Source organism: Streptomyces camponoticapitis, assembly GCF_014646115.1.
GTDB classification, from domain to species: domain Bacteria; phylum Actinomycetota; class Actinomycetes; order Streptomycetales; family Streptomycetaceae; genus Streptomyces; species Streptomyces camponoticapitis.
This window is the reverse complement of record NZ_BMMV01000018.1, coordinates 114,991-170,124: the sequence shown is the minus strand read 5'-3', so window position 1 is coordinate 170,124 and position 55,134 is coordinate 114,991. Positions and strand designations below refer to the sequence as shown.

Annotated in this window: 52 protein-coding genes, 1 tRNA gene and 1 pseudogene (2 of these 54 cut by a window edge); 18 read left to right on the top strand and 36 right to left on the bottom strand. The window is 71.8% G+C overall.

Features of this window, described 5'->3' with window-relative positions:
- Positions 1–249: the 3' portion of an ankyrin repeat domain-containing protein gene (locus IEY79_RS25360; protein WP_189109897.1), read on the top strand. The gene continues 162 nt to the left of window position 1, outside the view; only the last 249 of its 411 coding nucleotides appear in the window; its start codon lies off the left edge, out of view; the stop codon is at positions 247–249.
- A gap of 15 nt (positions 250–264) precedes the next feature.
- Here the strand turns inward: IEY79_RS25360 and IEY79_RS25355 are convergent, their stop codons facing one another.
- From IEY79_RS25355 to IEY79_RS25345, 3 genes are all read right to left on the bottom strand, one after another.
- The gene (locus IEY79_RS25355) at positions 265–1,215 is read right to left on the bottom strand and encodes an SDR family NAD(P)-dependent oxidoreductase (protein ID WP_189109896.1); all 951 of its coding nucleotides are present in this window, start codon (positions 1,213–1,215) and stop codon (positions 265–267) included.
- Positions 1,216–1,351: 136 nt separating this feature from the next.
- Entirely contained in the window at positions 1,352–2,068 is a 717-nt protein-coding gene (locus IEY79_RS25350; RefSeq protein ID WP_189109895.1) for a YqeB family protein, read from the bottom strand.
- A complete protein-coding gene (locus IEY79_RS25345) occupies positions 2,065–2,286 on the bottom strand; it encodes a hypothetical protein (protein ID WP_189109894.1) in 222 nt (73 codons plus the stop codon). The genes IEY79_RS25350 and IEY79_RS25345 overlap by 4 nt, the downstream gene beginning before the upstream one ends.
- 191 nt (positions 2,287–2,477) lie before the next feature.
- Between IEY79_RS25345 and IEY79_RS25340 the strand changes: the two genes are divergently transcribed.
- From IEY79_RS25340 to IEY79_RS25330, 3 genes are all read left to right on the top strand, one after another.
- Positions 2,478–3,530: an aldo/keto reductase gene (locus IEY79_RS25340; RefSeq protein ID WP_189109893.1), complete on the top strand. Its 1,053-nt coding sequence runs from the start codon at positions 2,478–2,480 to the stop codon at positions 3,528–3,530.
- 332 nt (positions 3,531–3,862) lie between these two features.
- The gene (locus tag IEY79_RS25335; RefSeq protein ID WP_268240604.1) at positions 3,863–5,632 is read left to right on the top strand and encodes a lyase family protein; all 1,770 of its coding nucleotides are present in this window, start codon (positions 3,863–3,865) and stop codon (positions 5,630–5,632) included.
- A 151-nt stretch (positions 5,633–5,783) separates the two neighbouring features.
- Complete coding sequence (locus IEY79_RS25330) at positions 5,784–7,364, top strand: MFS transporter (protein WP_189109892.1); 1,581 nt, start codon at positions 5,784–5,786, stop codon at positions 7,362–7,364.
- A gap of 4 nt (positions 7,365–7,368) precedes the next feature.
- Here IEY79_RS25330 and IEY79_RS25325 read toward each other — a convergent pair whose 3' ends face one another.
- From IEY79_RS25325 to IEY79_RS25305, 5 genes are all read right to left on the bottom strand, one after another.
- Positions 7,369–8,331 carry a phosphotransferase family protein gene (locus IEY79_RS25325; protein WP_189109891.1) on the bottom strand — a complete coding sequence of 321 codons (963 nt, stop codon included), beginning with the start codon at positions 8,329–8,331 and terminating at the stop codon, positions 7,369–7,371.
- A 45-nt stretch (positions 8,332–8,376) separates the two neighbouring features.
- Positions 8,377–9,186 (bottom strand): alpha/beta fold hydrolase, encoded by an 810-nt coding sequence (locus IEY79_RS25320; protein WP_189109890.1) that lies wholly within the window; start codon positions 9,184–9,186, stop codon positions 8,377–8,379.
- Between the two features lie 78 nt (positions 9,187–9,264).
- Positions 9,265–10,050 (bottom strand): SDR family NAD(P)-dependent oxidoreductase, encoded by a 786-nt coding sequence (locus IEY79_RS25315; protein ID WP_189109889.1) that lies wholly within the window; start codon positions 10,048–10,050, stop codon positions 9,265–9,267.
- Between the two features lie 7 nt (positions 10,051–10,057).
- Positions 10,058–11,260: a serine hydrolase domain-containing protein gene (locus tag IEY79_RS25310; RefSeq protein WP_189109888.1), complete on the bottom strand. Its 1,203-nt coding sequence runs from the start codon at positions 11,258–11,260 to the stop codon at positions 10,058–10,060.
- Positions 11,261–11,353: 93 nt separating this feature from the next.
- Positions 11,354–12,112 (bottom strand): energy-coupling factor ABC transporter ATP-binding protein, encoded by a 759-nt coding sequence (locus IEY79_RS25305; RefSeq protein ID WP_189109887.1) that lies wholly within the window; start codon positions 12,110–12,112, stop codon positions 11,354–11,356.
- A gap of 11 nt (positions 12,113–12,123) precedes the next feature.
- On the opposite strand from IEY79_RS25305, the pseudogene IEY79_RS25300 reads away from it, so the two are divergent.
- Positions 12,124–12,226 (top strand): annotated as a pseudogene (locus IEY79_RS25300) (helix-turn-helix domain-containing protein); the annotation flags it as partial.
- On the opposite strand, the gene cbiQ reads toward IEY79_RS25300, so the two are convergent.
- Together cbiQ and IEY79_RS25290 are read right to left on the bottom strand one after the other, a co-directional pair.
- Entirely contained in the window at positions 12,216–12,980 is a 765-nt protein-coding gene (cbiQ, locus tag IEY79_RS25295) for a cobalt ECF transporter T component CbiQ (protein WP_189109886.1), read from the bottom strand. The pseudogene IEY79_RS25300 and the gene cbiQ sit on opposite strands and share 11 nt — an antisense overlap.
- 1 nt (position 12,981) lies before the next feature.
- On the bottom strand, positions 12,982–14,094 hold the full coding sequence (locus IEY79_RS25290) for an energy-coupling factor ABC transporter permease (RefSeq protein WP_189109885.1): 1,113 nt from the start codon (positions 14,092–14,094) through the stop codon (positions 12,982–12,984).
- A 242-nt stretch (positions 14,095–14,336) separates the two neighbouring features.
- Here IEY79_RS25290 and IEY79_RS25285 point away from each other — a divergent pair, with 242 nt between their 5' ends.
- Positions 14,337–14,750: an SsgA family sporulation/cell division regulator gene (locus IEY79_RS25285; RefSeq protein WP_189109884.1), complete on the top strand. Its 414-nt coding sequence runs from the start codon at positions 14,337–14,339 to the stop codon at positions 14,748–14,750.
- A 61-nt stretch (positions 14,751–14,811) separates the two neighbouring features.
- Here the strand turns inward: IEY79_RS25285 and IEY79_RS25280 are convergent, their stop codons facing one another.
- Complete coding sequence (locus tag IEY79_RS25280) at positions 14,812–17,070, bottom strand: MMPL family transporter (RefSeq protein ID WP_189109883.1); 2,259 nt, start codon at positions 17,068–17,070, stop codon at positions 14,812–14,814.
- Between the two features lie 186 nt (positions 17,071–17,256).
- Entirely contained in the window at positions 17,257–17,829 is a 573-nt protein-coding gene (locus tag IEY79_RS25275; protein WP_189109882.1) for a TetR/AcrR family transcriptional regulator, read from the bottom strand.
- Positions 17,830–18,057: 228 nt separating this feature from the next.
- Here IEY79_RS25275 and IEY79_RS25270 point away from each other — a divergent pair, with 228 nt between their 5' ends.
- Positions 18,058–21,486: a S41 family peptidase gene (locus IEY79_RS25270; protein WP_189109881.1), complete on the top strand. Its 3,429-nt coding sequence runs from the start codon at positions 18,058–18,060 to the stop codon at positions 21,484–21,486.
- An 82-nt stretch (positions 21,487–21,568) separates the two neighbouring features.
- Here the strand turns inward: IEY79_RS25270 and IEY79_RS25265 are convergent, their stop codons facing one another.
- The 4 genes from IEY79_RS25265 to IEY79_RS25250 form a co-directional block, all read right to left on the bottom strand.
- Positions 21,569–21,781 carry a hypothetical protein gene (locus tag IEY79_RS25265; RefSeq protein ID WP_189109880.1) on the bottom strand — a complete coding sequence of 71 codons (213 nt, stop codon included), beginning with the start codon at positions 21,779–21,781 and terminating at the stop codon, positions 21,569–21,571.
- Positions 21,782–21,871: 90 nt separating this feature from the next.
- Positions 21,872–22,753: an SDR family oxidoreductase gene (locus IEY79_RS25260; protein WP_189109879.1), complete on the bottom strand. Its 882-nt coding sequence runs from the start codon at positions 22,751–22,753 to the stop codon at positions 21,872–21,874.
- Complete coding sequence (locus IEY79_RS25255; protein WP_189109878.1) at positions 22,750–23,658, bottom strand: alpha/beta fold hydrolase; 909 nt, start codon at positions 23,656–23,658, stop codon at positions 22,750–22,752. The genes IEY79_RS25260 and IEY79_RS25255 overlap by 4 nt, the downstream gene beginning before the upstream one ends.
- The gene (locus tag IEY79_RS25250; protein ID WP_189109877.1) at positions 23,655–25,160 is read right to left on the bottom strand and encodes a flavin-containing monooxygenase; all 1,506 of its coding nucleotides are present in this window, start codon (positions 25,158–25,160) and stop codon (positions 23,655–23,657) included. Before IEY79_RS25250 ends, IEY79_RS25255 begins: the two co-directional genes overlap by 4 nt.
- A gap of 196 nt (positions 25,161–25,356) precedes the next feature.
- Here IEY79_RS25250 and IEY79_RS25245 point away from each other — a divergent pair, with 196 nt between their 5' ends.
- On the top strand, positions 25,357–25,974 hold the full coding sequence (locus IEY79_RS25245) for a MerR family transcriptional regulator (protein WP_189109935.1): 618 nt from the start codon (positions 25,357–25,359) through the stop codon (positions 25,972–25,974).
- 4 nt (positions 25,975–25,978) lie between these two features.
- Here IEY79_RS25245 and IEY79_RS25240 read toward each other — a convergent pair whose 3' ends face one another.
- Positions 25,979–26,779, bottom strand: a complete 801-nt coding sequence (locus IEY79_RS25240) for an exodeoxyribonuclease III (RefSeq protein WP_189109876.1) — start codon at positions 26,777–26,779, stop codon at positions 25,979–25,981.
- Positions 26,780–26,819: 40 nt separating this feature from the next.
- On the opposite strand from IEY79_RS25240, the gene IEY79_RS25235 reads away from it, so the two are divergent.
- On the top strand, positions 26,820–27,296 hold the full coding sequence (locus IEY79_RS25235) for a GNAT family N-acetyltransferase (protein ID WP_189109934.1): 477 nt from the start codon (positions 26,820–26,822) through the stop codon (positions 27,294–27,296).
- Between the two features lie 82 nt (positions 27,297–27,378).
- Here IEY79_RS25235 and IEY79_RS25230 read toward each other — a convergent pair whose 3' ends face one another.
- Positions 27,379–27,786, bottom strand: coding sequence for a rodlin (locus IEY79_RS25230; RefSeq protein WP_189109875.1), 408 nt, complete (start codon positions 27,784–27,786; stop codon positions 27,379–27,381).
- Positions 27,787–27,977: 191 nt separating this feature from the next.
- Complete coding sequence (locus tag IEY79_RS25225; protein WP_189109874.1) at positions 27,978–28,388, bottom strand: rodlin; 411 nt, start codon at positions 28,386–28,388, stop codon at positions 27,978–27,980.
- Positions 28,389–28,608: 220 nt separating this feature from the next.
- On the opposite strand from IEY79_RS25225, the gene IEY79_RS25220 reads away from it, so the two are divergent.
- The 3 genes from IEY79_RS25220 to IEY79_RS38215 all read left to right on the top strand — a co-directional run bounded on the left by IEY79_RS25220 (position 28,609) and on the right by IEY79_RS38215 (position 30,597).
- The gene (locus IEY79_RS25220; protein WP_189109873.1) at positions 28,609–29,019 is read left to right on the top strand and encodes a rodlin; all 411 of its coding nucleotides are present in this window, start codon (positions 28,609–28,611) and stop codon (positions 29,017–29,019) included.
- Positions 29,020–29,303: 284 nt separating this feature from the next.
- On the top strand, positions 29,304–29,537 hold the full coding sequence (locus IEY79_RS25215; RefSeq protein WP_189109872.1) for a chaplin: 234 nt from the start codon (positions 29,304–29,306) through the stop codon (positions 29,535–29,537).
- 160 nt (positions 29,538–29,697) lie between these two features.
- Positions 29,698–30,597: a chaplin gene (locus IEY79_RS38215; RefSeq protein WP_189109871.1), complete on the top strand. Its 900-nt coding sequence runs from the start codon at positions 29,698–29,700 to the stop codon at positions 30,595–30,597.
- Positions 30,598–30,692: 95 nt separating this feature from the next.
- Here IEY79_RS38215 and IEY79_RS25205 read toward each other — a convergent pair whose 3' ends face one another.
- The gene (locus IEY79_RS25205) at positions 30,693–31,991 is read right to left on the bottom strand and encodes an FAD-dependent oxidoreductase (RefSeq protein WP_189109870.1); all 1,299 of its coding nucleotides are present in this window, start codon (positions 31,989–31,991) and stop codon (positions 30,693–30,695) included.
- Between the two features lie 62 nt (positions 31,992–32,053).
- Positions 32,054–33,457, bottom strand: a complete 1,404-nt coding sequence (locus IEY79_RS25200; RefSeq protein WP_189109869.1) for a carboxylate--amine ligase — start codon at positions 33,455–33,457, stop codon at positions 32,054–32,056.
- Between the two features lie 146 nt (positions 33,458–33,603).
- Between IEY79_RS25200 and IEY79_RS25195 the strand changes: the two genes are divergently transcribed.
- Positions 33,604–34,794 carry a glycoside hydrolase family 26 protein gene (locus IEY79_RS25195; protein ID WP_189109868.1) on the top strand — a complete coding sequence of 397 codons (1,191 nt, stop codon included), beginning with the start codon at positions 33,604–33,606 and terminating at the stop codon, positions 34,792–34,794.
- 32 nt (positions 34,795–34,826) lie between these two features.
- Here the strand turns inward: IEY79_RS25195 and IEY79_RS25190 are convergent, their stop codons facing one another.
- The 9 genes from IEY79_RS25190 to IEY79_RS25150 form a co-directional block, all read right to left on the bottom strand.
- Positions 34,827–36,035: a GNAT family N-acetyltransferase gene (locus tag IEY79_RS25190; protein ID WP_189109867.1), complete on the bottom strand. Its 1,209-nt coding sequence runs from the start codon at positions 36,033–36,035 to the stop codon at positions 34,827–34,829.
- Entirely contained in the window at positions 36,035–36,700 is a 666-nt protein-coding gene (locus IEY79_RS25185; RefSeq protein WP_189109866.1) for a YveK family protein, read from the bottom strand. Before IEY79_RS25185 ends, IEY79_RS25190 begins: the two co-directional genes overlap by 1 nt.
- Before the next feature lie 7 nt (positions 36,701–36,707).
- The gene (locus tag IEY79_RS25180; protein ID WP_189109865.1) at positions 36,708–37,895 is read right to left on the bottom strand and encodes a glycosyltransferase; all 1,188 of its coding nucleotides are present in this window, start codon (positions 37,893–37,895) and stop codon (positions 36,708–36,710) included.
- Complete coding sequence (locus IEY79_RS25175; protein WP_229701109.1) at positions 37,892–38,683, bottom strand: polysaccharide deacetylase family protein; 792 nt, start codon at positions 38,681–38,683, stop codon at positions 37,892–37,894. Before IEY79_RS25175 ends, IEY79_RS25180 begins: the two co-directional genes overlap by 4 nt.
- Complete coding sequence (gene murJ, locus IEY79_RS25170; RefSeq protein ID WP_229701108.1) at positions 38,673–40,499, bottom strand: murein biosynthesis integral membrane protein MurJ; 1,827 nt, start codon at positions 40,497–40,499, stop codon at positions 38,673–38,675. Before murJ ends, IEY79_RS25175 begins: the two co-directional genes overlap by 11 nt.
- The gene (locus IEY79_RS25165; protein WP_229701114.1) at positions 40,496–41,881 is read right to left on the bottom strand and encodes an O-antigen ligase family protein; all 1,386 of its coding nucleotides are present in this window, start codon (positions 41,879–41,881) and stop codon (positions 40,496–40,498) included. The genes murJ and IEY79_RS25165 overlap by 4 nt, the downstream gene beginning before the upstream one ends.
- A 97-nt stretch (positions 41,882–41,978) precedes the next feature.
- A complete protein-coding gene (locus tag IEY79_RS25160) occupies positions 41,979–43,619 on the bottom strand; it encodes a sugar transferase (protein WP_229701107.1) in 1,641 nt (546 codons plus the stop codon).
- A complete protein-coding gene (locus IEY79_RS25155) occupies positions 43,616–44,830 on the bottom strand; it encodes a glycosyltransferase (protein ID WP_229701106.1) in 1,215 nt (404 codons plus the stop codon). Before IEY79_RS25155 ends, IEY79_RS25160 begins: the two co-directional genes overlap by 4 nt.
- 74 nt (positions 44,831–44,904) lie before the next feature.
- A complete protein-coding gene (locus IEY79_RS25150; RefSeq protein WP_189109864.1) occupies positions 44,905–46,071 on the bottom strand; it encodes a DUF3344 domain-containing protein in 1,167 nt (388 codons plus the stop codon).
- Positions 46,072–46,301: 230 nt separating this feature from the next.
- Here IEY79_RS25150 and IEY79_RS25145 point away from each other — a divergent pair, with 230 nt between their 5' ends.
- The 4 genes from IEY79_RS25145 to IEY79_RS25130 all read left to right on the top strand — a co-directional run bounded on the left by IEY79_RS25145 (position 46,302) and on the right by IEY79_RS25130 (position 48,401).
- A complete protein-coding gene (locus tag IEY79_RS25145; protein ID WP_189109863.1) occupies positions 46,302–46,553 on the top strand; it encodes a chaplin in 252 nt (83 codons plus the stop codon).
- Between the two features lie 183 nt (positions 46,554–46,736).
- Entirely contained in the window at positions 46,737–46,976 is a 240-nt protein-coding gene (locus tag IEY79_RS25140; protein ID WP_189109862.1) for a chaplin, read from the top strand.
- A gap of 276 nt (positions 46,977–47,252) precedes the next feature.
- Positions 47,253–47,954: a hypothetical protein gene (locus IEY79_RS25135; RefSeq protein ID WP_189109861.1), complete on the top strand. Its 702-nt coding sequence runs from the start codon at positions 47,253–47,255 to the stop codon at positions 47,952–47,954.
- A gap of 147 nt (positions 47,955–48,101) precedes the next feature.
- Positions 48,102–48,401, top strand: a complete 300-nt coding sequence (locus IEY79_RS25130) for a hypothetical protein (RefSeq protein WP_189109860.1) — start codon at positions 48,102–48,104, stop codon at positions 48,399–48,401.
- A 153-nt stretch (positions 48,402–48,554) separates the two neighbouring features.
- Here IEY79_RS25130 and IEY79_RS25125 read toward each other — a convergent pair whose 3' ends face one another.
- Complete coding sequence (locus IEY79_RS25125) at positions 48,555–49,223, bottom strand: vitamin K epoxide reductase family protein (RefSeq protein ID WP_189109859.1); 669 nt, start codon at positions 49,221–49,223, stop codon at positions 48,555–48,557.
- Positions 49,224–49,551: 328 nt separating this feature from the next.
- Entirely contained in the window at positions 49,552–50,058 is a 507-nt protein-coding gene (locus tag IEY79_RS25120) for a DUF5949 family protein (RefSeq protein WP_189109858.1), read from the bottom strand.
- Between the two features lie 176 nt (positions 50,059–50,234).
- Here IEY79_RS25120 and IEY79_RS25115 point away from each other — a divergent pair, with 176 nt between their 5' ends.
- Positions 50,235–51,476 carry a cytochrome P450 gene (locus tag IEY79_RS25115; RefSeq protein WP_229701105.1) on the top strand — a complete coding sequence of 414 codons (1,242 nt, stop codon included), beginning with the start codon at positions 50,235–50,237 and terminating at the stop codon, positions 51,474–51,476.
- Between the two features lie 56 nt (positions 51,477–51,532).
- Here the strand turns inward: IEY79_RS25115 and IEY79_RS25110 are convergent, their stop codons facing one another.
- From IEY79_RS25110 to sepX, 4 genes are all read right to left on the bottom strand, one after another.
- Entirely contained in the window at positions 51,533–52,726 is a 1,194-nt protein-coding gene (locus IEY79_RS25110; protein ID WP_373292621.1) for a winged helix DNA-binding domain-containing protein, read from the bottom strand.
- 36 nt (positions 52,727–52,762) lie between these two features.
- Positions 52,763–54,217 (bottom strand): short-chain fatty acid transporter, encoded by a 1,455-nt coding sequence (locus IEY79_RS25105; RefSeq protein WP_189109856.1) that lies wholly within the window; start codon positions 54,215–54,217, stop codon positions 52,763–52,765.
- Positions 54,218–54,387: 170 nt separating this feature from the next.
- A tRNA-Ala gene (locus IEY79_RS25100) sits at positions 54,388–54,461 on the bottom strand.
- A 60-nt stretch (positions 54,462–54,521) separates the two neighbouring features.
- Positions 54,522–55,134: the 3' portion of a divisome protein SepX/GlpR gene (sepX, locus tag IEY79_RS25095; protein ID WP_189109855.1), read on the bottom strand. The gene runs 464 nt beyond the window's last position; 613 of the gene's 1,077 nt are visible here — the last part of the coding sequence; its start codon lies beyond the right edge, outside the window; it ends in the stop codon at positions 54,522–54,524.

The window sequence follows — 55,134 nt, the reverse complement described above, 5'->3', positions numbered from 1 at the left end:
GCCGTCGCCGTACGCCTGCTGCTCGCGGCGGGCGCGCTGCCCGACAGCGAGAGCGGGGACGGCTCGGAGGGCACGCCGCTGTGCGGGGCCGCGTGCTGGGGGCACGCCGGCGCCGTACGCGAACTGCTCGGGTACGGCGCCGATCCGCGCCTGCGCGAGGACGGCGGCAGCGGGCGCTCGCCGCTGGAATGGGCGCGGACCGGGCCGTATCCGGAGACGGTGCGGCTGCTGGAGGAGGCGGGCGCCTGAACCCGTGCGGGCCCGTCAGCCCCGCCCCGCGGCGGCGAGCATGTCGAGCGACACCTGCCAGAGCCGCTCGGCCGCCACCGGGTCCTGGGCGTGCGCGGCGACGCCGCCGGAGTCGCCCTCCCGGTGGGGACGCGCCTCGTTGCAGTCCTCGAAGTACCGGCCCCCGACGCCTTCCAGCCCCGGCCAGGTCGCCACCAGCACGGAGGTGGCCGCGCCCTGCTGGGGTGTCTTGAACGTGTAGCCGGAGGCCACCGCCTTGTCGAGCTCGTCCTGGCTCATGTGGCGCGTCAGGTTCGTCAGGACCGCGCCCGGGTGGACGGCGTTGGCGGTGATGCCGTCGCCCGCCCAGCGGCGGCTCGCCTCGATCGCGAAGAGCACGGTGGCCGTCTTGGACTGGCCGTACGCGAGGACGGTGTCGAAGGGGCCGTTACGGAAGTTGATGTCGTCGAAGGTCATCCCCTGCCGCAGATGCCCCACCGACGTGAGCGCGACGATCCGGGCCCGGTCCGCGTCGGCGAGCGACTGGTGCAGGCCGGTGGCGAGCGCGAAGTGGCCGAGGTGGTTCGTGGCGAACTGGAGCTCCCACCCCTCCGGCGTCCGCAGCTCGGGCGTGTACATCACACCGGCGTTGTTGATCAGCATGTGCAGCGGCCCGTCCCACGCGGCGACGAACTCCGCGACGGATCCCTGGTCGGCGAGGTCGAGCCGCGCGACGGACAGGTGCCTGCTGCCGGTGGTGCCGGTGATGTCCTGGGCGATGCGCTCGCCCGCGTCGATGTCGCGTACGGCCAGGGTGACGTCGGCGCCCGCGCCGGCGAGGGCGCGGGCGGTCTCGATGCCGATGCCGGAGGAGGCGCCGGTCACGACGGCGCGGCGGCCGGTGAGGTCGATTCCGGCGACGACCTCGGCGGCGGAGGACTCGGCGTCGAAGGGGGTGGTGATGCGCCTGGTGGAGTCGGTGGTCATGGGGCGGCCTGCCTCTCTCGGGTCTCTGTGGGGGGCATCGCCGAAACCAATCAGTACATTTCGGCCACACACCTGAAGCCAACCACTGGACAGGGGACGATCGGCGGAGGCGGAGAAGCCCGTTTCCACCGGTGGGTCAGGAACCAGCCGGGGGCGGTGCGGGCAGCCGCCAGTACTGGCGTTTCCTCTCGTCGCGGATCGCCAGGCCCAGGCCGTTCAACTCGTCGCGCAGTGCCCGCACGTCCTCCGCCGTGCCCGTCTTCCCCATCGCGTGCGCGCGGGCGCTCAACAGGGCGTTCGCGCCGACCGGGAGGCCCGGTGTGTCCGGGACCCAGAGATGGAAGTCGGCCCGGTGCGGGTCCTCGGACGTCCAGTTCCAGCCGTGGGCGGTGAAGGCGGCGGCCAGCTCCGCGCGCCCGAGGTCGCAGGGCTCGCGGGCCGTCTCCTCGCTGTGGTGGCCGAGGAGTACAAGGAACTTGCCGTCCGGATGGACAGCGCCGGTGTCGGCGCGGCGCAGCTCGCGGGACTCGCCGCGGATCGTGAGCGCCACGTGGGTGTCCGACACCCGTACGGTCAGCGACTCGTGCAGCGCGATGAACCCCACCAGCACCCCCAGCACCGTGCCCACCGTCAGGCCGAGGACGGTGAGCCATGGCTCGGGAATGGCGTTCACCAGCTTCGCCGGGCCCTTCATCGGGGCCCAGCGCAGCGTCACCAGCCAGTTGGCGAGGAGTTTGACCAGCCAGCCGGCCACCGCCCCGGCCACGGCGAACGCCGGGACGAGCCAGGCCGGTTGGGACAGGACGGTGGCCTCGGCCGGCTCCGACGGCCTCGGTCCTTTGCCCGGATTCATGGTCGGACGGCCATGTGCTTCTTGGCGGCGCCGGACAGAAATCCCACCGCGATCCCGAGCAGTGTCATGACGGCGTAGCCCGGCACCTCGTACCCGTCGGGAACGACGAAACGGGAGAAGCCGAAGAACGTCGGCATCCAGTCGATCCACTGGTGGAGCAGCCCGGTGACGCCCGACGCGACCAGCACGAAACTGACGAACCCCAGAATTGCCTTCATGTGCCGAGGCTAGAAAACGGAGGCCGGCGCGGGCATCGGCCGAAGGGATCCCCGGGGGTGACCAAAGTATCGGCCCGGCGTCCGTCGCCCGGATCCGCCGGCCCCCGGCTGCTTGCCTTCGACCGCACTCGAAGTCCTACAGTGCGGTCGCGTACGCCCCGACAGGGGGCTGACCAGCGAGGGAGCAGCACATGCGTTACCGCACGCTCGGCGGCACCGGTATCGAGGTGAGCGTCCACTGCCTCGGCACGATGATGTTCGGTTCGGTCGGCAACGGCGATCACGACGACAGCGTCCGGATCATCCACTCGGCCCTCGACCGGGGCGTCAACTTCCTCGACACGGCGGACATGTACTCCGGCGGTGAGTCGGAGGAGATCGTCGGCAAGGCGCTCAAGGGCCGCCGGGACGACGTCGTACTCGCGACCAAGGTGCACTTCCCGATGGGCGAGGGCCGCAACCGCGGCGGCAACTCGCGCCGCTGGATCGTCAAGGAGGTGGAGGAGAGCCTGAAGCGGCTGGGCACCGAGTGGATCGACCTCTACCAGATCCATCGGCCCGACCACACGACGGACATCGAGGAGACCCTCTCCGCGCTGACCGATCTGGTGGCACAGGGCAAGATCCGCGCCTTCGGCTGCTCGACGTTCCCCGCCGAGGAGATCGTCGAGTCGCATGTGGTGGCCGAGCGCCGCGCGCTCCACCGGTTCCGTACCGAGCAGCCGCCGTACTCGATACTCGCGCGCGGGATCGAGACATCGGTGCTGCCGGTCTGCCAGAGGTACGGGATGGGCGTGCTGACGTGGAGTCCGCTCGCCTCCGGCTTCCTCACCGGCAAGTACCGCAAGGGCGGGGCCATCGACCTGACCACGGGCCGCGCCGCGCTGGCCCCGGCCCGGTTCGACCCCACGTCCCCGGTGACCGTCGCCAAGCTGGAGGTCGTCGAGCGACTGACCGTGCTGGCGGAGAGCATCGGCCGCTCACTGCCGGAGCTGGCGGTCGCCTTCACCGTCGCGCATCCGGCCGTGACGTCGGTGATCATCGGCCCGCGCACGATGGAGCAGCTGGACGGTCTGCTGGCGGGCGCCTCGCTCACCCTGGACGACGCGACGCTCGACCGCATCGACGAGATCGTCGCGCCGGGGACGAACGTCTACCACCCGGACGGCGCCTGGACGGCGCCCGTGCTGGCCGACGCCTCCCTCCGCCGGCGGCCGGTCGCCGACCGCGCGGCGGCGGCGTAAGCCTCGCGGGAGCGGCGTAAGCCTCGCGGCGGCCTCGTACGGCGGGCACGGCGAGCGCGGCGAGCGCGGCGGGCACGGCGAGCGCGGCGGGCACGGCGAGCGCGGCGGGCACGGCGGCGGTGCCGATGGCGTACGACTCCGCGCACCGCACCGACTTGGCCGGCGGCCCCACGCCGTCCCACACGGTCGCCCCCTCCCCCGGCCGCGCGCCGATCCGCCGCTCGCCTCGCCGGACGCGGACCGGCGGGGGACCCTGAGGGCGAAGGCCGGGACCACACCCGGCGCGTACCGCTTCGACATCAGGCTCCAGGGCGACGAGGAGACGGTGTTCCGTGACTTCCGCCGACCACCCGGATCACGCCGACCGCACCGGTGACGCCGGGCTGCTCTCGCCCGGCCGGGCGGGATCCGCCGCCGAGGCGGCGACCGGCGACGCCTCCTTCCTGCGCGCGATGCTGGACGCCGAGGCGGCGCTGGCCCGCGCGCAGGCGGCGGTCGGGCTCACTCCGACGGCGGCGGCCGAGGTCATCACCTCAACCGCGGGGGCGGAGCTGTTCGACGTACGGGACGTGGCGCTGCGGGCGCGCGCCGGGGGCAACCCGGTGATCCCCCTGGTCGCCGATCTGACGGCGGCGGTGGACAAGGAGGACACCAGGGCGGGCGGCGGCACCGACGCGGCGCAGTACGTCCACCGGGGCGCGACCAGCCAGGACATCGTGGACACGGCGATGATGCTGGTCGCCACCCGTACGGTGCCGCTGATCCTGGCGGATCTGGACCGTGCGGCGGAGGCGCTCGCCGTCCTGGCCACGGCCCACCGCACGACTCCGATGGCGGGACGCACCCTCACGCAGCACGCGGTCCCCACGACGTTCGGGCTGAAGGCGGCGGGCTGGCTCTCGTCGGTACGGGACGCCCGCGCCCGGTTGGCGGCCGTCCGGCTGCCGGTCCAACTGGGCGGCGCGGCAGGGACGCTGGCGGCCTTCACCTCGGGGGACGACGCGGTGGACGGCCGCCCCGGGAGGACCTCCACCGCAGCGTCCTCCGAACCCGTCTACGACCTGACCGGTGCGCTCGACGCCACGGTGGACACCCCGCCCGAGCCGTTGCCGGACTATCAGAGCGGCCCCGACCCGAGGTTCGAGCCCGACCCCGAGGAGGAACCGGGGGCCGGCCCCGGTCCCGACGAGCCGGTCTACGACCTGGCGGGCGCGGCACCCGCCACGTCCAACCACGTCGCTCCCGAGGACGCGCCCCCGGGAGCGGGCCAGGCGGCGGAGACGGACGGGGGCGGCGCGGCCGGGAGCGACACCGGCGTACGGCTCCTCGCCGCGTACGCCGACCAGCTCCCCCTCGCCGAGCCGACGCTGCCGTGGCACACCCTGCGTACCCCCGTCGCGGATCTCGGCGCGGCGCTCGCCTTCGCGGCGGGGGCGCTCGGGAAGGTGGCCGCCGACGTGCTCGTGCTGTCCCGGACGGAGATCGGGGAGGTCGCCGAGGCGCGCGGCGGCGGCTCGTCCGCGATGCCGCACAAGCGGAACCCGGTGCGGGCCACCCTGATCGCCGCCGCCGCGCGGCAGGCCCCCGGGCTCGCCTCCGTACTGCTGGGGGCCCTCGTCGCCGAGGACGAACGACCCGCGGGCCCCTGGCACGCCGAGTGGCAGCCGCTGCGTGAGCTGCTGCGGCTGACAGGCGGAGCCGCCCACGACGCGGCCGAACTCGTCCAGGGCCTGCGGATCTTCCCCGACCGGATGCGGGCCAACCTCGGGCTCACCCAGGGACTGCTGGTCAGCGAACGGCTCTTGACGGCCCTGATCCCGGCCGTCGGCCGGACCCGCGCGAAGGAAGTGGTGGGCGCCGCCGCGCGCCTCGCGTCACGTGCCGGTATCCCGCTCGCCCAGGCGCTGACGGAGACCGACCCGGCGATCTCCGAGCTGATCGGCGAGGCACGGCTGCGCTCCCTCACCGACCCGGCCGGCTACACGGGCTCGGCCCCGGCCCTCGTGGACCGCGCGCTCGCCGAACACGCCGCCGCCGGGCGCGCGCTCGCCGAGGCCGCCCTCGAACGCGCCCCGGACGGCCCTTCGGAGGACCCTCGGTGACCGACAGGACCGGTGCCCCGGCGGGGGCCGTCCCGGGGCGGTGCCGCGGTCGAGTCGCGGGACCGTTTCGTCCCACTTAGAGTCGGATCCGGATGAACGGTGGCGTTCCCTGTCCGAGGGCGCGCATCACCCCGTTCACCACCCCCCACCTATGACTGATTCACAGCCCACCCCGCCGAACACACCGCCGAACACACCGTCGAACACGACGAAGACCGCCACCGCTCCCGACGGGGAGGGCGGCCACGGCATCGCGCTGGCCATCATCGCTTCCTGCCAGCTGATGGTGGTTCTCGACATCACCATCGTGAACATCGCGCTCCCCCACATCCAGAGCGCGCTCGGCTTCTCGACGCAGAACCTGTCGTGGGTGGTCAACGCGTACACCCTCACCTTCGGCGGTCTGCTGCTGCTCGGCGGGCGTCTCGGCGACATCCTGGGGCGGCGCCGGGTCTTCATGTTCGGCGTGGCGCTCTTCGCCTTCGCCTCGCTGCTCTGCGGTCTGGCACAGGACTCCTGGCAGCTGCTGGCCGCCCGCGCCCTCCAGGGCGTCGGCGGCGCCATCGCGTCCCCGACCGCGCTGTCGCTGATCACCACCACCTTCCGCGAAGGGCCCGCGCGCAACAGGGCGTTCGGCGTGTTCGCGGCCGTCTCCGCGGGCGGCAGCGCGATCGGGCTGCTGCTCGGCGGCATCCTGGTGGAGTGGCTCGACTGGCGGTGGATCTTCTTCGTCAACGCGCCGATCGGGCTCTTGATCATCTTCCTGACTCCCCGCTTCATCAGGGAGTCCGAGCCGCGCCCGGGAAGTTTCGACATCGTCGGCGCGCTCACCGCGACCCTGGGCATGGTGGGGCTGGTCTACGGCTTCATCCGGGCGTCCGAGGACGGCTGGACCGACACCCTGACACTCGGGTCCTTCGCCGCGGCCGTGGTGCTCCTGTTCCTCTTCATCGTCATCGAGCGCCGCTCGCGGCAGCCGATCACACCGCTGTGGATGTTCCGCGACCGCAACCGCGCGGGCGTCTACGGGATGATGCTGAGTCTGTCCGCCGCGCTGTTCGGCATGTTCTTCTTCCTCACGCTCTTCACGCAGGAGGTCCTCGACTTCAGCCCGCTCCGGACCGGCCTCGCCTTCCTCCCGGTGAGCGTGGTCATCGCGATCGGCTCCGGGGTCGCCTCGCAGTTGCTGCCGCGCTGGGGTCCGAAACCGTTCATGGTGACCGGCGCGATCCTGGCCACCGCCGGCCTCGCGTGGCTCACGCTGACGAACGTGCACAGCACCTACGCGGGCAGCCTGCTGGGCCCGGTGCTGGTCTTCGGCCTCGGCATGGGCTTCCAGTTCGTGTCGCTGACCCTGATGGCGGTCTCGGGCGTCGACCCGAAGGAGGCCGGCGCCGCCTCCGGCATCCTCAACGCGACGCAGCAGGTGGGCGGTTCGCTGGGGCTGTCCATCCTGGTGACGGTGTTCGGCACGGCCACCAGGGACGAGGGGAAGACCCAGGCCCGCGACTTCATGGAGCACGCGACCCCGGCCCAGAAACAGACGTTCCAGAGGACGCATTCGCTGCCGAAGCCGTGGAGTGACGAGGTACTGGCCGCGGGTGTGTCGAACGCGTTCATCGTGGCCGCGGTGATGGCCGGCGTCTCGGCCGTGATCGCGCTGTTCGTGATCCAGGTCCGGGCGTCGGACCTCGAACGTCTCCAGGGCGGCATGCCCCCGCCGGGCGCCTGATCCCCTAGGCCGTCGTGGAGATCACTCCCAGGGCGAGGATCAGCGCGGGCCCGGCGGTCCTGCGGGTCACCGCCGTCCGCGCGGGAGGGTGACCGCGCGGCACGGCCTCGACCAGCATGATCAGGTAGAGGTAGCAGCGGTAGAGCGCCATGCGCAGCCGCGCGGCCGTGTCGAAGCCGGTGTCACCGCCGCCCGCGCGGTAGCCGTCGAGCAGCGCCGCGTCGTCCTCGGGCTCACCGAAGAGATTGAGCGACACGAACTCCGCCAACGGATCGCCCCAGAACATCCGTTCACCGTCGACGATCCCCCCGATCGTCCGCTGCCCGTCTTCTTCCGCCAGCAGGATGTTGCCCTGCCACAGATCGAAGTGCACGAGCGCGGGCACCCGGACCTCGTCCAGGGCGGGTACCGCGCCCCGTACCAACTCCCGTACGCGCTCCACGGACACCGGCAGCTTCGCCCCGAACCGCTCGGCATCCGCCAGCACTGCCTCCAGCATCGCGGTGAACGCCTCGCGCCAGCTGTCGGCGGTGGCCACGGCCTCGGACGGATACCCGAAGCGCGTACCGGTGACGGTGTGCAACCCGGCGACATACGAGCCGAGTTCACGCCGCAGCCGCTGATGCTCCGCCTCCCCCAGCCGATCCACCAGACCGGCCCACGGCTCCCCCGGAACCTCCGACACCAGCAACGAGCCCGCCGCCCGGTGCACCACCTCGGGCACGGGCACGCCACGGGCCGCCCCGTAGAACTCGCCCTCGTTGACGAGCAGTCGCCGCTCGTACGTCAGGCACGGCGTCCCGGTCTCCGGCGGCAGCTTCAGAATCAGCCGCCGACCACCGTCCAGCCGCACGCGGTAGAGACTGTTGTACGTCCCCCCGCCCAGCGCCTCGCAGCCGCCGGCCGCCCCGCCCACCCCGGCGTCGTCGAGGATGGCGGCGAGCCGGGACTCGGTCAGCTCGGACATACGGGGAATCCCCTCGACGGCAGGGCCACGGCGTGGCTGAGGGCCTCAGCCTACGAGTACCTTCCGCAGCACCTCCGCGAACTCCCCCGGCGCCTCGATGAACCCGCCGTGGCCGCCCGGGAATTCGGCCGGCCGCGAGCCGAGCCGGCCGGCCAGCTCCACGGAGGTGCGGAAGGTGACCAGCGGACCGGAGGTCGCGCCGACGCCGATCACGACCCGGGCGGGGCCGGCCTTCAGTGCGCCCATGTCCGGCAGGTAGCCCGCGGTGCGACGCATTTCGTGGCCGAGGAAGCGGGCCATGTCCGCGAGGTCCTGGGCGGAGGGCTCGCCGGGCGGCCCGGCGGGAGCGCCTTCCTCGCCGCTGTCCATGCCGGTGGTGGCCATGAACTTGGCGAACGCCGGGCCGACGCCCTCCCGGTGGAACGTCTCGACGATGTCGTCCATCGCCGCGCGCAGCGCCGCCGCGTCGGGCAGCAACTCCAGCACCGGCGGCTCGTGCGCGACGAGGGTCCGCACCCGTGCCGGGTGGCGCGCCACCAGGGCGAGCCCGGTCACCGCGCCCCCGCTGCTGCCGAACACATCCGCCGTTCCGGCACCGAGGTCGTCCAGGATCGCCGCGATGTCGTCGGCGCGCAGCCCGGGTGTGGAGTCCTGCTCGGGGTCGTCCAGCGTGCTGGCGGAGATGCCCCTCGGGTCGTGCGTGACGACGGTGTACTCCGCCGCCAGCGCGTCGGCCAGCGGTGCGAAGTGCGCCGCGCTCATCGGGGCGCCCGTGAGCACCAGTACGGGGCCCGAGCCACGTGCTTCGTAGTACAGGTGCGCGCCGGGGACATCGAGGGTGCGGGTGGTGACCATGGTGGGTTCGTCCTTGTGTGAGAAGCGGCTGCGATGACGTACAGCTGACGTGCATACGACCCTGCCGAGCGGTGGAACTCATCGCTCTCCGGACACCGGTGGCCCCGCCAGCGCCTGCCGCAGCGCCACGTTCGCCGACAGGATCCCGCCGTCCACCGGCAGCGTCACTCCCGTGATCCACCCCGCGTCCGACGATGCCAGGAACGCCACCGCAGACGCGACGTCGTCCGGCCGCCCCACCCGGCCCACGGGGTAGTGCGGGGCCGCGCGTTCCAGGTTGGCCTCGCGGCCCTTCCAGCCGTCCGTGTGGATCGTGCCGGGGGCGACGAGGTTGACGCGGACCCCGCGCGGCGCCGCGTGGCCGGCCAGGGTGCGGGTCAGGCTCGCGAGGCCCGCCTTCGCGGCGCTGTAGGCGTGGTTGCCGAAGTCCTGCTCGCCGTTGACCGAGCCGATGCTCACGATCGCGCCGCGCCCCGAAGCCGCCAGGTGCGGCATGGCCGCCCGCGCGCAGCGGAAGGCGCCGGTCAGGGTCAGGTCGAGGTCGCGGGCCCAGTGTTCGTCCGGTTCGTCCTCGAAGAGCGGCACGTCCGGCGTGCAGGAGTACGCGTTGTTGACCAGGACGTCCAGCGAGCCGAAGCGCTCGACGGCGTACGCCACCGCCGCATCGACGGACGCGCGGTCGCCCACGTCGCACACGTACGGCACCGCGCCCTCGATCAACTCCGCGGCTCGCGCGGCCCGTTCACCGTCCACGTCCGTGATCAGCACCCGCGCGCCCTCGGCGGCCAGCCGCCGGGCGATCGCCTCGCCGATGCCCTGCCCGGCTCCCGTGATCAGTGCGCCGTGATCCTCGAATCGCCTCATGTGCCGATCATGAGGCCGACCTGACGGCTCGCACCAGGGCCTGTGCCCGGGGATCCGCCGTCACTCCCTTGCGCATGCCGTTGGTGACGTAGCCGAAGGCGATGCCGGACTCGGGGTCGGCGAAGCCGAGCGAGCCGCCGCGCCCCGGATGTCCGAAGGAGCCGGGCCCCAGCAGCGGCGCGCCCGAACCGTGCAGCATGAATCCCAGCCCGAAGCGCGTGCCGACAACCAGTACCCGGTCGGGGCCCGCCGACTCCTCGGTACGGGCCAGGGTCAGTGTGGCGGGCGCGAACAGCCGCTCCCCGCCCCGGTTGCCGCGCCCGGGAGCGTCCACCGGGCCGATCATCGCCGCGTACACGCGGGCCAGGGCACGCGCGGTGGAGATCCCGCCGCTCGCGGGCATCTCGGCGGCGCGGTACGCGGCGCTGTTCTCGTCCGGCGGCGGATCGATGGCGCCGAACGCCCGCCGGGTGAGCGATTCGGGATCCTTGTACGCCTCGGTGACCGAGCGCTTGGCGCGCAGCCGCAGTTCACCCCCGACCGCCGCCGGCTCCTCGATCCTGCCTATCCGGCCCACCCGGTGGGCCTCCTCGGCGGGCAGTCCTATCCAGAAGTCGAGGCCGAGCGGGCGGGCGATCTCGTCGGCGATCCAGCGGCCGACGGAACGGCCGGTGACCCGCCTCACCAGCTCGGAGACGAGCCAGCCGTAGGTGTGCGCGTGATAGCCGTGGTCGGTGCCCGGCTCCCACACCGGCCGCTGCGCGGCGAGCGCGTGCGCGCCCGACTCGCCGTCGAGCGCCTCGGCGGTGCCGAGCGGCCGGTCGAGCACGGGCACGCCCGCGCGGTGCGACAACAGATGCCGTACGAGGACCCGTTCCTTGCCGGCCGCCTTGAACTCGGGCCAGTACGTGCCCACCGGCGCGTCCAGGTCGATCCGGCCGCGCTGGTGCAGCAGAAGCGGTACGGCGGCGGCGACGCCCTTCGTCGCGGAGCGGACGATCTGCGCGGTGTCGACGGCCCACGGCTCCGAGCCGTCGAAGTCGCGTGTGCCGGCCCACAGGTCGACGACCTTGTGCCCGTCGCGGTAGACGGCGACAGCCGCGCCGCGCTCACCGCGTTCCTGGAAGTTCCGTACAAAGGCGTCCTTGACGGGTTCGAAGCCCGCGGCCACCGTGCCCTGGACGTCAGCGACGCCTACCATCCCGCTCATGCCTCCATGGTGCACGCATCGCGACGCCGACCGGGCCACGGGCCCCTGGAGGGTGTCTTTCCCGATCTTGCCGGGCTGATCGGAAAGACACCCCTACCGCGACGCAACCGACGTGGGGTCGAAACCGAACGGCAACTCCAGCCGGTGCGCACCCATCAGCTCCGCGTCGCCGAGCAGCTTTCGGGTCGGCCCGTCGGCCGCGATCACGCCCTCGCTGAGGATGACGGCGCGCGGGCACAGTTCCAGCGCGTACGGCAGGTCGTGCGTGACCATCAGGACGGTGACGTCCAACGCCCGCAGGATGTCCGCGAGTTCCCGGCGCGACGCCGGGTCCAGGTTGGACGAGGGCTCGTCGAGTACGAGAATCTCCGGCTCCATCGCCAGAACCGTGGCGACGGCGACCCTGCGGCGCTGCCCGAACGACAGATGGTGCGGCGGCCGGTCCGCGTACTCGGCCATGCCGACCTGGGTGAGCGCGGCGACGACCCTGGCCTCCAGCTCCGCGCCGCGCAGCCCGGACGTCGCGGGCCCGAAGGCCACGTCCTCGCGCACGGTGGGCATGAAGAGCTGGTCGTCGGGGTCCTGGAAGACGATGCCGACCCGGCGGCGTATCTCGGCGAGGTTCCGCTTCGCGACGGGCAGCCCGGCGACGGTGACGGACCCGGCGCCCGCCGTGTGGATGCCGTTGAGATGCAGGACGAGCGTGGTCTTGCCCGCGCCGTTGGGCCCGAGCAGCGCGACCCGCTCGCCGCGCCCGACGGTCAGGTCGACGCCGAAGAGGGCCTGGTGGCCGTCGGGGTACGCGTACGCGAGCCCGCGCACTTCGAGGGAGGGCGGCGGTTGGGTGTTCATCGGACTCCTCCGTGGATTACCCAGGCGTACACGCACGGGGACCTGGTCCGAACGATGCGCAGGCGGCTGAGCTGTCGCGCACGTTCGGGTGCGTGCGCAAGGTCTACAACAGGGTCCAGCCAAGCAGACAGACCGCGAGCGCCGAGAGGGGGAGGGCGGCGGCGGAGGTCCACTGGGCGCGGGAGGCCGTCATCTCGTCGATGACGGGCATCGTGCCCGTGTAGCCGCGGCTCATCATCGCCAGATGCACCCGCTCCCCGCGCTCGTAGGAGCGGATGAACAGCGCGCCGGCGGATTTGCCGAGCACACCCCAGTGCCGTACGCCACGCGCCTCGAAGCCGCGTGAGCGGCGGGCGATCGACATCCGCCGCAGCTCGTCGGTGATCACGTCGCCGTAGCGGATCATGAACGACGCGATCTGGACGAGCATCGGCGGGAGTTTGAGCCGTTGCAGCCCGAGCAGCAGCGCGCGCAGTTCGGTCGTGGAGGCGAGGAGTACGGAGGCGGCGACCCCCAGCGTGCCCTTGGCCAGTACGTTCCAGGCGCCCCACAGACCGGGGACGCTCAGCGACAGCCCGAGGAACTGGACCTGGTCGCCGGGGACCACGAACGGCATGAGGACGGCGAAGGCCACGAACGGGACCTCGATCAGCATCCGGCGCAGCAGAAACCCGGCCGGGACGCGGGCGAGCGCCGCGACGCCGGCGAGCAGCACCGCGTACAGACCGAAGGCCCATACGGCCTCACGCGGGGTGGAGACCACGACGAGCACGAAGCACAGGACGGCGGCGAGCTTGCAGTGCGGCGGCAGCGCGTGGACCGGCGAGTGGCCGTGCCGGTAGAGCTTGTGGGCGTGGCCCGCTCCCATGTCAGGCCTGCTCGGCGGAGGCGGACGCGGACGCGGAGGGCCCGGAGGAGCCGGGCGCGTTCGTCGTACGGCGGCGGTGCACCACGTAGAAGATCCCGCTTCCCACGACGACCGTCGCGCCGACGCCGATCATGCCCGCGAGGCCGCCCGAGAGCCGGGCGTTGGAGATGTCCTTGACGCCGTAGTCGGCGAGGGGCGAGTCGGCGGCGGCATGCTCCTCGACCTCCTTGTCGATGCCCTTGTCGGCGGCGACCTTCTCCAGCCCGTCGGGGTTGGCGGAGGCGTAGAAGGAGACGACCCCGGCAAGCAGGAGGGCCGTGCCGAGCCCGGCCGCCAGCAGCCCGCGGGGCGAGCGCGCGGCGACCGGGACGGCGGGCCCGGCGGCGGGTGCGGGCGCGTCCACCAGCTCACCGTCCACCCGCAGCTTGAGCGGCGCGGCCAGCCCGCGCGCACCGTGGACCAGGTCCGGCCGTACGGCGATGACCGCCCCGACCGTCAGCGCGGTGATCGCGGCCTCGCCGATGCCGATGAGTACATGCACGCCGACCATCGCGGTGAGCACCTTGCCGATCGGGATGTCCGTGGTGCCGCCGATCGCGTAGAGAAGGGTGAAGGCCGCGGCGGCGGCCGGCACGGAGACCAGCGCGGCGACGAACGCGGACACGGTCACCGAACGCCGCTTGCGCGGCAGGACGCGGAGCAGGCCCCGGAAGATCCCGTACGAGACGATCACCGTGACGACGCCCATGACCGTGATGTTCACGCCGAGCGCGGTGAGCCCGCCGTCGGCGAAGAGGATTCCCTGCATCAGCAGGACGACGGCGATACACAGGACACCGGTGTAGGGGCCGACGAGTATCGCCGCGAGCGCCCCGCCGAGCAGATGCCCGCTGGTGCCCGCCGCGACCGGGAAGTTCAGCATCTGCACGGCGAAGATGAAGGCGGCGACAAGGCCCGCGAGGGGCGCGGTGCGCTCGGCGCCATGGCCTTCGGCGAGCGGCCCGGAGCCCAGTTCACGGCGGGCGCCGCGCAGGCTGGCCGCCACCGCCCCGGCCGCGACGACGCCGGCGGCGGCGGACACGGGCAGGTTGATCATTCCGTCGGGGACATGCATGGGCGGGCTCCGCTTCCGGGCAGGCTGGCTCGATGAACCGCTCGAAGTGAACCGTTCGAATAGATAGTCCTCTCTTGCGAACGAGTTGCAAGAGCGCGGGGCATGCGAACCGGTGTACGGACCCCGAACGGCGCGGAAAGTTTGAGATTTCCTGGACACTCGGCGTTAAATATAGGACAAAAGGTATGTTGTGATGTAAGACACCACGCACCGCGTCGAGAACGCCGCAGAGGAGCGAAGCGATGTCACCCGTCGTCGAGCAGCCTGCCAAGGTCCGCATCATCACGGACGCCCCTCACCACGGGCGCCTGACGGTCACCCTCCGCTACGACAGCGCCGATCCCCTCACCGTCCGCGTCGCGTTCCCCGCCGAGGTGTCGCGCGACGACACCGAAGTGGTGTGGTCCTTCGCCCGCCGGCTGCTCGAATCGGGCCTGCGCACTCCCTCCGAGGACGGCGACGTACGTGTCTGGCCCTGCGGCCGGGCACAGACGATGCTCGAATTCCACTCACCGGAAGGCGTGGCACTGACCCAGTTCGACACGTCCCTGCTGCGCCGCTTCCTCCGGCTGACCTACCAGACGGTCCCGGTCGGCGAGGACCGGTACCCGCTGCGCGCGAAGCGCGGTCTCGACCGGCTGCTGCACCAGAGCTGACACGCGTGAGCCGTGCGCCGGACGGGCGCGCGAGGCCCGTCCGGCGCACGGCTCTCCTGCGTCAGACCCGCACCAGCTCCTTCTCAGGGCCATGAGCGGAGTCCGGTCCCGGGCCCGCGCCGGACGGGTCCTTCTCCAGCATCTTCCGCAGTTGCTCGCCCTCCACGTCCACGTTCGGCAGCAGCCGGTCGAGCCAGCGCGGCAGCCACCACGCCTTGTTGCCGAGCAGCGCGAGCACCGCGGGCACGATGGCCATGCGCACCACGAACGCGTCGAAGAAGACCGCGATCGCCAGCGAGAAGCCGATCATCTTGACCATGGACTCGCTGGAGCCGATGAAGCCCGCGAAGACCGCCATCATGATCACCGCGGCCGCGGTGACGACCCGCGCCCCGTGCCGGAAGCCGGTGGTGATCGCCTGGCCGGGCCGCTCCCCGTGGACGTACGCCTCACGCATCCGCGTGACCAGGAAGACCTCGTAGTCCATCGCGAGACCGAAGACCACACCGACCATGAAGATCGGCATCATCGACATGACGGGACCGGTCTGCTCCACGCCGAACAGGCCGGAGAGCCAGCCCCACTGGAAGACCGCGACCACCGCGCCGAGCGCGGCGACGACCGACAGCAGGAAGCCGAGCGCCGCCTTCAGCGGCACCAGGACCGAGCGGAAGACGAGCATCAGCAGCAGGAACGCCAGACCCACGACGAGCGCGAGATACGGCAGGAGCGCGTCGTTCATCTTCTCGGAGAAGTCGGTGTTCATCGCGGTGGCTCCGGTGACCAGCACCTTCGCCTCGCTGTCGGAGGCGATCTCCCCGCCCGCCTCGCGGATGGTGTGGACGAGATTCTCCGTCTCCACCGACGAGGGACGGTCCTTCGGGACGACCGTGATCGTCGCCGTGTCGCCGGCCTTGTTGTAGCTGGCCGGGGTGACGGCGGCGACGCCCTTCAGTTCCTCCACCGCGTCGGTGACCTGCGCGGCGGTCTGCTTGGCGTTGTTGTCGCCCTTGCCGTCGACGACGACCATCAGCGGGCCGTTGAAGCCGGGGCCGAAACCGTCCGACAGGAGGTCGTACGCCTTGCGCTGCGTGGTGCTCGTCGGCTGTGAGCCGTCGTCGGGCAGACCCATCTCCAGCTGGGTCGCCGGGACGGCGATGATGCCGAGGCCGACGACTCCGGCGAGGAGTACGGCGACGGGACGGCGCAGTACGAAACGGGCCCAGCGGGTACCCATGTTGGGCTTGCCCTCGGCCGCCCTGCCGTCGGCCGAGACCGCCTGCTCCCGGGCCATCCTCGCGCGCAGCTTCTTGCCGTGGACACGCCTTCCCGCGAATCCCAGCATGGCCGGGACGAGCGTGAGCGCGACAAGGACGGCGATGACGACCGTTCCGGCCGCCGCGACACCCATCTTGGTGAGCATCGGGATGTTGACGACGGCGAGCCCGACGAGCGCGATGACGACGGTGAGTCCCGCGAAGACCACGGCCGATCCGGCCGTCCCCGCGGCCCGTCCGGCGGCTTCCTCGGGTTCACGCCCCTCGGCCAGCTCGGCCCGGTAGCGGGAGACGATGAACAGGGCGTAGTCGATGCCGACGGCGAGGCCGATCATCATCGCGAGGATGCTGGTGGTGGAGCCGAGATCCATCACGCTCGCCAGCGCGGTGATGCTCGACACGCCGATTCCGACGCCGATGAGCGCGGTGAGCAGCGGCAGCCCCGCCGCGATCAGCGAACCGAAGGTGATGACGAGCACGATCGCCGCCACGGCGATACCGATGATCTCGGTGGCCCCGGTCTCCGGCGCCGCCTGGAGCGCGTCACCGCCGATCTCGACGGTGAGGCCCGCCTCCCGCGCCTCGGCCCCCGTCTCCTCCAGCGCGGTACGTGTCTCCTCGGTCAGCTCCATCGAGCTGACCTTGTAGGTGACCGAGACGTACGCCGTCGAGCCGTCCCGTGAGACGGCCTTCGCCGTGTACGGGTCGGCGACCCGGGCGATCTGGTCCGAGCCCGCAGGCAGCTCGTCGACGATCTTCTCGACCTCGGCCTTGTGCACGGCCGATGTCATCTTCTCGCCCTCGGGCGCCTTGAAGACGACCCGGGCGGTGGCCCCGTCGGCGCTGCCGCCGGGGAAGCGCTCTTCCAGCAGGTCGAAGGCCTTCTGGGCCTCCGTCCCAGGGATGGAGAAGGAACTCGATGTCGCGGTGGACGCGGACGCCGCGCCGACGCCGGCGAGTGCCAGCAGCGCCACCCATACGAGGGCGACGAGATTTCGGCGTCGGAAGGCGAACCGTCCGAGTCGGTAAAGAAACGTGGCCACGAGGCGTACTCCCGGTCTGGGGGTGGATCAAGGGCATGGGGAGCCGACCGACGGCGCGAGAGCGACACGCGTCAGGTGCTGGTGCCGTGACGGGCGGAAATCGCCGTGCTGGCACCGGGTACTGCTGGGGAGGCCCCGGAGGTGGGCGAGCGGCCCAGGGAGCGAAGCTGCGAGCTGCGGGGAGGGTCAGACGCCGAGGGCGGGGAGAAGCACGGCGTCGAGATAGTCGCGGAGGAAGGCCTGGTCGACCGACCGGTCCTCGACGAGCTGCCGGGCGACGAAGGCGCCGACCAGCATGTGTGTGACGTATTTCAGCGCGGGTTGGTCCTCGCTGATCTCGCCCCGGTCCACGGCACGGCGGAGGAAGACGCCGAGTCCGTTGAGTTCGGGCTCGATGAGCAGGTCACGCAGCGCCTGGTGGAGATCGGGGTTGTTGTGGACGGCATGGGCCAGGCCCCGCATCAGCGCGGAGTCCCGTTCCATCTGGCAGTCGTCGGCCATCGCGACCATGGCGTGGAAGTCCCCGCGCAGCGAGCCGGTGTCGATCTGTGCGACATCGGCCGGCTTGTTGTGGCGCAGGGCGCGTGCGACGAGCTCCGGCTTGCTCCCCCACTGGCGGTAGAGGGTGGCCTTGCTGGAGTGGGTGCGGGCGGCGACGGCGTCCATGGTGAGGGCGTCGTAGCCGACCTCGCGCAGCAGGTCGAGCGTGGCTCCGTACAACTCTCCCTCGCGCTCCGGCGTGAGTCTGGTGCGGGCCATGTCCGACCTCCCGTCAGGGTCTCGAAGCTGAACGAAACGATTTCGTACAGTACGAAGATAACCTCACCGTCATCGAAACGGCAACGTTTCGCTTGTGGGCTCCACCACATCCGGCGACGCCCCGCAGGACCGGCCGGGCTCCCGGCCGACCGCCCGGCCGAACACATCCGGCCAACTCCTCTCCGGCCACGAGTTGCCGCGCCCCTCCCGCACGGAAAGCATTGGGGGGTGAGTGACGACGTCGCGTATCTCCGTTATCCGCATCTGCACGACGACTTGCTGTGCTTCGCCGCCGAGGACGATCTCTGGGTCGCCCCCCTCTCGTCGGCCAAGCACCGCCCGGACCGTGCGTGGCGGGTGACCGTCGACCGCACGAGAGTGGGGCATCCGCGGTTCTCGCCCGACGGCGGCCAGATCGCCTATACGAGCTGGCGCAGCCTGGATCCGGAGATCCATCTCGCGCCGGTGGCCGGCGGTCCGGCCCGCCGCCTCAGCTACTGGGGCTCCACCGACACCCGCGTCTGCGGCTGGACGCCACCGGACAAGGACGGCGCGGCACAGATCCTCGCCGTCTCCTCGCACGGGCAGCCCTTCTCGTACTACTCCTGGGCCTACAGCGTCCCCACCGACGGCTCCCCCGGCGGCAAACTCCCCTGGGGCCCGGTCGCCGACATCGCGATCGCGGACGTCGAGGGCGAGCGGCGAAGCCTGCTGCTCACCGGCAAGCCCCCGCACGAACCGGCCGCGTGGAAGCGGTACCGGGGCGGCGCCATGGGCCGGCTGTGGCTGCACGGTGAACGGCTGCTCGCGGATCTGCCCGGCCATCTCGACTGCCCGATGTTCGTGGACGGACGCATCGCGTTCCTCTCCGACCACGAGGGCGTCGGCAATCTCTACTCGACGCTCCCCGACGGCACCGACCTGCGCCGGCACACCGACCACGACGCCTTCTACGCCCGCCACGCCTCGTCCGACGGGCGCCGGGTCGTCTACCAGTGCGCGGGAGAGCTGTGGCTGGTGGACTCGCTGGAGCCCGACTCGGTGCCGCGCAAGCTGTCGGTACGGCTCGGCGGGCCGCGCGCGGGGCGGCGCACCTACCAGGTCCCGGCCGCCCATCACGTCGACTCGATCTCCGTGGACACCACGGGCCGGGCGAGCGCCGTCTCCGTGCGCGGCAGTCTGTTCTGGCTCACCCACCGCGACGGCCCGGCCCGCACGATCACGGACACACCGGGCGTACGGGTGCGGCTCCCCGAGATGCTGGGCAGCGGCGGCAAGGTCGCCTACGTCACGGACGCGGACGGCGAGGACGCGATCGAGATCGCCTATCTGCCGCGCGCGAGCGGCGACATGCCGCCGCTGCGGTTCGCCTCCGGGCGCGTGGGCCGCGTCCACGAGCTGATCGCGGACCCGGAGGGTGAACGGCTCGCGCTCAGCACGCACGACGGAAGGCTCTTGATACTGAGGGTTCCTGACGAGACATCAGGCGAAGGGGTGTCACGGAGCGCGGCTTCCTCCGACGCCGAGGGTCCCGCCGAGCCCGTCACCGAGCCCGTCGCCGAGTCCGTCGCCGACGACCTCACCGAGCTGATCCGCTCCGTCAACGGTCCCGTCACCGACCTCGCGTTCTCCCCGGACGGCGACTGGATCGCCTGGTCCCACCCCGGCGTCGGCCGCTCGCTGCGGCAGATCAAGATGGCGCGGATCGCCGACCGTACGATCGTCGATGTCACCAACGGCCGTTTCGAGGACGAGAATCCGGTTTTCACGCGGGACGGCCGATATCTCGCCTTTCTTTCCTGGCGCGGGTTCGACCCGGTGTACGACGTGCACACCGGTGACCTCTCCTTCCCGCTGGGCTGCCGCCCCTACCTCGTACCGCTGTCGTCGGCGACGCCCTCGCCGTTCGCGCTCCTCCCGGACGGGCGTCCGGCCGCCGGCGGCCTCGACCCGGTGGCGGTCGTCGCGTCCGACGGCACGGCCTCCGTCTTCGGGGGCACCTCCCAGGCCGAAGGCTCTGGGGGAGGGGCGGTCACGGTCGAGGTCGAGGGGCTCCCGAGCCGGGTCACTCCGTTCCCGGTCTCCGCGTCCAAGTACTCGGCCCTGCAACCCGTCAGCGGAGGCGGGCTGGTCTGGCTGCGCTGGCCGATCTCCGGCGCGCTCGGCGAGACGTTCGCCAACCCGGCCGACACCTCGGGCCGTCCGACCCTCGAACACTTCGACATCACCAAGGCGCGCAAGAGCGAACTCGTCGACCACCTCGACTGGTTCTCACTCAGCCGGGACGGCTCCCGGCTCGTGGTCGTGGACGACGACGACCTGCGCGCCGTGCCCGCCACCGAGCCGGGCGACGGCGACTCGACCGTCCATCTCGACCTGCGCCGCATCCTGCACGAGGTCGACCCCGCGGCCGAGTGGCGCCAGGCGTACGCGGAGGCGGGCCGCATCATCCGCTCGTACTTCTGGGAGCCGGAGATGTGCGGCATCGACTGGGACGCGGTGCTCGACCAGTACCGCCCGCTGGTCGAACGCGTCGCGTCCCCCGACGAGTTCGCCGATCTGCTGCGCGAGGCGCTGGGCGAGCTGGGCACCTCGCACGCTTATGTCACCCCCGCCCGCCGCAACGAGGGACCGCCGCACTACCAGCGCGCCATGGGCCTGCTCGGCGCCAACCTCGTCTGCCGGGACGGCGAATGGCTCGTGAAACGGATCCTGCCCGGCGAGTCGTCGGACTCCAAGGCCCGTTCGCCGCTGGCCGGTACGGGCATCCGTGAGGGCGCGGTCCTCACCCATGTCGACGGCCGCCCCGTCGACCCGGTGGCCGGTCCCTTCCCGCTGCTGTCCGCCGCCGGCGGTACGACGGTCGAGCTGACCTTCCGCCCCGCCGAGGACCTGTCACCGGGCAACGGGGGTACGCGGCACGGCGGTTCACGGCGCGTGGCGATCGTCCCGCTCATCGACGAACGGCCGCTGCGCTACCAGGACTGGGTGGCCAAACGCCGCGAGGTCGTCCGCGAGATGAGCGGCGGCAAGTGCGGCTACCTCCACATCCCCGACATGGGCGGCTCGGGCTGGGCCCAGTTCAACCGCGATCTGCGGCTGGAGGTGTCCAGGCCCGCGCTGATCGTGGACGTACGGGGCAACGCGGGCGGCCACATCAGCGAACTGGTCGTGGAGAAACTGACCCGGCGCATCCTCGGCTGGGACCTGACGCGCAACGCCCAGGCGGTGAGTTACGCCTCCAACGCCCCGCGCGGCCCGGTCGTCGCGATCGCGGACGAGGCGACCTCCTCCGACGGCGACATGATCACGGCCGCCTTCCGGCTGCTGAAGCTGGGCCCGGTGGTCGGGCAGCGCACCTGGGGCGGTGTGGTGGGCATGACGGGCAGGCACCGGCTGGGCGACGGCACGGTGATCACGGTGCCGATGAACGCGGCCTGGTTCGACGCCTACGGCTGGTCGGTCGAGAACCACGGCGTGGAGCCGGACATCGAGGTGCTGCGCACCCCGCTCGACTGGGCGGAGGGCCGGCACGCGCAACTCGACGACGCGGTGTGGGTGGCGCTGGAACTGCTCGCGAAGCAGCCCGCGGCGACCCCTCCCGGGTACGGCGACGTCCCGGACCGCCGCCGCCCCCCGCTCCCGCCGCGCCGCTGACGAGGCGCGGCTGACGTCGCGGGAAGAGGCGCACCCGGTGCACGGGCACCGGGTGCGCCTCTTCGTACGCAGGGCGGGCGGCTCAGGCGTCGTAGTTGTCGTCGAACCGGTCCCGCGCGTCCTGCGCCCGCTGCCGCGCCCTGTCCCGCTCGTCCCGCATCCGCTCCTGGTCCCCCGGGGAACGCTCGGACGACTGGTCCTTGTCACCGCCGCGCTCGGCGTTCTCGCGCGTCTTCTTCTTCGCCTGGTCGGCGAGCTGCTGCGACTTGTCCTTGAACTGGTCCGCGATACCCATGGGATCTCACTCCTGGAAGTCCGGTGGGGCCCGTGGACGACTCCCGGGCCCCGACCAGACTTACACGCCCCGACATACCGCGCATTTCGATCAGTTACGCTGCGTGCGGACCCGCTCGTCGGCCGCTCCGCCGGCGCCCACGAGCCCTTTGCGGACCGCTGCGAGCCGCGGTTCGAGCCCCCGCATCCGGCGGGACCCGACGGTCGCGACAAGGCCGGGGAGATGGCCCCGTACCGAGCGCATGCCCCGCAGCCACCACTGCGCGTACACATGCGCCGAGCGCCGCTCGATCCCCGACACGATGCGCTCGACGGCGGGCCCGAGCGGATACGTCTTGCCGGCCGGCCAGGGCAGCCCCTGCCGCATCTCGCGCATCACCTCGTCCTCGTCGGCGCCGCGCACCATGTCGGTGTCGGTCCACGACAGATAGCCGACGCCGACCCGGACGCCCTTGTGCCTGACCTCCGCGCGCAGGCTGTGGGCGAATGCCTCGACCCCCGACTTGGAGGCGCAGTACGCGGTCATCATGGGCGCCGGGGTGATCGCGGCGAGCGAGGCGATCTGGAGGAAGTAGCCGCGACTCTCCATCAGTACGGGCAGGAACGCGCGCGCCGTGACCGCGCCGCCGACGAGGTTCACCTCGATCACCCGCCGCCAGGCGACGGGGTCCGAGTCCAGGAACGGACCGCCCGCGGCGACACCGGCGTTGGCCACGACGATGTCGACCTTCCCGAACCGCTCCTTCACCTCCCGCGCCACGCGGACCATCGCGTCGTGGTCGGTGACATCGGCGTGCCAGTGCCCGCCCTCGGTGTGGAGCCTGCCCGCCACGTCCTTCAGCTCGTCGGCCTCCAGCCCCACGAGCGCCACCCGGGCACCGCGCGCGGAGAGTTTGCGGGCCAGCGTCTCGCCCACGCCACGAGCCGCGCCGGTGACGACGGCGACCTGCCCCTCCAGACGGACCCGGCTCATGCGGCGCTCTCCTCGGTCTCGTCGGCCGCGGCGCCGAGATGGTCGCCCGTCAGCCCTCGGAGCAGGGCGGTCACGGCCTCGGGCGCCTCCACGGGCGTCATGTGTCCCACGCCCGTGAGCTCGGTGAGGCCGACGCAGTCGGGCAGTTCCCCGGCGAGCCGGCGCGCCAGCACCGGCGGCGTCAGCCGGTCGGCCGTCCCCACGACCACCGCCGTGGGGACCCTCAACTCCCTTACGCCCGCGTCGAGATCGAGCGTGCCCAGCACATGCGACCAGGCGACCCGCACCGCGCGCGGGCAGGCGTGCACGATCCGCGCGCACACGGCGATCCGGTCCGGCGCCGCACCCGGCCCCATCGTCCCGTACCGCAGGAGCCGCTTCGAGACGGGCGTGACCGGGCCGAGCGGGCCCCGCGCGCCGAGGATCATCCGTGTCAGCCGGGTCCGCAGCCGCCCCGGCCGCATCGGCACCACCAGCGATTCGGCCACCAGGTCCGAACTGCCCGTGCTGCACAGGAGCGCCGCCGCCGCGTGCTCCCGGAGGGCCGGCCGGGCGGAGGCGGCCATCAGCGTCATACCGCCCATGGAGTGCCCGGCCAGTACGGCCTTCTCACCGGGCGCGAGGCACGCGCCCAGCACCGCCTCCAGGTCGTCGGCGAGCGCGTCGGTGCTGTAGCCGTGGCGGCCGACGGCGGGTGAACGCCCGTGTCCGCGCTGGTCGTAGACGATCACCCGGTGGTCCGCGGCGAGGTCGTCGATCTGCGCGGCCCAGAAGAGAGTCGAGCAGGTCCACCCATGGATCAGGACAATCGCGGGCGCCCCCTCGGAGCCGTACACCTCGATGTGCAGCCGCGAGCCGTCGGCGGATGTCGCCGTCAGCACACGGGAGTTGGGTGCCGTCGTCATCGAAGTGCCTCCCTGGCCTGTGTCTTCGCGTCCCGTGCCCGGACGACGTCGTACTCCCCGAGGTCCACGGTCCGCGTCGCCCTGCGGAACTCGGTCGTCGTCCCCGGCCAGATGGTGGTGTTGCGCCCGCTCGCGTCCAGATACCAGCTCGTACAGCCGCCGGTGTTCCACACGCTGCGCCTCATCCTCTCCTGTACGCGGCGGTTCCACGCCTCGACGGCCGCGGGTGTGGGGGCGAGCGCTGCGCCCGCCCCGAGCGAGCCGAGGGTGCGCAGATAGTCGCCGAGATAGCTGAGCTGGGACTCGATCATCAGGATCATCGAGGAGTTGCCCAGCCCGGTGTTGGGGCCGACGATCGTCATGAAGTTGGGGAAGCCGACGGCGGTCGCGCCGCGCAGGGACTCCATGCCGTCCTTCCACGCCTCGGCGAGCGTGATCCCGTCGGCCCCCACCACCCGTTCGGTGATGGGCATGCCGGTCACCCGGAAGCCGGTGGAGAAGATGATCGCGTCGACCTCGGTCCGGCTCCCTCCGGCCGCCACGACGGTCGACCCGCGCACCTCGGAGAGCGCTGACGCGACGACGTCGACGTTGGGCCGCGCGAGCGCCGGATAGTACGTACTGGACAGCAGGATCCGCTTGCAGCCGATCCGGTACGAGGGGGTCACCTTGGCCCGCAGCGCCGGGTCCTTCACGGCCCGCGCCATGTTCGCCCTGGCGAGCCGCTCCACGAGCCGCAGCTCACCGGGCCGCTTGGTGAACGCCTGGACCTGCAACTCCCTTATCCCCCAGAGCAGTCCGCGCCGCGCGGCGCCGGCGGCCGGCACCGTGCGGTACAGCCATCGCTCGGCCGGGGAGATCGGCCGGTCCGCGCGCGGCATCACCCATGGCGGGGTGCGCTGGAAGAGCGTCAGCCGCGCCACGTCGGGCTGGAGGGCCGGCACGATCTGGATCGCCGACGCACCGGTGCCGACCACGGCGACGCGCTTGCCCCGCGGGTCGAAGCCGTGGTCCCAGCGGGCGGAGTGGAAGACCTTGCCGGGGAACGAGTCGAGGCCGGGCACGTCCGGCACCTTCGGGTCCGACAGCGCCCCGGTCGCCGAGACCACGACGTCCGCCGTGAGGATCCCGCGCGAGGTCTCGATCTCCCAGTGGGCCGCCTCGCCGATCCAGCGCATCAGCAGCACCTCGTGGTCCAGCCGGATGTGCGGCCGGAGCCCGAAGGTGTCGGTGACGCGCTCCAGATACGCACGGATGTGCGACTGCCCCGAGAAGGTGCGCGGCCAGTCGGGGTTGGGCGCGAAGGAGAACGAGTAGAGGTGCGAGGGCACGTCGCAGGCGCAGCCCGGATAGTCGTTGTCGCGCCATGTCCCGCCGACCGAGCCGGCCCGTTCCAGGACGACGAAGTCGGTGATCCCGTCGCGCCGTAGCCGGACGGCGGCTCCCAGACCCCCGAACCCGGATCCGATCACCGCCACCCGTACATGTTCGTGCTTGGCCATGCCGCCGCCTCCCGCCGGGGTGCCTCCCGATAACCGCGCCAGTAATCACTGGCACTGTGGGGAGAGTAGGGCAGCTCCTTACTCGTGGGTAGGGGGCGGACGGGAAAAGTTACCGGCGGTACGAGCCAGGGGCGGGACCCGGCCGGGACATAGGCTGGCCGCCATGTCCGACCCGGAGGAAGTCCGCGAGTACCGCATGAAGGAGCTGGCCGACGCCGCCGGCATCACCGTACGTACGGTGCGCTTCTACCGCGAACGCGGCCTGATCCCGCCACCCCGCAGGGAGGGCCGGATCGCCTGGTACGACAGCCACCACCTGGCCAGACTCCGGACGATCGCCGCCCTCCTGGAGCGCGGCCACACCCTCAACGGCATCGCCGATCTCGCCACCGCCTTCGACAGCGGCCGGGACGTCGGCGAGGTCCTCGGCCTCGGCGAACCGACCGAGGAGACGCCCGTCCGCCTCACCCCCGAGGAGCTGGCCGACCACTTCGAGGGCGAGGTCACGGCGGAGAATCTGGCCACCGCCCTCGAACTCGGCTACCTCGCCACCGACGGCGACGACCTCGTCCACATCAGCCGCCGCCTCCTCGACGTCTCGGTCCGACTGGTCCGCGAGGGCGTCCCGCTGTCGGCCGTCTTCGAAGCGGGCCGCGAGGTCCGCGCCCACGCCGACGCCCTGGCCGAACTCTTCGCGACGACGCTCCAGGCCCATGCCCCCGAGACGCCCCCGGAGGTCCTGCGCCCGCTGGCCAAGAGCGTGGTGGACGCGGAACTCTCCATGGCGATGGACCGCCGCCTGCGAAAGACGTGACCGGCTACCCCAACTCGTAGGCGACGCTCACCGGCGCGTGGTCGCTCCACCGCTCGTCGTGCGTCGCCGCCCGCTCCACCCACGCCTTCACCGCGCGCTCCGCCAGGCCCGCCGTCGCCACCTGGTAGTCGATCCGCCAGCCGGTGTCGTTGTCGAAGGCGCGCCCCCGGTAGGACCACCAGGTGTACGGCCCGGTCTGGTCCGGGTGCAGGGCACGGACCACGTCCACGTACGACGCCTCGTCGAAGACCCGCGTCAGCCAGGCCCGTTCCTCGGGCAGGAAGCCGGACGCCTTGCGGTTGGCCTTCCAGTTCTTGAGGTCGGCCTCCTGGTGCGCGATGTTCCAGTCGCCGCAGACCAGCACTTCCCTGCCGTCCGCCGCGGCGCGTGCCTTGAGGCCGACGAGGTGGGCCAGGAACTCGTCCATGAACCGGATCTTCTCGTCCTGGCGCTCCGTGCCCACGTCACCCGACGGCAGATAGAGGCTGGCCACCGTCACACCGGGCAGGTCGATCTCGATGTACCGCCCGCTCGTGTCGAACTCGGCGCTGCCGAAGCCGGTCCGCACCCGCTCCGGCTCCCGCCGCGAGTAGAGCGCGACACCCGCGCGGCCCTTGGCCGCCGCGGGCGCGAAGACCGTGTGCCACCCCGCGGGCTCGCGCACCGCCTCGGTGAGCTGGTCCTCCTCGGCCCGCACCTCCTGCAGGCAGACCACGTCCGCCCCGGTCCCGGCCAGCCACTCGACGAAGCCCTTCTTCGCGGCGGCGCGCAGCCCGTTCACATTCACGGAAGTCACAGTGAGCATTCCGGCACCCTACCCAGCCTCTACCATCGGTGCCGTGGCCATCCAAATACGTCAGGTCCCCTACGACCACCCCGACGCCGCGAAGCTCGACGCCGAGGTCCAGCTCGAATACGCGGCTCGCTACGACAGCGAGGGGGACGCCACCGTCCTCCACCCCCGGATGTTCGACCCGCCCGGCGGCATCTACCTGCTCGCCTACGACGCCGACGACCGCCCGGTCGCCACGGGCGGCTGGCGCTCGCAGGCCGCCAACGACGAGGGCTACTCGGACGGCGACGCCGAGATCAAACGGATGTACGTGACGGTGGAGGCACGCGGCCTCGGGCTCGCCCGCCGTATCCTCGCCCGGCTGGAGGAGAGCGCCCGCGCGGCGGGCCGTACCCGCATGGTCCTGGAGACGGGCACCAAGCAGCCGGAGGCCATCGCGCTCTACCGCTCCAGCGGCTACACGGACTGCTCTAAGTTCGGCTACTACCGCGACGACCCGCTGAGCATCTGCCTGGCCAAGCCGCTCTGAGAGCGGTTCCGGTCCGCCGCGTCCGGACACGGCAGAGCCCGGCCCGGCAGCCGAGCTGCCGGACCGGGCCTGGACGCGAACGTCAGCGGTTGTTGACGCCATTCGCCGAGAGGACCGGGATGTCCTCCAGGATGTGCGACAGGGGCTCGTCACCCTTCGCCTGAGTCGAGTTCTCGGTGCACTGCTGGTTCTGCGGGGAGGACAGGACGTTGATGTCCTGGAGCGCGATCGGCGTGGCACCCACCAGCGAGGCGAGGTTGGCCTTGACGGGCAGTCCGATGCAGGGCTTGTTGAGCGTGCCCTGCACGAGGCTGAGCTGCGGGCTCATGTCCCCGTGGGTCTCCGAGTTGCCGAACTCCTGCTCGGCACCGTTACCGCTGAGCGACGTCGTGCCCGTGTCGTTGCCGATCGCCAGCGCCGGCGAAGCGGTGGCGGCGAGACCGCCGACCATCGTGGCCGCTACAGCAGCGGTAGCCCACAGCTTGTTCATTTTGTTGCCTTTCCGAAAAGTCGGACTCCACCGGTGGAGCGCCGATTTGTTCAACTAGCCACGCGACGTTTGGTTGCGTGCGGTCCCCCGAACGGCCCATAAGACATATCGCCACGTCGCGGCGAGGATGAAAAACACCGGGCCACCGCGGAATTCGGCGGTGGCCCGGCAGCGGAAATTCAGCGGCGATATCAGCCGTTGCCCGCACCATTGGCCGACAGGATCGGGATGTCGTTCAGGAGGTGTGACAGGGGCTCGTCGCCCTTCGCCTGCGTCGAGTTCTCGACACACTGCTGGTTCTGCGGGGAGGACAGGACATTGAGGTCCTGGACACCGATCGGCGTGGCACCCACCAGCGAGGCGGCGTTGATCTTGGCCGGAAGACCGATGCAGGGCTTGTTGAGCGAGCCCTGGATCAGCGCCATCTGCGGGCTCATGTTCCCGTACGTCGCGGAGTTGCCGTAGGCCTGCATGGCACCGTTGCCGCTGAGCGACGTGGTGCCGGTGTCGTCCCCGACGGCGAAAGCGGACGGCGCGGCCGCGGCCGACATGCCGACCACGGAGGCGGCGACGGCCGCGGAGGCCAGAACCTTCTTGATCACGATGAGTCCCCATTCTGAAGGATGCCCCAAGTCCCCGGGGCGCCATGAGCAACTCCATCGCCCAGGTTTAGTTATCGCCCTTCACTCCAACGGCCGATTAGGCACTCAATCGGCCCACGCAACGGCCCGCAATCCGAACGGGTGAAGCAGCGGAACCAAACCAGGGGCATTCGGTTGGGCAGGCCGCACGACCTGCATTTCTTGAGAAAAGGAACCAACCGTGATCAAGAAGATTCTGGCGGCCGCCGCGGTCACCGCCTCCGTGGTCGGCGTCTCCGCCGCGGCCGCGGCGCCGGCGCTCGCCGTTGGCAACGACACCGGCACCACGTCGCTCAGCGGCAACGGCGCCAAGCAGTCCTTCGGCAATTCGAAGACCCACGGGGACCTGAGCCCGCAGCTCAGCCTCGTGCAGGGCTCGCTCAACAAGCTCTGCATCGGTCTCCCGGCGAAGGTCAACGCCGCCTCGCTCGTGGGTCTCACGCCGATCGGGGTCCAGGACCTCAACGTACTGTCCTCCCCGCAGAACCAGCAGTGCGCCGAGAACTCGACGCAGGCGAAGGGCGACGAGCCCCTGTCGCACCTCCTGAACGACATTCCGGTCCTGTCGGCCAACGGCACCGGCAACGGCTGACAGTCATTGCCCGTCCGGCCCCCATTCCGGGCGGACTGAGGCCGGCCAGGCGAATTCGCCCCGGCCGGTCTCAGTTTCATTTGAAGGTGTTGACCGGCTCATTCGCCGCGCACACAGGGCAATTCACGGGGCGATCGGGTGAACCAGCAGAACCCATAAATCAGGGCAGTTTCCTGACAGGCGCGTACTCGTTGGAGTTCCAGCAGCGGCGGTGCGGGCTGTCACAGCCGTGCTCGCGTAGCACGAGAGCCGTGCGCGCGAACCGTTGCGGAAAGGGCTCAACCATGAATGCCAAAAAGGCTGCCACCCTCGTCGCGGGCGTTCTCCTGGCCGTCGGTGCCGCCACGCCGGCCGTCGCCGACGCGGGCGCGCAGGGTGCCGCGGTGAACTCACCGGGCCTCCTGTCCGGAAACGTCGTCCAGATCCCCGTACACATTCCCGCCAACGTGTGCGGCAACAGCGTCAACGTGCTCGCTCTGCTGAACCCCACCTTCGGCAACGCCTGCGCCAACGCCTGACACGCATGAAGTGTGCGCATCACCGCGCACAGGCGCCCCTCGGGGGTGCAACCCGGGGCCGGTCCCGACCGCGTACGGCGATACGCGCGTCGGGGCCGGCCTCGGTCGACACAGAAACACCGACGCACCGGCGACAACACCGGCGACACAGGAGAACCAGATGCGAGAACTCATCGGCAAAGGACTGCTCACCGCCGCGGCGGCGTCGAGCGTGCTGTCCCTGAGCGGTGGATACGCCCAGGCCACCAACGGCGAGGCGGCCGCGGCCGGGTCCCCGGGGCTGCTGTCGGGCAACAGCGTCCAGGCCCCCGTCGAGGTCCCGGTCAACGTCTGCGGCAACACGGTGAACCCCGTGGGCGTCGGCAACCCCTCCTTCGGCAACAGCTGCGCCAACTCCTCCGGTGCGCACGCGTCGTCCAAGCCCCGGCCGGCCCACGACGCGCGGCCCCAGGCCCCGCACTCCGAGCCCGCGCCCCACACGGCCCCCACCCGGGACACGCACGGCGGCGACGCCGGCTCGACGCACGCCGGCAAGCCGTGGGAGAACGGTGGCGGTTCCGCACCGGCCAAGCACGAGTACCGCCCCGACGAGTCAGGCGCCACCCCCGCCCACCACTGGGACGGTCCGGACCACGCCGGCTCGTCGGCCTCCGGCGTCGCGGCCAACTCACCGGGGCTGCTGTCGGGCAACCTCGTCCAGGCCCCGCTCGACATCCCGCTGAACATCTGCGGCAACAGCATCGACGTGGTCGGTGTGCTGAACCCCGCCTTCGGCAACGCCTGCGTGAACGGCGCGGAGGTCGAGCCCCCGCACACCCCGGGCGAGCCGACCGACCCCCGCAACCCGCCGAGGCCGCCCGTGGAGCCCCCGGCCGTGCCGGAGAACCACACGCCGATCATCCCGGAGCAGCCGCGGGCCGTAGAAGAGGGAAACTTCGTCGACCAGTTGGCCGAGACCGGCACGGACGCGAACCTGCTGGCCTCCGCCGCCGTGAGCGCCGGCCTGCTGATCAGCGGCGGCATCCTCTACCGCCGCAGCAGGGCGGCCGCCCGCCGCTGAGTCCCTTCCGACCCTCCGGCCCGTAGGCCCCCGGCCGCCGGACACGCCGCCCACGCGGTATGTCCGGCGGCCGGGGAGACCGGCGGCGGCCCGGTTCAGAACCTCTCCATCCAGTTCGTCTGCGCCGCACCGGCCGGGAGCGTCTCGCGGGGTTCTCCCGGGTGGACGTGCCGGGGGCCCGTCCCCAGGCGCCGTCGCACCCCGCGTACCACCCGTCCCGCCGTGTACGTCGCGCCGAAGACGAAACGCATCGACGGGCCGAACGACGGGGCGCTGAGCAGACCGGCCACGAACAGACCGGGGTGCGACGTCTCGAAGACGGCGTCCGTCTCGGGGGCACCGCTCGCGCCCACGGTGCGCAGGCTCCGGCGCAGCCGCTCGTCGAGCACTCCCGTCCTGTCCAGGCCGGGAGTGAAGCCGGTGGCGGCGATGACATGGTCGGTGGTGACCGCCTCGGACCCGCGGCCCGAGACCAGGTCGAGCCGGAGCCGACCCCTGGCGGGAGCGGCGGCGGCGACGCTCTCGCCCAGCCGGACGTCCACGGTCCGCTCGAACCGCTCCCGCAGCCACCAGGCGCCGGCCGGGCCGAGCGCCGAGGTGAAGACCCGGGCCCGGGTCGAGGCGGGCAGGCGGTGGAAGAGGCCGGGGGTCCGGGCGTAGAGCCAGTTGTTCCAGCCGCAGCCCAGGCCCGTGTGCGGAGTGCGGGCGGCCTCTCCGAGGGGGCGTTCGAGGGGCGGCGGGAGGGTGTTCCAGTTCAGCCGCCGGGACCGCGCGACCACCCGTACGGTCGTGCCCTGTTCGGCGAGGAGCGTCGCGGTCTCCAGCGCGGCCTGGCCCGCGCCGACGACCGTCACGTCCATGCCCTTGAAGCGCCTGAGGTCCGCGTGGTCGACGCTGTGCGACACCCGCTCGGGCGGCAGCGCGCGCAGCGGGGCGGGGATGTCGGCGTACGGCCGGACTCCGACGGCCAGCACCACCGTGCGGGCGAGAACCGTCTCGCCGTCCCCGCCGGACGCGGGGTCGTCGCCGACGGTGACCTCGAAGCCGCCCCCGGCGCGGGGACGTACGGCGGTGACGGTCCGTTCCTCCACCGGCGGCGCGGCCCGGGCGGCGAACCAGAGGCCGTACGCGGCGAAGAACCCGACCGGCAGCGGGACCCCGTGCTGGGCCTGCACCCCCTGGGTCGCCGCGTAGGCGGCCAGCCCGTACTCGCCCTTGGGGTCGGACAGGTTCGACGCCCACGGCTCCGACTTCAGGAACATGCCGGGCGGCATCCCGTCCCGCCAGGCCTCCATCGGCCTGCCGAACACCCGGGGCTGGAGACCGGCCGCCGCCGCGTGCGAGGCGATGGACAGTCCGTAGGGTCCGGCACCCACAACTACCAGGTCCTGCATAGAAGTTCGCCGCTCTCTCTACTCTCGGGGCCCGCCGGTCGGTGACCGGCGCTCGGTGCCGGTCAGCGCGGGACGGGTGGGGTGGTGCTGTCGGGTGCGGCGTCCGGGGCGCGCCGGCGCTGGCGTACGCCGGACAGGAGCGAACGCGGCACCCGCTCGGGCGCAGGCAGCCCGGTCCCCGGCCGGGGACCGGGCCGGAGCCGGAGCCGGCGCGCGCTCCCGCGCGCGGCGTGCAGGAGCCAGGCCGCGGTCATGGCGTACGCGGGCCGCGGGTCGTCCCGCGCGAACCACGCGGCCTCCGTGCTCAGCGGCCGGATCCGCCGGGCCCTCATGTGCGCCCGCGCCGGCTTCCGGCGCCCGGCCGAGGACAGCGCGGACAGCAGCGCGTAATGCTCGACCACGAAGGTCCGGCCGTGCGCCGGGACCAGTGGGGGGACGGGGCGCCCGGTGAGGTCCAGATGCAGCGCCCGTACGACGTCCGTGCCGGCCGGGTCGGTGAAGAGCCGGAACTGGGCGCCGGGCCTGGGGTTGAAGTCGAGCAGGTGGTACGCGCCGGTGGCGGCGTCGAGCCGGAAGTCGAGGTCGACGATCCCCCGGTAGCCGAGCGCCGCGATCACCTCGCCCGCCAGCCGCTCCACGGTGGGGTTGGGCAGCCACCGGCCGACCGCGGTCAGCCCGGCGGCCACCGGCCACGATCTCTCCTTGCGTCCGGTCGCGCCGATCAGGAGCGTGCCGTCGCCGCCGCTGTAGCCGTGGAAGAACCAGTCCAGATCGCGCCCGCGCGGCAGCATCTCCTGGAGCAGCAGCCGGCTCCCCGCCTCCGCGCTGCGCCCGAACAGCTCCCTCGCCTCGCGCGGCGAGCGCACCACGACGGTGCTGCGCAGCCCGGAGCCCTGGGGCAGCAGCCACGGACGGCTCCACTTGGCGACCACCGGCAGCCCCAGTGTCCAGGCCGCCCGTGCGGCCTCCCCGCGGCTGCCGGGGACCGCCGTGCGGGGGTGCGGCAGCCCGAGGGTGGAGCAGATCGCGGCCAGCTCCGCCTTGTCGGCGACCCGCTCCGGCAGGCCTGACGGCTGTTCAGGCAGGAGATAGCGGCCGGCCAGCCGGGGTCTCAGCCGGGCGACCGAGATGGCGCTCAGATCGTCGAGGGGGACGAGAACGGCGGGGGTGCCGAGCTGCTCGGAGATCCGCAGCAGCAGCCCGTGCAGCTCCTCCCCCTCGTCGGCCGCCGTTGCCCGCGGCCCCGTACCGCACCCCGGCGCATGGCCTGAGACGCGGTCAGGACGCGGATGGCCGCTGTGCAGATACCGGGAGCTGGCGACGGGGCTGCGCGGCGACTCGATCACCGCGTGGACCGTGATACCCGCCCGGCCGAGGGATCTGACGGCGCCAAGGGTCCCGTGGTGGAACGGATTCCGGTCGAGCCGCACGAGGACGGCGGGGACGCTGATGTCAAAGCTCGCCACGGTGGTGTCCTTCATTTCGATGGCCCATGCGAGGGGTGAAATCCACGAACGGTCTAGTCAAAGGGCGGACCGGATTCCCGATCGGCTTATTAGAAATACTTTCGGAGCAGCGCGACACGGAATGCGTCCCCTCATGAGGAGCACACATGGCCTATCGACGTCGACGGCTGATCAGCACCTTGGCGGGTGTCATCACGGCCGGCCTCCTTGCTTCAGGTTCCGCGCTGCCGATGGCGAGTCATGCCGCCGGCCCCGACGCCCCCGGAAGTAAGGAACCACCGGTGGTGAAATCACCGGCGATGGGCGCGTACCTCGATTTCGGTCCCGAGGGCGTCCGCCGTATCGCCGGAATGCAGAGGTGGCTCGGCGGTACGGAACTGCGGGTCGGGCACTCGTACCTCCCCGGCGACGTCTGGTCAAACATCGAGGGCAGCCCGAGCTACCTGAAGGACTGGGCCGACTGGAAGAAGGCCCGCGACGACCGCATGTTCGTACTCAACGTCCCGATGCTCGAACGCACCGAGGGCCGGGTCCGCGACATGGCCGTCCGCAAGGAACTGCGCCGTGGAGCGAGGGGGGACTACGACCGGCACTTCCAGATCCTGGCCGAGCGGCTCGTCTCCCTCGGTGTGCCGGACACGGTCGTCGTGCTCGGCTGGGAGATGAACGGCACCACGTACACCCATCGCTGCGCCCCCGACCCGCAGGCGTGGAAGGCGTACTGGAAGCGGATCGTCGGTGCCATGCGCGCCGTGCCCGGCCAGGAATTCCGTTTCGATTTCGCTCCGAACCGCGGAAGGGACGCCATTCCCTGGACCGAGTGCTATCCGGGCGACGACGTCGTGGACATCGTGGGGATGGACTCCTATGACCAGCCGCCGGGGCGGACGTTCGAGGAGCAGGTGAATGAGCCGCTCGGGCTCCGTCACCATGTGGACTTCGCCGCTCAGCATGGAAAGGTTATCTCCTATCCGGAGTGGGGCCTCTTCCGAAACGGCGACAACCCCGAATACATGCGGGGCATGCTCAAGTGGATCAAAGACCAACGGCCGCTCTATCACACGCTCACTGATTACTGCCCGCACGGCGTATATCAGTGCCATGAGAATCCGCGCTCCGCGAACGTGTTCCGCTCGATGCTGTACGGGCAGAACGCCGGATCGGAGCCCGGCGTCCCGCCCGCCACGCCTGTCGAGCCCCGGCCGGACCCCAGCACCCCGGCGAGGCCCGAGACGCCGTCGAGCTGCAAGCCGCTGACGCTCAGTTCATGGATCGAGACACTCCTCGGCAAGAGGATCTGCCTCCGCTTCGGCGGGTGGGAGCGCTGGCTGACCTGACCTGACCGGTCACCGTCCCGGCGGCGGCAGGGTCATTCCTTGCCGCCGCCCCGGCGTGTGCGCTTCGCCAGGCCCGCCTTCATCGCCGGCAGCCGCTCGTTGACCAGGACGGCGGCCCGGCCGCGCGCGGCGGCGTGGGCGGCGACCAGCCGCAGCGAGGGCGCCATCATCGCCCGCGCCATCAGCAGCCGCTGGTTGCAGACGGTCTCCGGGCGCCAGTGGTGCTTGTACGGCTCGTTGCCGCGCAGCATGCTCAGCGTCGAGCGCCCGTCGGCGCTGGTCCGCCGGGCGCTCTCGCGCAGCAGCATCGTGGCGACGTCGACCTTCCGGTCGCGCAGCATCGGGTCGGCGCCGTACAGATAACCGCCCGCGAGCCGTGGTGACATCAGGGTGAGGTCCGCCGCGACCACCTCTCCCCCGAGCAGGAACTCGGTGACCATCGCGTCGCCGCACTCCACCATGGCCCGCACCGAGCGGGTCAGGTGCTGTGCGAAGCGTGCGCTGAGGTGTTCCTGGGTGACACCGCGTCCCTGCCACTGGAGCCGGTGGAGATGGAGAAGCCGTTCGACGGCGGTCGGGATCTCGTCGCCGGGCACCACGCGTTCCTCGATGCCGGCCGACTCGATCTTGCGGATCTTGGCCCTGACGCGCTGGGCGCGGGAGGACGAGAGACGGCCGAGCAGTTCGTCGATGGGGACGGCGGGCAGTTCGAGGCAGGGCGAGTCGGGCAGCGTGTCGCGCGGACCGTCCCAGCACTCGTAGACCCGTTCGACGGCGGCGCCGGGCCGTACCTCCCTGAGGTCGATCACGGCGGTGCGCGCGGCGTTGGCGAGGGCCTTGGCGAGCGCCGGGGCCGCGCTGTCGGCGCAGTCGTCGTCGATCAGGACGTCGGAGAAGTCGGAGATGGAGCCGCCGAGATGGACGAGGACGGGGAACGGCCGGTGGACCAGCATCAGCGGCGCCGCGCCGACGAGGGTGCCGTCACGGCGCAGGAGGACGACGCGGAGCCGGCCGGCGGTGCCGTACGACAGCCACCAGGAGTGCAGCCACGCGTGGCTCTGGAAGGGGGTGGCGGAGCCGGAGCGGCGGTGGAGCGCGTTCCACTCGGCCGCGAGGGAGCCGAACCGGTCGGGGTCCCGGCAGATCTCGGAGGTCAGTGCGGTGAAGGTGCCTCTGCCGACGGTCTTGCCCGGGGCCGCGCCCGCCCGCAGGGTGCGTCTGGTGGTCGATTCCGCGGCCATCACACGCTCTCCGTCTGTGGCACGGGGGCCGCCGAAGGAGCGGGAACAGGCGCGTGCACCTCGTCGCGCCGGCGCTTCGGGCGGACCAGAACGACGAGTCCGGCGAGGAGTCCGCCCGCGGCGGCGCCGACGAGCGCGGCCAGCGGCGCCGACGGCGACACGGGGCTGGTGGGCTTGACCGCGCGGGAGAACTGGACCACCCGGACGTTCGTACTGCCCTGCATCTGCGTGCCGTTGAGCACCAGTGAGCGTGCGACACCGTCGGCCATGCTGACGGCCGCCTGCCGGCCGCTGGAGGTGGCGGTCACCGAGATCATCGGGGCGTCGGGCGAGGTGACCGTGGTGACGTTCTCCCTGAGGACCTTCGCGGAGACCCCGGCCCACACCTGGGCGTCGCCGACGGCGGCGACCTGCGAGGCGACCCGCCCGTACGCCTGCGCGAAGCCGAGCGCGGCGGCGGGGTCGGTCTTGTCGGTCGGTACGACGAGTACGTAGCTGGTGGCGGAGTACTGCGGGGTACGGAGCGTTCCGTACGCGCCGCCCGCGAGCGCCCCGATCAGGACGCCCACCGGCACGATCCACCAGACGGACAGGGCCCTGATCCTCGCCAGGACGCGGCCGGGCCATGAGCCCTCGCGGCGCCGGCCGCTCTCTTTCTCGGTCATCGGGAACTCACTCCTCGGGGGTGGCTGGGCGGCGGACGGGGCGCGCGTACGAGCCGCCGTTCCGGCGCAGGGCGTGGTCGTAGACGGACATCAGCTGTTCGGCGCTGCGGGAGATGTCGTAGTGGCGCGCGGCGGGCGGTACCGGCAGTCGGCGGGGGCCTTCTCCGGAGGTGAACCGCTCCTGGAATGTGGTCAGTTCGGCGACGAGGCCGGAGACCGTCCCGCTGATCTGGCGCGCGCCCGGTGCCGCTTCGGCGGGCAGGTCGGTCAGGGCGGGGCAGGTGACGTGCAGGACGGGCAGCCCGGCGGCCAGGCCCTCGACCATCGCGAGCCCGAACGCCTCGTCCTCGGAGGTGGAGACGAAGACGTCCATGGCGGCGAAAAGTGACGGGAGGTCAGGTCCGGTGTCGGCGGCGGGGTTCGGCGGCGGGTCCTCGCAGGCGCCGGGCGTCAGGACGCGGTCGTCGGCCCCCAACTCGGCTGCCAGGGCGCGCAGTCGGTCGCGCTCGGGGCCCTCGCCGACCAGCAGGAGGCGGGCGCCGGGCAGTGCGGCGACGGCTCTGATCAGGGTGTCGAAGCGCTTGCCGGGGCTGAGTCTGCCGACGCCGCCGACGACGAACGCGTCTGCGGGCAGGCCGAGTTCGGCCCGCGTCTTGTGCCGGGCCGTCTCGTCGTAGCCGAAGCGCGGCACGTCGATGCCGTTGGGCACGACATGGATACGGTCCCGGCGTACGCCCCAGCGGCGCAGCCGGTGCGCGACGGTCGTCGAGACGGCGACGGTCGCCGAGCCGAGGCGCTCGCTGCCGAGGTAGAGCGCGCGGGCGCCGGTGGTCAGCGGACGGCCCTCGATCTGGGTGGCACCGAGCGAGTGCTCGGTGGCGACGACGGTCCGTACGCCCGCGAGGCGTGCGGCGAGGCGGCCGTACACACAGGCGCGGTAGAGGTGCGTGTGGACCAGGTCGTACCGGCCGTCCTTGATCAGCCGGGTCAGCCGGGGCAGCGCGCCGAGGTCACGGTTGCCTCTTATGTCGAGGTTCGTGACCGGGCAGCCGTCGGCGGTGATCCCCCGTGCGACGGCGCCCGGGTTGGTGAGCGTGACGACGGCGCTGTCGGTGGGCAACTGGCGCAGCAACAGGCGTAGTTGCTGCTCGGCGCCGCCGATGCCGAGGCCGGTGATGACGTGCAGCACCTTCATGCGCCGCCGCCCTCGCCCGTGGTCGCGGGCTCGGCGGGCAGGGAGGCGGGGCCGTACGGGACGTACGGGACCGGCTCGCGGCGCCGGCCGTGCAGCGCGCGCTTCAGGAAGAGCCGGAAGGATGTGTCCTCCTGGCCGATGTGCACACGCGGCAGCGCGAACAGGCCGGTGAGCGGGCCGGGGCTGATGCCGACCGCGTACCGGTAACCGGCGTCCCGTACGGCGGTCGTGGCGCGCTCGTCGACCGTGCCGTACGGATAGCAGAACCCGGTCACCTCCCCGCCCGTGATCTCGCACAGCGCCTCGCGGCTGCCGCGCGTCTCCTCGGTCAGCAGCGCGTCGTCCGCCTCGGTGAGATCGGTGTGACGCAGCCCGTGCGAGCCGACCTCCATACCGGCCGCCGCCGCCTCGCGGATGCCGTCCGCCGTCAGGAGCGGCTTGCGCGGGCCGAGGCTGTCCCATTCGTTGGTGCCGCCGAGCCGGCCGGGGAGCACGTAGACGGTGGCGGTGAACTCGTACCGGTGCAGCAGCGGCACGGCGTTCGTCAGGAAGTCGGCGTAACCGTCGTCGAACGTCAGCCCGACGAGTCCGGCGTCACGGCCCCGTGCGCGGGCGACCAGCAGGCGCTCCATGCTCACGCCGGTGAGCCCGCGGCGGCGCATCCAGCGCAGCTGCCGGTCGAGCCGGTCGGGCGAGACCGTCACCTGGTAGGGGTCCTCGGTCGAGTCGGTGATCGAGTGGTACATGGCTGCCCACAGGGGGCCTGCGGAGACCGTGTCAGCGGACATCGATGAGCTTTCGTGTGGCGGAGCGGACGAGGGAGTCGATCTCGGGTACCTGGAGGGCCCGTGCGATGACGAGGAACACCGTGGCGACGACCAGACAGGCGACGGCCGCCGCCGGCACGGGTGCGGGGATGAGGGCGCCGCAGAGCCATCCGGCGCCGGTGGCGGCAGCGGCGGCGGCGCTGAGTTTGACGAGCCCGCCCGTCATGTGGCGGACCCGCACGGGGACGCTGTGCCGGGCGACACCGCCCAGCAGCAGAGCGGCGGTGACCGTGATGCCCAGCGCGTTGCCCGCCGCGATCCCGAGGACACCCCAGGTGCCGACGAGCAGTGCGCCGCCCGCGGTGGTGAGGGCGAGACCGACGAGCATGGCGAGCGCCGGGAACCACAGGGGACGCGCGGCGGAGAAGTAGCAGCGGACGAGGGCCCCGACGAGGGTGTGGCCGAGCAGCCCCAGTGCGTACACACGCATCACGGCGGCGGTGGCCGCCGTGTCCGCCCGGTCGAAAGCACCGCGCTGGAAGAGGATTTCGATGATCTGCGGTGCGCACGCGACGACGGTCGCGGCGCCCACGAGCACGATGACACCGGCGAGGGCGAGGTCGCGTTCGACGCGCCGCCTGGCCCGGTCGGTATCCCCGGCCGCCATGGCGCGGGCGACGACGGGGAAGGTGACCGTGCAGAGCATCAGGGACAGCACCATCGGCATCTGCGCGACCTTCTGCGCGTAGTTGAGATGCGAGATGGCGCCGGCGGGCAGGGGCGCGGCGAGGAAGCGTTCGATGAGGACCTGGGACTGGCGGCTGAGCGCGAAGACGATGACGGGGGCGAGCAGTCCGAGGACGACGAGCGGCCGGCCGGTGCCGGGCTGGTCGTCGGACGGCTCGTGGACCGGCTCCACCGCGCGGCGCTCGCGCAGTCTGCGCCAGACGACCGGCGCCTGGACGAGGACCATCAGGACCCCGCCGAGGGCGACCCCGACGGCCGCCGCACGCACCCCGAGCCGGTCGCTGAGGATCAGCATCGTGGCGATGATGCCGACGTTGTACGCGACGTAGATCATCGCGGGCGGTACGAAGCTGCCGTGCGCCCGCAGCGCTGCGCTGAAGTATCCGGCGATGCCGAAACTGAACGCGCAGGTGGCCGTCAACCGGGTGCAGTCGACGGCCAGTCGGGTGTCCGGGAGGCCGGGGGCCAGGGCGGCGACCACCCAGGGCGCCGCCAGCATCAGCAGGACGGCGCCGGCGCTGAGCACGAGCAGCAGACTCGGCAGGGTCGTACGCAGCAGGGCGTGCACGGGGTCGCGGTCGGACTCAGGGCCTGGTGGCGAGTTGGGCAGGAGTGGCCGGCGCGCGGCCCTGCGCGCGAGCGCGAGGCTGAACGCGGGCACCAGGATGAGCGCCATCGCGTCCTCGATGAGCAGCGTCGACGCGACTTCGGGGACGGTCCAGGCGACGAGGAAGGCGTCGGTGTCGGGGCCCGCCCCGTAGAGGTGGGCGATGGTCTGGTCGCGTACGAGACCGAGCAGCGCCCCGGCGGCGGTGAGGACGGCGGTCACCAGGGCGGCGCGGGCGAGGAAACGGCCGGAGAGGTGGCCGGTGCGGCTGCCCGGATCGGCCGCGCCCGCGTCGGCTTTGTCGGCCGGCGGGGTCGAGGGGGGCGGTGGCCTGCGGCTGGGAACGGCGGGCTGCTGGGCGGTCTGAGTTTTCTGAAGGGTCCGGGCGGCCTGACTGTTCTGAGCGTTCTGAGCGTTCTGAGCGGATTCGGCGGGCACGGCGGGTTCCGTCGGCGACTGCGTCGCGTCGGTCAGATCGCTCACGCCACGCCAACTTCCGTGGCGGTACGCCGACCTGTGCCCCGGTCCGTGCCCAGGTCCGCGCCGCCGCCCTCCCGGCGGTCCGCCCGGCGGTCGAGCGCCCACCACGCGGCCAGGCCGAGCACGACGGCGGTCAGCACCGTCGAGGGCCCGCCGATGTCCGCGTAACCGAAGTCCACCAGCTGCCAGATCAGCAGCCCGGCGGCGACCAGCGCGCAGTCGACGCCCGTATGCCCGCGCCGCGCGCCGGGCAGTCGCCGCAGCGCCAGCACGAGCAGTGCCACCCAGCTCCCGGCCAGCGCCAGCAGACCGACGATCCCCTGCTCGCTGAGGACCAGCAGATACATGTTGTGCGGCGAGAGCAGCGGCTGGCGCTGGAACGCCTTGCCCGCGCCGGCGGTGTCGCTGCCCGACGAGAGCGCGACCGAGGAGTGGCTGTCGCGGTAGGCGGGGAAGCCCTTCAGCCCCACGCCGGTCACCGGGTCGGTGCGCCACATCCCGGCCGCCGCGGCCCACATCGTGTACCGGTCGGTGACCGATCTGTCGGGCGCCTCGGTGACCTCGGTGATGCTGCCGAGCCGTTCCGAGACCATCTGCGAGCCGATGCCGAGTCCGCCGACGAGTACGACGCCGAGCGCCGCCCCCACGAGCGCGACCCGGGCCGCGCGGCGCAGTCCGGCGAGCGCGAGTTGCAGCGTGACGGCCACGACCGTCGCGATCCACGCGCCCCGGCTGAAGGAGAGCACGAGCGGCAGGAAGAGCAGTGCGGCGCAGACGAGCGCGGCGGCCCGCTGCCGGCGCGGCACCTCGCGCCCACCGCCCGGGCCGGGCTCAGACCCCGCGCCCAGGGCCAGTCCGACGGCGGCGACCAGGCCGTACGACACGACGGTGGCCATGCCCATGACGTCGGTGGGTCCGAACGTGCCGACCGCGCGGACGTCCTCGCCCATGTACGAGGCGCCGGTGCCGGTCAGGTACTGGACAACGCCGACGAGCCCCTGCACCAGCGCGAGGACCACCATCGACCAGGCGACGAGCCGGAAGTCCCGGCGGTGTCTGATCAGCAGCAGCAGCGCGCCGGGCACGAGCACGAAGATCTGGAGGTAGCGCGCCACACCGGGCAGGCTCGACGCGGGGTCGTACGACGTGATCGCGGCGACGCACACGCCGAACACGGGAAGTCCGAGGACCAGCGCGGCCGTTCGGGTCAGCGGCCGGGAGCGGTCGCGCAGCACCCGTACGAGACAGAAGACGACCAGCAGCGCGGACGCGGCGTCGGCCACCGTCCCGGAGCCGGCCGAGCCATCCCCGGCGGGACCGGCGACCGGAACGGCGAGGAGCGCGACCACCGCCAGGACGGGCAGCACCGGGGCCGCCCGGCGCAGCGCCTCGCGCCAGTCCCGTTCGGCGGAGGCGGGGCGGGGAAGGGGATCGGATTCGGTACGGGGGGCCAGGAGCAGCGTGCCTCGGGCGTCGGCCACGTCAGCTCCCCGCCGGGCGTACGAGGGAGAGGGCGGTTCGGATGATGATGCACACGTCCTGCCACAACGACCAGTGGTCGATGTAGTGGTTGTCGAATCGGGAGCGGTCCTCGATGGAGGTGTCCCCGCGCAGCCCGTGGACCTGCGCGAGACCGGTGATACCGACGGGCATCCGGTGGCGTGCCGCGTAACCGGGGTGGGTCTTGCTGAAGTTGGCGACGAAGAAGGGGCGTTCGGGGCGGGGGCCGACGAGGCTCATGTCGCCCCGCAGGACGTTCCAGATCTGCGGCAGTTCGTCCATCGACGTACGGCGCAGGAGATGGCCCACGGCGCTCATCCGCCGGTCGTTGGCGACGGACCAGCGGGTGGCGGCCTCGTGGTCGTCGGCCGGGCGCAGGGTGCGGAACTTCAGCAGGGTGAAGGGGCGCCCGTGCTGCCCGATGCGTTCCTGACGGAACAGGATCCCGGGGCCGTCGAGGAACCGTACGGCGAGCGCGCAGACCAGCAGCACCGGTGAGATCCCGAGCAGGATGGGGCCGGCGACGGCGACGTCGAGCAGTCGCTTGGCGAAGGTGCCCCGGCGCGCGGTGGGCGGGGGGACACGGCGGCAGGTGAAGCCCCAGAGGTGCTGCGACATGCCGCCGCCGGTCCCGCTTCCGCCGACGAACCAGGTGCCGCAGCCGTACTCGTGGAAGAGCGCGACCAGCCCGGTCCGGTCCGCCTCGGCCCCGGGGGTCGTACCGCCCCGGGTGTCGTCGAGGAACACCGCGTGCCGTACGCCGTTCTGGATGACGGCGCGGTGGATCTCCTCGATGCTGCTCAGCACGGGGAGCGCGGGAACGGGTGGGTCCGCGTCGGTGTCGGCCTCGGACGGGTGCTCCTGGTCGTGCCGCTCGCCGGTCCTGTCGCCGCGTACGGGGGCGACGACGCCGACGGGCCGCAGGCCGTACACGGGGTGCTGGGCGAGCAGCGCGGCGAGCCGCGCCGCCTCCGGCCCCGTGCCCACGACCAGCGCGGAGCTGAGCCGGTTCCGCGCCGTGTGCCGCCGGTATCCGTGGACGAGCGCCCGGCAGCAGCAGGCGCCGAGTAACTGAGTCGTACTGCCCACCAGCAGGGCGGTGAGGCTCAGCGCGTGCCCGGGGAAGAGCGCGGCCAGCATCGCGGCGGCCACGCACCAGGCGACGAGGACACGCGCGGCCAGCGCGGGGAGTTCGTCCAGTGCGGTGCGCGGTCCCGACCGGCGGTAGAGGCCGGCGTACGCGTTGAGGACGGCGACGCAGACCATGAGCTGCGCGATCAGCGCCAGATGGCGCTGTGCGGAGTCGAGTACGACGGTGCCGAGCAGGGCGGCCGCCCAGTCGGCGGCGATGAGCGGCAGCGCGAAGCGCAGGGGCGCGGCCGTACGGCGCCGGGACGGCAGAGCGACGCGGTCGGTCGCGTCGCGCTGGGCCGCGATCGGCACGAATCCGAGCGGCGGCAGGCCGGTGCCGGTGAACGTCGCCTGGCCGACCCCGCCCGGTCCGGCGAGCGCGCCGGGTCCGTTACCGCCGGGCTCCCTGTCCCGCTCTCCGACACCCGCTGCCGGGTGGCCCGTCGGTCCGCGCCCGGAGGGTGCGGGGACGCTGGTGCTTTCCGTGGTCACTGGGGGATCGGCTCCCTGCGCTCGGAGCGCGGCACGGCGGCCACGTCGCGGTACACGTCTGCGATTGCCCTTGCGGTCTGCCGTACGTCATAGGTGCTGCGTACGTATTCGTGGCCCTGGCGGCCGAAGTTCTCGCGCAGCGTCCGGTCGCGCAGCAGCACGGTGATCGCCCTCGCGGTGGCGGTGTGGTCCTCCGGCGCGGTCAGACAGTGCGCCCGCTGGGCGGGCGGCAGGCTCTCGCTCGCCCCATCCACGTCGCTGAGCAGGACGGTGCGCCCGCTGGCCATGGCTTCGAGCGGCGCGACCGCCATGCCTTCCCAGCGCGAGGGGAGTACGACGAGATCGGCGGCGCGGTACCAGGGCGCGGTGTCCCGTACGGTGCCGGCGAAGAGCACCGACGGCGGGGCGTCCTCGCGCAGCCGCTCGGCGTCGGGGCCGTCGCCGACGAGCACCAGGCGCGCCTCCGGCATCCGGTCGAGGACCAGGGGCCAGGCCCGTAGCAGGATGTCCTGGCCCTTCTGGCGGCAGATCCGGCCCACGCACGCGACGAGGGGCGTGTCCGGGGGGAGTTCGGCGAGCTGGGGAAGCGCGGCGCGGGCGGCTGCCGTCGAGGCGAGGCCGCCGGGGGTATCCGCCGGGCGGAAGCGGTCGGCGTCGACGCCGTTGTGCACGACGGACCAGGGCGCCCGTACGCCGGCGCGCTCCCCCCGGCCCCGCTCGGCCTCGCTCACACAGACGACGCGCGCCGTCCAGCGGGCTGCCAGGCGCTCCCAGCCCCGGGCGAGGGCGGCCGTCGTGCCGCTGACCGCCTCGAACGACCAGGCGTGCGGCTGGAACACGGTCGGGATCCGTCCCCGGACGGCCAGGCGCCCGGCGAAGCCGGCCTTCGCGCTGTGCGCGTGCACCACGTCGGGCCGGATCCGCCCGACCAGTTCGGCGACCCGCCGGATCTCGGCGGGCAGTTTGAACCCGGGGTCGCGGGTCGCTTCCCAGACCTCGGTCTCGGCGCCCAGCGCGGCGGCGTCGGGGCCGAGGGGCCCCTTTTCGGGGCAGGCGACGACGACCCGCATTCCGTCGCCGACTTGTGCCCGTACGAGATCCGCGACGACCCGGCCCACTCCTCCGTCGACCGGCTGGACGAGATGGAGCACCGTGAAGCCGGGACCGGGTCTGTGCATTGGTGGGCGCACGCGCAAACTCACTCCACTCATGGTCTCTGGGGTGTCGCGGATCGGACAATCGGGTTAGCCCTTGAGCGCCGCTGAAGCGCGGCGAGTGAGCCGGCTCAGCGCCGCGCGTCCGCCGCGACGAAAAAAGCGCCGAGCCTGACGGAGTCTCGCCCGGTCCGGTAACTGACGTTCATAGTGTCGCCTCCCGGGACCAGCGCTTCACGCAGGTCGAAGATATCCGAGTCATATCCGAGAGTGTTCTTGTAAGCGGGTTGTCGTTTAATCTGATTGATACCGCCATCCGCGATGCTTGAATTCATCACATCATCAGCCGGATTGGCGCTGTCGCCGATCGAACGTGCTTTCCCCCGCCCCGTCCCAACGGTCAGCGAATCGCCGCCCCTACCGGAGTCCCCGTCGTACGAGACGACCCCGATGGCGCCCGCCCCGCCGGCCGGCGTAGGCAGCTTCCCGAGCCCGACCCGCACCCGCGGGTGCTCCGCGTCGAGCGCCTCGAAGCCGTCCCAGAGCGCCAGATGGCGCAGCGGGTCCTCGGCCCTCTCGTACGCGACGACCATCGTCCAGCCGCCCCACGCGCCGGCGGCCGTCCGGCCCATCGCGACATTGATCTGCGCCACGGTGTACACGCCCGAACCGGCGGACCGCACGAGCGGCGTGATGTCCGCAGACGCCTGGTAGGCATCGGCGCCGTCCGCCGTACGGTGGCCGATCAGCGTGTCGGACAGGACTTCCTTGTACGCGCCGCCGGGCTCGGCGATCAGCACGCGGCCGTTGTCCTGAGGCGGCTTCTGCTCACCGACGCGGAGATTCCCGCCCCAGTAGAGCCGCGCGTAACTGACCTTGGCGCCGGCCGGTACGCGCAGTTCGCTCCGGGTCGAGTTGTAGGTGTTCGGGTCGTCGTCGAGGTCCGTGTAGAACATGTCGTACCGCTCGTTGGCCGCCGTGGCGCTGTCCCGCGCGCCCTCGCAGGCGGACGCGGCGGCGGGGGTGACCGGGGTGAACCGGCCCGTGGTCCGGCAGGTGATGGCCGAGTTGGCGGCCCGGACGATCCCGCCGTGCTGGACGGCGTGATAACGCCGGGCGAACGGAATTCGGGCCGCCTCTTCCGCGGGCGCGTCCGCGGAATCCTTCGAGACCTTCGGCGCGGCCGGCGCGGCGGACGCCGATGAAACCGGGGCCGGAGTCACGGCGACGGCCGTCGCCGTCGCCGTAACGGCGAACAGCAGACCGCGCCTTACAGCATGAACCGCGCAACCGCGCATAGGGACTCTCCGACCGGAAGAATGAAACGCCAGTGCACCCTTACAGAGCGCGGACTGAAAATCACGTGAGCCGCGCGGGACCGTATCAAGGCACAGTCGCTTTCCCGGAATCGGTCGGTGCTCAAACCAGGAGGCGCCGCCATTCGAACTCTTCGGGCCCACCCGCGTTTCCGGAACGGCCGCCGGTCGTTGAGTCTGTCGCACCATTGGCAAATCGAAAGGATATGGTGATGAAGCGAGTCGCTAAGTCCGTAGTCATGGCAACGACGAGCGCCGCCCTTCTCCTCGCCGGTGCCGGCATGGCGTCCGCCACCGGCCACAGCGGCGCCTCCGCCGAGGGAGTCGCGGCCAACTCCCCGGGCGTCCTCTCCGGCAACCTGGTCCAGATCCCGGTCCACATCCCGCTCAACCTCTGCGGCAACACCGTGAATGTCGGGGGCCTGCTCAACCCGGCCTTCGGCAACACCTGCGTCAACGCCTGACCACTGGGACGGCCGGTCTCACGGCGTGCCAGCCGTCCTACCGGTTCCGACTGTCCGTTGCCGGAACGGGACCGGTTTCTTCACTCATTCGGACCGCAACCGATCAGCACCCCCCGCGTTGATCGGTAAGTCGGGCAACTGCGCCCGTACTGCCCTTCCCTTACGACCGAGGAGCTCATCCCCATGTCGCGTATCGCCAAGGCTGTTGTTCTGTCCTCCGCGGCCGCCGCCGCCGTCGTCGGCGCCTCCGGTGCCGCCATCGCCGACAGCGGCGCCCAGGGCGCGGCTGTCGGCTCCCCGGGTGTCATCTCCGGCAACGCCGTCCAGATCCCCGTGCACGTGCCCGTGAACGTCTGCGGCAACACCGTGAATGTCGTGGGTCTGCTCAACCCCGCCTTCGGCAACACCTGCGTCAACGCCTGAATCTGAACACCTGCACGAGAGCCGTCACCCACGGCAGGAGCCGCTCCCCCGTCCCGGGGTGGGCGGCTCTTCGTCGTACGAGGGCGGGTGCGGCCACCCTTTCGGCGGCGACACGCGTCCCGGACGAGTGAGTTTCCCCGGTGTCCCCGGCCAGGTCAGCGGGGGCGAAGCGGCCGGATGGCGGACACGGGGCGGGGCTCCGGATCGGTTGCGGGCGGCGGCCCCGCGACCCACGGTGAAGTCGAAACCCCCCCTCGTGTCCTGAAAGGACCTTTCATGCGTTCCCACGTCTCATCCCGTGCCGCAGCCGCCGCCGTCTGCGCCGTACTCGTCCTCGGCACCGCCGGTACCGCCGCCGCCGTCACCGTCCAGGAGACGCCGGTCGGTGTCGGCACCGAGGCCGCCCGCGCGCCGATCGCCGACGCCGAGGCTCTCAAGCAGCAGACCCGCACGCTGAGTTCGCTGTCCGGCGCCATCAGGCCGGTCACCGCCCTCCTCGACGCCGTCATCGCCGCGGACAACGGCCAGATCTCCGCCGCCGACGTCCAGAAGCACCAGAAGGCCATCAAGAAGGCACTGGACGCCGTGAGGAACGCCGCGCCGGCCGCCCCCGCCAGGCCCGCCGGCGACACGGGCAGCATGGGCAACATGGGCAACATGGCCCCGGTGAACGCCGTGGGCGCAGACGACAGGGCGCAGGCCGCCGCCGAACTGAGGGCGCAGGCCGTCAACGGTGTGCAGCGGGCCACGGACGCGCTCCTCAAGGCGACGGCCGCCAAGGACACGAACGCCGTCGCCACCCAGTCGAAGGCCGTCGTCACCTCCCTGGTCAACCTCGGCACGGCGCTCGTCATGAACGGTGAGCTGCCGGCCCCGAACCTGCCGGGTCTGCCCGAGCTGCCGAAGCAGCCCGAGGCCGAGGTTCCCGCGCCGGCTCCGGAGCTTCCGGGCGTGCCGTCGACGCCGAACCTTCCGTAACACCGTAGGAGAAGAGAACGCCAAAGCGGCCGTACCGGTCCCGCCCACGCGGGGCCCGTACGGCCGTTCGTCGTGTCCGGCGCGGCCGGAGATCGTTATTGAGAACGAGGTCAGGCAAGCGAGAACAACCGTTGAAAGAAGGATTCCATGAAGCCCATGAAGGTCGCCGCGGTCGTCGCCGGTTCCGTGCTGGCGCTCGGTGCCGGCGCCCCAGCGTTCGCCGCCGGGAGCGCCCCGATGAGCCTGAACGGCGGACTGGGCGGGGCCCTGGAGACGGTGACCAACCAGGAGTCGCTGGACGCCCAGGTGGTCAACACCAACGCGCTGGACCCGAAGAACGACGGCTCCGTCGTCAACAGCCTGGGCAAGGTGGCGAAGGGTCTGAGCGGCGGCGCCAAGGGCGGCAAGGGCGGCGCGATGCTCGGTGGGATCCCGCTCGGCCGGTAGCCCTGGGCCCGGGGTCCGGTCGGTCCCGGCCGGCTGATCCAACTGCCGTACCAACGGCGGCCGCACGGAACCGTCGCACGCGAGTGCGCGTTCCGTGCGGCCGCTTCGTCGTTCACGCGGACGGGGGTCAGCGGGTCGCCGGGGTCAGCGGGGTCAGCCGGTCCAGAAGTCCCACCAGCGGGTAAGGATCAGCATCCCGATGGTCCCGGTCCACAGCACCGGCGGCACCCAGTGGAACTCCCCCAGCGCCGTCCGCAGTCCGGCGGGCGCGGGGAGGATCCGGTGCGTGACGTTGTGCGTGGTGACGTAGGAGAACATCACGATCGTGGCGACCCAGGCCAGCGAGCACCAGAGGCAGAGGGAGCCGATGGTGTAGAGCGACTGGTACTGCAGCCAGGTGCAGAAGCCGACGCCGAAGAGCATCCCGGCGTTCAGCCCCAGCCAGAACCACCGCCGGTACCGCGCCCCCGCCAGCAGCCCCGCACCCACGCACATCACGACCGCGTAGGCCGCGAGTCCCAGCATGGGGTTGGGGAATCCGAAGACCGACGCCTGGTCGCTCTTCATGATGTTCCCGCAGGACACCACCGGATTCAGACTGCACCCCGGCTGGAAGCCCGGATCCTCCAGCAGCTTGAACTTGTCGATCGTGATCACCCACGACGCCAGCACACCCGCCGCGCCCGTCACCACCAGCAACCACGCCAGCACCCGCCCCGCGCCGAAGACCCCCGGGGCGCCGTGCCGTCCGTCCCGCCCGGGCTCGTTCCCGTACCTGTGTGCGCCGGACGTCGGCGCGCTGTCGCTCAGTGCTGTTGTCATGGTGTCTGCTCCACCGGTTCGGTCACGCATTCGAAGTAGCGTTTCAGCTGTCCCCCTCGACACGCCGGGCACAGTGACTCCGGGGTCGATTACGGCGTTTGCCAGAGCATGAACTCCGTTCAAGCACCCCGATGGCAGCGCCTCTCAGCGGTGCCCAAGCATCGTGCCGAAGCGGTCCCGCCCCCTCCGCCGACCCCGCCTCCCCCCACCGCCGCGGCGATCCCCACCCCCATCTACAGCGCTCTGGTGCAGGAGTGGGGCGCGGCGGGGCGTACGGTCCCCGCGAACGGAGGGGCCGGCCAGGGCGTTCTGTGAGCCGGGGGCGCGCTCAGCCGCGCAGGCTGCTCACCGGCACCAGGCAGTGCGCGGCGCCGGTCAGCACCGCCTCGTCGCCGACGAAGGCGCGCAGCGCCTCCTCGCTCACCGGCTTGCCGGGGACGCCCTCGGGCCACGGCTGGGTGGCGAGGATGAAGTACACCGAGCCCGTCGCGCCGGCGTCCTCCTCCCACTCCGGGGGGACGGCGCACTGAGCCTTCAGATACGGCATGGTCAGCACGGCCCGCCCGGCCTGCACCAGCAGGGTGATCGGGATGCCGGGCGACGTGGCGACATCGATCGGACCGGCGCCGGTCCTGAGACCGATCTGGTTGATGACGGCGTGCATCGCCTCTTCCCCGGCCTCCGCACCCTCACGGCCGTCGCCGAGTGAATAGGCCAGCAGGAAAGGCGGGTTGCGCTCGCCGTCGGAACGCTCACCGGTCCAGGGAATTACCGTGAGGGTGCCGAGCAGAGGAGCGTATTGCAGGCTTCCCTGCGCGGTGTTGCTAGAGGTCATGCTTCGGCACAGTAGCGGCCCGTCGGCGCCGGATGTGAGTTCGCGTCACCCGAGTGGCGGAGTAATCGCCCTCATGTGCGAGAAGAGTACTCCGATACCCCCGTCTGCCTTACGTCCGGCGCGCGTTGATGCCACGCCTGCCGTGGGAAGCTCGAAGCCCCGGAAGGAATGGACACATGACGCCGAATCTCGCCGATCCCTCGTTCTGGCAACTGCCGCATTCCGAAAGGCTGGAGGGTTTCGCCCGGCTGCGCGCCGCCGGACCGCCGCAGTACTTCGTGGAGCGGCCCGGCGGTCGGCTGCGTCCGGAGCGCGGCTTCTACGCGCTGGTCAGCCACGCGGACGTGGTGGAGGCCAGCCGCAACGCGGAGGTGTTCGGCAGCGCGCCCGGCGTCACCACTCCGGAGCCGGCCCGCTGGGTGCGGGCGGTGTTCGGCGAGTCACTGGTCAATCTCGACGAGCCTCAGCACACCCAGCTGCGGCGGATCGTCTCGCGCGCCTTTACCCCCCGCATTCTCGCCGCGACGGAGGAGGATGTCCGCTCGGTGGCGAAGCGTATTGTGGACGACCTGCTCCGGGAACGGCCGGAGGATTTCGTCACATCGGTCGCGTCGCGCATGCCGTTCGAAATCATCTGCAATCTGATGGGCATTCCCGAGAAGGAGCGTCCTTCGATCCTCGCCCAGGTGAATCGGGCGTCCGTCGAAACGGGTGTCGCGCGGACGGTGCGGCAGCGGATCCGCGTTCCCGGAAAGGGCCTTCGCGCACTGGCTTCCATGCAGGGAATGGTCGCGGACCTCGGGCGGCAGCGGCGCAAGAATCCGACCGGGGACCTCATTTCCGCGCTCGTGAACGCCGATATCGACGGCCAGTCGCTGAACGGCCGCCAACTGGGCTCGTTCTTCTCGCTGTTGATGGTCGCCGGGGTGGAGACCACACGTAACGCGATCGCGCACGGCCTGTCCCTGCTGACCGATCACCCCGACCAACGGGCCCTGCTGCTCAGTGACTTCGACCGGTACGCGGACGGTGCCGTGGAGGAGATCGTGCGGCACTCGACACCGATCATCCAGTTCCGGCGCAGACTGATCCAGGACCACCGGATGAGCGGTCGCGACTTCCGGCGGGGCGATCGGGTGGTGCTGTTCTACGCCTCCGCCAACCGCGACGAGTCGGTCTTCACCGACCCGGACCGCTTCGACATCACCCGCAGCCCCAACCCGCACGTGGGATACGGCGGCGGGGGCCCGCACTACTGCCTGGGCACGTTCCTCGCGAAGCAGGAGATGAAGGCGCTGTTCCGGGAGCTGCTGACGAGATCGCCCGAACTGCGCGCCGCGGGAGCCCCGGTGCTGGTGCCGTCGAACTTCGACAACCGGGTCCGCTCGATGCCGTGCGCGTACGCGGGAGGCCGCTGACCGCCTCGTACCTCGTACGTACGTGCCGCCGGCGGCACGGTGGTGGCCGCCCCGTCTCAGAGCGCCAGTTCGTCCTCCAGCCAGGTGCGGCCGCGGGTGCGGGCGCTGAGCCTGACCTCGCCCAGAGGTACGGCCAGGCGCTCCGCCTCGCGCCGTACCGCCGCCCGCGCGTCGGCGCCGACGTCCTCCAGGAAGCGGCAGACGATCTCACCGCTCCGGTCCTGCGCCCAGCCACCGACGACACGGCCGTCCCACCAGAGCGAAGGGCCGATGTTCCCGGCCCTGTCGAAGAGGCGCGGACCGTGCTCGCCGAGGAACCAGCCGCGTTCGTGCCAGCCCATCGGCGTGGAGTCGAGGGCCGGCAGCAGCGCGGCCCACGGCTCCGGCGGCGCGGTCTCCTCCAGGTCGTCGGGCAGGAGCAGACCCGTGGTCCCGCCGCCGAGATCGACCTCGACCGGTTTCACCTCCGTCAGCACCCGCTTGACCTGTGACTTCGTCCACCCGGCCCACCAGCGCAGATCGTCCGCCGTGGCCGGGCCGAAGGCCCGCAGCCAGCGACGGGCCAGCTCCTCCTCCGCGCGGTGGGTGTCCCAGTGCGCGAGCCCGCCGGGGAACCAGTAGGTCAGCGGCGCCCAGCGGTACTGGTGCGAGGTCCACGAGCCGCGCGGCCGGCCGCGTACGGCCCGGCCCTCCGCGGCGAGCAGGAGCAGCAGTCTGCTCGCGACCTTCTGGGTGCCCTCGTAGTCCTTGCCGGCCGAGAGCACGACCTTCGTACTGAGGCGGGCGTCGTCGCCGGCGAGTTCGGCGGCCGTGGACTCGCCCCGGGCGGCGAGCGCGCGTACGGCGATGTCCTCCGTCTCGGCCAGCCACGCCCGTACGCCCTCCTCGTCGTCCGCGACGTCCGACGCGGCCAGGAACCCGAGCAGTTTGCGGCGCTCCCGCGCGGCCACGGCGTCCGAGCAGGCGGCCTGGAGCACCGGGGCCACGTCGAGGGTGGTGACGAAGACGGTACGGCGCATGCCCAGCAGCCGGATGAGGGTGCGGTCCTCGTACAGGGCGTGCTCCACGTCCCGTACCGAACCGCCGTTCGTCCGCGCCCAGATGGCGACATACACGGAGGACGGGTCGGTGCTGTGGAGGGCTACGAGGTCGTGCGCCACCTCGGCGGGGCCGTCCGCGCGGGCGGCCACCGCCAGCCGGTGCCGTACGCCGAGCCGGGCCCGTCGCTCCGTGACATCGATCCGCCGCACCTCGCCGCTCCTTCGCGCCTGGCCGGTCCCTCTTCCCTACGGGAAGGGAAGCGTACGTGCGAAGAGGGTCACGAGGATCAGCACGGCGGGGAAACAGGCGAGGAACATGGCGAAGGTGTAGCCCATGATGTCGCGGGCCTTGAGACCGAGGATCGTGAGCGTGGGCAGCATCCAGAACGGCTGGAGCAGATTGGCGCTCGCCTCGCCGAGGTCGTACACGACGACCATCCAGCCCTGGTTCACCTGGAGCTGGTTGGCCGCCTCCAGGACGTACGGCGCCTCGATGACCCACTTGCTGCCGCCGCTGGGCACGAAGACGCCGAGGACCATGCTGTAGACGGCGATGAAGGCCGGGTAGAAGAAATCGTTCGACACCGAGACCAGCCAGCCGGCGATGGTCTTGCTCAGCCCGGTGAAGGCGATCATGCCGAAGATGCCGCCGTAGAGGGGGAATTGGAGGAGCACGCCGGACGCCGCCGGGGCGCCCTCCTTGACGGCCTGCGCGAGACGGACCGGGCGCCAGTGCAGGATCAGGGCCAGCAGGATCAGGATCATGTTGACGGTGTTGAGGTCGAGCGCGTTGAGGGGGTCGCCCTCCGCGAGGGCGAAGTGGCGTACGAGGTACCAGGCGCCGAGCGCGAACAGCAGGATCGCGAAGACGGGGCTGTACTCGATCCACTCCCCCGGCCGCCCGCGCCGCGTCTGCGCACGCTTCTCGGCGACGCTCGGGCCCAGGTCGATGCCGAGCTCCTCCGCGGTCTTGGCGCGCTCGGGGGAGGGCGAGAGGAACCAGGCCATGACGACCGCGATGACGAAGATGATCGCCGTGGCGACCATGCCCTGCCACAGGAAGATGGTCTCGGTGAGCGGGATGAGCCCGCTGCCACGACCGTCCGCGACGACCTCCTGCACGGCCGGCGGACTCGACGCCTCACTGGCCACCTGGAGCGCGGCGGACCCGGACAGCCCCTGGGCCCAGACCGTCCCGAGCCCGAGGAAGGCCATGGCGCCGAGAGCCCGGTAGTCCACGCCCTGGATCCGCCGGGCGATCTCCTTGGCCAGGATCGCGGTGAAGATGAGGCTGAAGGCCCAGTTGAGGTACGAGGTCCCCATGGCGACGGCGGCCGTGAACGCGATCGCACCACGCGGGGTACGGGGCACGCGCGCGATCCTGGCTATCAGCCGGCTCATGGGCGGGGAGACCGCGACCGCGTATCCGGCGATAATGATCATCGCCATCTGGAGCGTGAAGGTGATGAGCGACCAGAACCCCTGCCCCCACGCGTCCACCAGCCCGAACCCGGTGGTGTCGGCGGGATCGTCGGGCCGCCCGTACAGCCCCTCCCCGGTGGCGAGTCCGAGCGCGAAGACCGCGAACGTACCGACGAGAACGAACCCGAGCGCGTCGGGCAGCCACTTCTCGGTGACCGCGGTAAAGCGCAGTGCCAGCCGCGCGAGCCAGTTGTCCTGTGGTGGGGGCGCCGTGGCCATGGGAGTGCTCCTGCGGGGGTGGCGGCCTGTGCCGCGGAACTTGTACAGGAGTCACGGACGCGGGGGCGGGGTGGTTCACGGCCATGCCGGAACGACGAGATCCCGCCCAGCCTTTCGGCTGAACGGGATCTCGTGGCGATTCCCAAGAGCTACTTGAGAACTGTCGGATGTGGACCTGTGGGGATTTGAACCCCAGACCCCCTCGATGCGAACGAGGTGCGCTACCAGACTGCGCCACAGGCCCTTGCGACGAATGAAACTTTAGCACCCCCGTCGGGGTGCTTGGAAATCCGTTCCCCGCTGGTCACTCGTTGGCCGCGCGGGGGCGGTCTTCCTCGTCGAACTGGTCGAAGAGGGGGGTGCGGCTGCGGTCGCGGGGGCGGCGTTGGGCCGGGGGTTCGGCGGGGGCCGGTTCCGGTGGGGTCGGTTCGGCCGTGGAGGAGCGGGCGGCGCTCCAGGTCTCCGGGTCGCTGACATTGACACCGCCCGTGGCGCGCGGGGCGACCGGGGCCGTCACATACGTCGGGAGCGGGACCGGGACCGGTTCCCAGCTGTCGCCACGGGCCGGGCCGCGTTCGCGTTCGCGCTGCTGGTCGACCCATTCGGCGTGGTCCGTCTGCTCGACCAGGGCGCGGCGGCCGGCCTCCTGCGGGGAGACCGAGGCGGCCGGTTCCGGGGCGGCGCGCGGTTCGGGCTCCTCGTCCGGCTCGGCCGGGGCCGAGACGTGGTGGCGGCGCGGGCGGTTCTCGCGCAGGCGCTGCGCGGCGATCTCGGCCCTGCGGCGGTCCATGGTGAAGACGAAGCGGCGCCGTTCCTGGGCGCGCAGATGCACGATGTACGCGCTGAGGAGTACGGCGGGGACGCCCGGCGCCCACAGGAAGGCGAGGCCCTGGACGCCCGCGACGACCGCGCCGACC

Excerpts from the sequence above, each read along its gene's own strand:
- IEY79_RS25355 (WP_189109896.1), bottom strand. The coding sequence starts at position 1,215 with ATGACCACCGACTCCACCAGGCGCATCACCACCCCCTTCGACGCCGAG.
- IEY79_RS25350 (WP_189109895.1), bottom strand. The coding sequence starts at position 2,068 with ATGAATCCGGGCAAAGGACCGAGGCCGTCGGAGCCGGCCGAGGCCACC.
- IEY79_RS25345 (WP_189109894.1), bottom strand. The coding sequence starts at position 2,286 with ATGAAGGCAATTCTGGGGTTCGTCAGTTTCGTGCTGGTCGCGTCGGGC.
- IEY79_RS25340 (WP_189109893.1), top strand. The coding sequence starts at position 2,478 with ATGCGTTACCGCACGCTCGGCGGCACCGGTATCGAGGTGAGCGTCCAC.
- IEY79_RS25330 (WP_189109892.1), top strand. The coding sequence starts at position 5,784 with ATGACTGATTCACAGCCCACCCCGCCGAACACACCGCCGAACACACCG.
- IEY79_RS25325 (WP_189109891.1), bottom strand. The coding sequence starts at position 8,331 with ATGTCCGAGCTGACCGAGTCCCGGCTCGCCGCCATCCTCGACGACGCC.
- IEY79_RS25320 (WP_189109890.1), bottom strand. The coding sequence starts at position 9,186 with ATGGTCACCACCCGCACCCTCGATGTCCCCGGCGCGCACCTGTACTAC.
- IEY79_RS25315 (WP_189109889.1), bottom strand. The coding sequence starts at position 10,050 with ATGAGGCGATTCGAGGATCACGGCGCACTGATCACGGGAGCCGGGCAG.
- IEY79_RS25310 (WP_189109888.1), bottom strand. The coding sequence starts at position 11,260 with ATGAGCGGGATGGTAGGCGTCGCTGACGTCCAGGGCACGGTGGCCGCG.
- IEY79_RS25305 (WP_189109887.1), bottom strand. The coding sequence starts at position 12,112 with ATGAACACCCAACCGCCGCCCTCCCTCGAAGTGCGCGGGCTCGCGTAC.
- cbiQ (WP_189109886.1), bottom strand. The coding sequence starts at position 12,980 with ATGGGAGCGGGCCACGCCCACAAGCTCTACCGGCACGGCCACTCGCCG.
- IEY79_RS25290 (WP_189109885.1), bottom strand. The coding sequence starts at position 14,094 with ATGCATGTCCCCGACGGAATGATCAACCTGCCCGTGTCCGCCGCCGCC.
- IEY79_RS25285 (WP_189109884.1), top strand. The coding sequence starts at position 14,337 with ATGTCACCCGTCGTCGAGCAGCCTGCCAAGGTCCGCATCATCACGGAC.
- IEY79_RS25275 (WP_189109882.1), bottom strand. The coding sequence starts at position 17,829 with ATGGCCCGCACCAGACTCACGCCGGAGCGCGAGGGAGAGTTGTACGGA.
- IEY79_RS25265 (WP_189109880.1), bottom strand. The coding sequence starts at position 21,781 with ATGGGTATCGCGGACCAGTTCAAGGACAAGTCGCAGCAGCTCGCCGAC.
- IEY79_RS25260 (WP_189109879.1), bottom strand. The coding sequence starts at position 22,753 with ATGAGCCGGGTCCGTCTGGAGGGGCAGGTCGCCGTCGTCACCGGCGCG.
- IEY79_RS25255 (WP_189109878.1), bottom strand. The coding sequence starts at position 23,658 with ATGACGACGGCACCCAACTCCCGTGTGCTGACGGCGACATCCGCCGAC.
- IEY79_RS25250 (WP_189109877.1), bottom strand. The coding sequence starts at position 25,160 with ATGGCCAAGCACGAACATGTACGGGTGGCGGTGATCGGATCCGGGTTC.
- IEY79_RS25245 (WP_189109935.1), top strand. The coding sequence starts at position 25,357 with ATGAAGGAGCTGGCCGACGCCGCCGGCATCACCGTACGTACGGTGCGC.
- IEY79_RS25240 (WP_189109876.1), bottom strand. The coding sequence starts at position 26,779 with ATGCTCACTGTGACTTCCGTGAATGTGAACGGGCTGCGCGCCGCCGCG.
- IEY79_RS25230 (WP_189109875.1), bottom strand. The coding sequence starts at position 27,786 with ATGAACAAGCTGTGGGCTACCGCTGCTGTAGCGGCCACGATGGTCGGC.
- IEY79_RS25215 (WP_189109872.1), top strand. The coding sequence starts at position 29,304 with ATGAATGCCAAAAAGGCTGCCACCCTCGTCGCGGGCGTTCTCCTGGCC.
- IEY79_RS38215 (WP_189109871.1), top strand. The coding sequence starts at position 29,698 with ATGCGAGAACTCATCGGCAAAGGACTGCTCACCGCCGCGGCGGCGTCG.
- IEY79_RS25205 (WP_189109870.1), bottom strand. The coding sequence starts at position 31,991 with ATGCAGGACCTGGTAGTTGTGGGTGCCGGACCCTACGGACTGTCCATC.
- IEY79_RS25195 (WP_189109868.1), top strand. The coding sequence starts at position 33,604 with ATGGCCTATCGACGTCGACGGCTGATCAGCACCTTGGCGGGTGTCATC.
- IEY79_RS25190 (WP_189109867.1), bottom strand. The coding sequence starts at position 36,035 with ATGGCCGCGGAATCGACCACCAGACGCACCCTGCGGGCGGGCGCGGCC.
- IEY79_RS25185 (WP_189109866.1), bottom strand. The coding sequence starts at position 36,700 with ATGACCGAGAAAGAGAGCGGCCGGCGCCGCGAGGGCTCATGGCCCGGC.
- IEY79_RS25180 (WP_189109865.1), bottom strand. The coding sequence starts at position 37,895 with ATGAAGGTGCTGCACGTCATCACCGGCCTCGGCATCGGCGGCGCCGAG.
- IEY79_RS25175 (WP_229701109.1), bottom strand. The coding sequence starts at position 38,683 with ATGTCCGCTGACACGGTCTCCGCAGGCCCCCTGTGGGCAGCCATGTAC.
- IEY79_RS25155 (WP_229701106.1), bottom strand. The coding sequence starts at position 44,830 with ATGAGTGGAGTGAGTTTGCGCGTGCGCCCACCAATGCACAGACCCGGT.
- IEY79_RS25150 (WP_189109864.1), bottom strand. The coding sequence starts at position 46,071 with ATGCGCGGTTGCGCGGTTCATGCTGTAAGGCGCGGTCTGCTGTTCGCC.
- IEY79_RS25145 (WP_189109863.1), top strand. The coding sequence starts at position 46,302 with ATGAAGCGAGTCGCTAAGTCCGTAGTCATGGCAACGACGAGCGCCGCC.
- IEY79_RS25140 (WP_189109862.1), top strand. The coding sequence starts at position 46,737 with ATGTCGCGTATCGCCAAGGCTGTTGTTCTGTCCTCCGCGGCCGCCGCC.
- IEY79_RS25135 (WP_189109861.1), top strand. The coding sequence starts at position 47,253 with ATGCGTTCCCACGTCTCATCCCGTGCCGCAGCCGCCGCCGTCTGCGCC.
- IEY79_RS25130 (WP_189109860.1), top strand. The coding sequence starts at position 48,102 with ATGAAGCCCATGAAGGTCGCCGCGGTCGTCGCCGGTTCCGTGCTGGCG.
- IEY79_RS25125 (WP_189109859.1), bottom strand. The coding sequence starts at position 49,223 with ATGACAACAGCACTGAGCGACAGCGCGCCGACGTCCGGCGCACACAGG.
- IEY79_RS25120 (WP_189109858.1), bottom strand. The coding sequence starts at position 50,058 with ATGACCTCTAGCAACACCGCGCAGGGAAGCCTGCAATACGCTCCTCTG.
- IEY79_RS25115 (WP_229701105.1), top strand. The coding sequence starts at position 50,235 with ATGACGCCGAATCTCGCCGATCCCTCGTTCTGGCAACTGCCGCATTCC.
- IEY79_RS25105 (WP_189109856.1), bottom strand. The coding sequence starts at position 54,217 with ATGGCCACGGCGCCCCCACCACAGGACAACTGGCTCGCGCGGCTGGCA.